General features: G+C 74.6%; 42 protein-coding genes, 1 other RNA gene and 1 pseudogene (1 of these 44 only partly in view). 30 read left to right on the top strand and 14 right to left on the bottom strand.

Annotated features, from left to right (window positions below):
• Both D7294_RS20650 and D7294_RS20645 read left to right on the top strand, forming a co-directional pair.
• Nucleotides 1-2,383, top strand: the 3' portion of a protein-coding gene (locus D7294_RS20650; RefSeq protein WP_241562512.1) for a bifunctional glycosyltransferase/CDP-glycerol:glycerophosphate glycerophosphotransferase. It extends 386 nt beyond the left edge of the window; only the last 2,383 of its 2,769 coding nucleotides appear in the window; its start codon lies off the left edge, out of view; the stop codon is at nucleotides 2,381-2,383.
• Between the two features lie 26 nt (nucleotides 2,384-2,409).
• Nucleotides 2,410-3,552 carry a glycosyltransferase gene (locus D7294_RS20645; protein ID WP_120681930.1) on the top strand — a complete coding sequence of 381 codons (1,143 nt, stop codon included), beginning with the start codon at nucleotides 2,410-2,412 and terminating at the stop codon, nucleotides 3,550-3,552.
• Nucleotides 3,553-3,570: 18 nt separating this feature from the next.
• On the opposite strand, the gene D7294_RS20640 is transcribed toward D7294_RS20645, so the two are convergent.
• The 4 genes from D7294_RS20640 to D7294_RS20625 form a co-directional block, all read right to left on the bottom strand.
• Nucleotides 3,571-5,979, bottom strand: a complete 2,409-nt coding sequence (locus D7294_RS20640; RefSeq protein ID WP_120681928.1) for a dipeptide ABC transporter ATP-binding protein — start codon at nucleotides 5,977-5,979, stop codon at nucleotides 3,571-3,573.
• A 92-nt stretch (nucleotides 5,980-6,071) separates the two neighbouring features.
• Nucleotides 6,072-7,055 carry an ABC transporter permease gene (locus tag D7294_RS20635; protein WP_120681926.1) on the bottom strand — a complete coding sequence of 328 codons (984 nt, stop codon included), beginning with the start codon at nucleotides 7,053-7,055 and terminating at the stop codon, nucleotides 6,072-6,074.
• Nucleotides 7,052-7,999, bottom strand: coding sequence for an ABC transporter permease (locus tag D7294_RS20630; protein ID WP_120681924.1), 948 nt, complete (start codon nucleotides 7,997-7,999; stop codon nucleotides 7,052-7,054). The genes D7294_RS20635 and D7294_RS20630 overlap by 4 nt, the downstream gene beginning before the upstream one ends.
• A gap of 2 nt (nucleotides 8,000-8,001) precedes the next feature.
• Nucleotides 8,002-9,591, bottom strand: coding sequence for an ABC transporter substrate-binding protein (locus tag D7294_RS20625; protein WP_120681922.1), 1,590 nt, complete (start codon nucleotides 9,589-9,591; stop codon nucleotides 8,002-8,004).
• A gap of 278 nt (nucleotides 9,592-9,869) precedes the next feature.
• On the opposite strand from D7294_RS20625, the gene D7294_RS20620 reads away from it, so the two are divergent.
• From D7294_RS20620 to D7294_RS20605, 3 genes are all read left to right on the top strand, one after another.
• The gene (locus D7294_RS20620) at nucleotides 9,870-10,889 is read left to right on the top strand and encodes a LacI family DNA-binding transcriptional regulator (protein ID WP_120681920.1); all 1,020 of its coding nucleotides are present in this window, start codon (nucleotides 9,870-9,872) and stop codon (nucleotides 10,887-10,889) included.
• Nucleotides 10,890-10,958: 69 nt separating this feature from the next.
• Nucleotides 10,959-12,371 (top strand): sulfatase-like hydrolase/transferase, encoded by a 1,413-nt coding sequence (locus tag D7294_RS20615; RefSeq protein ID WP_120681918.1) that lies wholly within the window; start codon nucleotides 10,959-10,961, stop codon nucleotides 12,369-12,371.
• A 225-nt stretch (nucleotides 12,372-12,596) separates the two neighbouring features.
• Nucleotides 12,597-13,136 carry a CGNR zinc finger domain-containing protein gene (locus tag D7294_RS20605; RefSeq protein WP_120681914.1) on the top strand — a complete coding sequence of 180 codons (540 nt, stop codon included), beginning with the start codon at nucleotides 12,597-12,599 and terminating at the stop codon, nucleotides 13,134-13,136.
• On the opposite strand, the gene galE is transcribed toward D7294_RS20605, so the two are convergent.
• The 5 genes from galE to D7294_RS20580 form a co-directional block, all read right to left on the bottom strand.
• On the bottom strand, nucleotides 13,099-14,067 hold the full coding sequence (galE, locus tag D7294_RS20600) for a UDP-glucose 4-epimerase GalE (RefSeq protein WP_120681912.1): 969 nt from the start codon (nucleotides 14,065-14,067) through the stop codon (nucleotides 13,099-13,101). The two genes, D7294_RS20605 and galE, sit on opposite strands and share 38 nt — an antisense overlap.
• Nucleotides 14,068-14,720: 653 nt before the next feature.
• Complete coding sequence (locus D7294_RS20595) at nucleotides 14,721-15,647, bottom strand: carbohydrate ABC transporter permease (RefSeq protein WP_120681910.1); 927 nt, start codon at nucleotides 15,645-15,647, stop codon at nucleotides 14,721-14,723.
• Nucleotides 15,644-16,942, bottom strand: coding sequence for a carbohydrate ABC transporter permease (locus tag D7294_RS20590; RefSeq protein WP_120681908.1), 1,299 nt, complete (start codon nucleotides 16,940-16,942; stop codon nucleotides 15,644-15,646). Before D7294_RS20590 ends, D7294_RS20595 begins: the two co-directional genes overlap by 4 nt.
• Nucleotides 16,943-16,973: 31 nt before the next feature.
• Nucleotides 16,974-18,347, bottom strand: coding sequence for an ABC transporter substrate-binding protein (locus D7294_RS20585; RefSeq protein WP_120681906.1), 1,374 nt, complete (start codon nucleotides 18,345-18,347; stop codon nucleotides 16,974-16,976).
• A 207-nt stretch (nucleotides 18,348-18,554) separates the two neighbouring features.
• Entirely contained in the window at nucleotides 18,555-21,365 is a 2,811-nt protein-coding gene (locus D7294_RS20580; protein WP_422070721.1) for an FHA domain-containing protein, read from the bottom strand.
• 594 nt (nucleotides 21,366-21,959) lie between these two features.
• On the opposite strand from D7294_RS20580, the gene D7294_RS20575 reads away from it, so the two are divergent.
• From D7294_RS20575 to D7294_RS20560, 4 genes are all read left to right on the top strand, one after another.
• A complete protein-coding gene (locus D7294_RS20575) occupies nucleotides 21,960-23,675 on the top strand; it encodes a serine/threonine-protein kinase (protein ID WP_120681904.1) in 1,716 nt (571 codons plus the stop codon).
• A gap of 137 nt (nucleotides 23,676-23,812) precedes the next feature.
• On the top strand, nucleotides 23,813-25,075 hold the full coding sequence (locus D7294_RS20570; protein WP_120681902.1) for a serine/threonine-protein kinase: 1,263 nt from the start codon (nucleotides 23,813-23,815) through the stop codon (nucleotides 25,073-25,075).
• A gap of 21 nt (nucleotides 25,076-25,096) precedes the next feature.
• Complete coding sequence (gene prfB / locus D7294_RS20565) at nucleotides 25,097-26,203, top strand: peptide chain release factor 2 (RefSeq protein ID WP_120681900.1); 1,107 nt, start codon at nucleotides 25,097-25,099, stop codon at nucleotides 26,201-26,203.
• Between the two features lie 256 nt (nucleotides 26,204-26,459).
• Nucleotides 26,460-27,245: a hypothetical protein gene (locus D7294_RS20560; RefSeq protein WP_147450879.1), complete on the top strand. Its 786-nt coding sequence runs from the start codon at nucleotides 26,460-26,462 to the stop codon at nucleotides 27,243-27,245.
• Between the two features lie 147 nt (nucleotides 27,246-27,392).
• Here D7294_RS20560 and D7294_RS20555 read toward each other — a convergent pair whose 3' ends face one another.
• The gene (locus D7294_RS20555) at nucleotides 27,393-27,587 is read right to left on the bottom strand and encodes a hypothetical protein (RefSeq protein WP_120681896.1); all 195 of its coding nucleotides are present in this window, start codon (nucleotides 27,585-27,587) and stop codon (nucleotides 27,393-27,395) included.
• Nucleotides 27,588-27,903: 316 nt separating this feature from the next.
• On the opposite strand from D7294_RS20555, the gene ftsE reads away from it, so the two are divergent.
• The 5 genes from ftsE to ssrA all read left to right on the top strand — a co-directional run bounded on the left by ftsE (nucleotide 27,904) and on the right by ssrA (nucleotide 31,819).
• Nucleotides 27,904-28,593 carry a cell division ATP-binding protein FtsE gene (ftsE, locus tag D7294_RS20550; RefSeq protein WP_120681894.1) on the top strand — a complete coding sequence of 230 codons (690 nt, stop codon included), beginning with the start codon at nucleotides 27,904-27,906 and terminating at the stop codon, nucleotides 28,591-28,593.
• A 20-nt stretch (nucleotides 28,594-28,613) separates the two neighbouring features.
• Complete coding sequence (gene ftsX / locus D7294_RS20545; protein ID WP_120681892.1) at nucleotides 28,614-29,528, top strand: permease-like cell division protein FtsX; 915 nt, start codon at nucleotides 28,614-28,616, stop codon at nucleotides 29,526-29,528.
• Nucleotides 29,529-29,627: 99 nt separating this feature from the next.
• The gene (locus D7294_RS20540; RefSeq protein ID WP_120681890.1) at nucleotides 29,628-30,782 is read left to right on the top strand and encodes a S41 family peptidase; all 1,155 of its coding nucleotides are present in this window, start codon (nucleotides 29,628-29,630) and stop codon (nucleotides 30,780-30,782) included.
• Nucleotides 30,783-30,850: 68 nt separating this feature from the next.
• Complete coding sequence (smpB, locus tag D7294_RS20535) at nucleotides 30,851-31,330, top strand: SsrA-binding protein SmpB (protein WP_120681888.1); 480 nt, start codon at nucleotides 30,851-30,853, stop codon at nucleotides 31,328-31,330.
• A gap of 118 nt (nucleotides 31,331-31,448) precedes the next feature.
• Nucleotides 31,449-31,819: a transfer-messenger RNA gene (gene ssrA, locus D7294_RS20530) on the top strand.
• A 133-nt stretch (nucleotides 31,820-31,952) separates the two neighbouring features.
• Here ssrA and D7294_RS20525 read toward each other — a convergent pair.
• Nucleotides 31,953-33,284 (bottom strand): MFS transporter, encoded by a 1,332-nt coding sequence (locus tag D7294_RS20525; RefSeq protein ID WP_174248400.1) that lies wholly within the window; start codon nucleotides 33,282-33,284, stop codon nucleotides 31,953-31,955.
• 119 nt (nucleotides 33,285-33,403) lie between these two features.
• Between D7294_RS20525 and D7294_RS20520 the strand changes: the two genes are divergently transcribed.
• Nucleotides 33,404-34,480, top strand: a complete 1,077-nt coding sequence (locus D7294_RS20520; RefSeq protein ID WP_120682001.1) for a LysR family transcriptional regulator — start codon at nucleotides 33,404-33,406, stop codon at nucleotides 34,478-34,480.
• On the opposite strand, the gene D7294_RS20515 is transcribed toward D7294_RS20520, so the two are convergent.
• Both D7294_RS20515 and D7294_RS20510 read right to left on the bottom strand, forming a co-directional pair.
• Entirely contained in the window at nucleotides 34,386-35,375 is a 990-nt protein-coding gene (locus D7294_RS20515; protein ID WP_120681886.1) for a helix-turn-helix transcriptional regulator, read from the bottom strand. The two genes, D7294_RS20520 and D7294_RS20515, sit on opposite strands and share 95 nt — an antisense overlap.
• Before the next feature lie 110 nt (nucleotides 35,376-35,485).
• A complete protein-coding gene (locus tag D7294_RS20510) occupies nucleotides 35,486-36,412 on the bottom strand; it encodes a helix-turn-helix transcriptional regulator (protein WP_120681884.1) in 927 nt (308 codons plus the stop codon).
• A gap of 214 nt (nucleotides 36,413-36,626) precedes the next feature.
• On the opposite strand from D7294_RS20510, the gene D7294_RS32030 reads away from it, so the two are divergent.
• The 8 genes from D7294_RS32030 to D7294_RS20470 all read left to right on the top strand — a co-directional run bounded on the left by D7294_RS32030 (nucleotide 36,627) and on the right by D7294_RS20470 (nucleotide 47,160).
• Nucleotides 36,627-36,764, top strand: coding sequence for a hypothetical protein (locus D7294_RS32030; protein ID WP_158674665.1), 138 nt, complete (start codon nucleotides 36,627-36,629; stop codon nucleotides 36,762-36,764).
• A gap of 51 nt (nucleotides 36,765-36,815) precedes the next feature.
• Entirely contained in the window at nucleotides 36,816-38,078 is a 1,263-nt protein-coding gene (locus D7294_RS20505; RefSeq protein ID WP_120681882.1) for an ATP-grasp domain-containing protein, read from the top strand.
• Nucleotides 38,079-38,286: 208 nt separating this feature from the next.
• Nucleotides 38,287-39,204 (top strand): DUF1015 family protein, encoded by a 918-nt coding sequence (locus D7294_RS20500; protein WP_158674664.1) that lies wholly within the window; start codon nucleotides 38,287-38,289, stop codon nucleotides 39,202-39,204.
• Nucleotides 39,205-39,400: 196 nt separating this feature from the next.
• The gene (locus D7294_RS20495) at nucleotides 39,401-40,840 is read left to right on the top strand and encodes a nitrate/nitrite transporter (protein WP_120681878.1); all 1,440 of its coding nucleotides are present in this window, start codon (nucleotides 39,401-39,403) and stop codon (nucleotides 40,838-40,840) included.
• A 280-nt stretch (nucleotides 40,841-41,120) separates the two neighbouring features.
• Complete coding sequence (locus D7294_RS20490) at nucleotides 41,121-42,278, top strand: uroporphyrinogen-III synthase (protein ID WP_120681876.1); 1,158 nt, start codon at nucleotides 41,121-41,123, stop codon at nucleotides 42,276-42,278.
• A gap of 133 nt (nucleotides 42,279-42,411) precedes the next feature.
• Nucleotides 42,412-44,709 carry a HelD family protein gene (locus tag D7294_RS20485; protein ID WP_174248399.1) on the top strand — a complete coding sequence of 766 codons (2,298 nt, stop codon included), beginning with the start codon at nucleotides 42,412-42,414 and terminating at the stop codon, nucleotides 44,707-44,709.
• Between the two features lie 449 nt (nucleotides 44,710-45,158).
• On the top strand, nucleotides 45,159-46,610 hold the full coding sequence (locus D7294_RS20480; protein ID WP_120681874.1) for an NAD-dependent malic enzyme: 1,452 nt from the start codon (nucleotides 45,159-45,161) through the stop codon (nucleotides 46,608-46,610).
• A gap of 268 nt (nucleotides 46,611-46,878) precedes the next feature.
• Complete coding sequence (locus D7294_RS20470) at nucleotides 46,879-47,160, top strand: HU family DNA-binding protein (RefSeq protein WP_120681872.1); 282 nt, start codon at nucleotides 46,879-46,881, stop codon at nucleotides 47,158-47,160.
• 119 nt (nucleotides 47,161-47,279) lie between these two features.
• Here the strand turns inward: D7294_RS20470 and murA are convergent, their stop codons facing one another.
• Entirely contained in the window at nucleotides 47,280-48,623 is a 1,344-nt protein-coding gene (gene murA / locus D7294_RS20465; RefSeq protein ID WP_120681870.1) for a UDP-N-acetylglucosamine 1-carboxyvinyltransferase, read from the bottom strand.
• 206 nt (nucleotides 48,624-48,829) lie between these two features.
• Here murA and D7294_RS20460 point away from each other — a divergent pair, with 206 nt between their 5' ends.
• The 7 genes and pseudogenes from D7294_RS20460 (at nucleotide 48,830) to D7294_RS20430 (ending at nucleotide 57,668) form a co-directional block, all read left to right on the top strand.
• On the top strand, nucleotides 48,830-49,387 hold the full coding sequence (locus tag D7294_RS20460; protein ID WP_120681868.1) for a YqgE/AlgH family protein: 558 nt from the start codon (nucleotides 48,830-48,832) through the stop codon (nucleotides 49,385-49,387).
• An 11-nt stretch (nucleotides 49,388-49,398) separates the two neighbouring features.
• A complete protein-coding gene (locus D7294_RS20455) occupies nucleotides 49,399-49,683 on the top strand; it encodes a DUF3039 domain-containing protein (protein WP_120681866.1) in 285 nt (94 codons plus the stop codon).
• A 273-nt stretch (nucleotides 49,684-49,956) separates the two neighbouring features.
• On the top strand, nucleotides 49,957-50,862 hold the full coding sequence (locus D7294_RS20450) for an FAD binding domain-containing protein (RefSeq protein WP_174248398.1): 906 nt from the start codon (nucleotides 49,957-49,959) through the stop codon (nucleotides 50,860-50,862).
• Nucleotides 50,863-51,392: 530 nt separating this feature from the next.
• Nucleotides 51,393-52,196: pseudogene (locus tag D7294_RS34000) on the top strand ((2Fe-2S)-binding protein); the annotation flags it as partial.
• Nucleotides 52,196-54,541, top strand: coding sequence for a xanthine dehydrogenase family protein molybdopterin-binding subunit (locus D7294_RS20440; RefSeq protein ID WP_120681861.1), 2,346 nt, complete (start codon nucleotides 52,196-52,198; stop codon nucleotides 54,539-54,541). The pseudogene D7294_RS34000 and the gene D7294_RS20440, both read left to right, overlap by 1 nt.
• 247 nt (nucleotides 54,542-54,788) lie before the next feature.
• The gene (locus D7294_RS20435; RefSeq protein ID WP_120681997.1) at nucleotides 54,789-56,600 is read left to right on the top strand and encodes a DEAD/DEAH box helicase; all 1,812 of its coding nucleotides are present in this window, start codon (nucleotides 54,789-54,791) and stop codon (nucleotides 56,598-56,600) included.
• A gap of 423 nt (nucleotides 56,601-57,023) precedes the next feature.
• Nucleotides 57,024-57,668 (top strand): IclR family transcriptional regulator, encoded by a 645-nt coding sequence (locus D7294_RS20430; protein WP_120681859.1) that lies wholly within the window; start codon nucleotides 57,024-57,026, stop codon nucleotides 57,666-57,668.
• Nucleotides 57,669-57,671: the final 3 nt, after the last annotated feature.

Raw genomic sequence — 57,671 nt, 5'->3', positions numbered from 1 at the left:
CGGCAACGGGGCCCAGCGCCTGTGGTACCCGGAGCTGTTCGCCGAGCCCCGGCTCGTGCCGGGCATCAGGGCCGCCCCCGAGTACTTCACCGACCACCTGTCCACGAACAAGCTGTACCGGGCCGACTTCATCGCCCGTCACGACCTGCGGTTCCCCGAGGGCGTCCACTACGAGGACCAGCTGTTCTCCGCCCGGGCCTTCGTCCACGCCCGCAGCTTCGCCGTCGTGCCCTGGCCGGTGTACACCTGGCACCTCGCCCAGCGGAGCGAGGAGGAGCAGCCGTCCATCTCCTCCAGCCGGCACCTCGTGCACAACGTCCGCGACCGGATCGCCGTGGCCCGGATGGTCGACGCCTTCCTCGCCGAGAGCGGCAACGAGGACCTGCGCCCCGCCAAGGACGCCAAGTTCCTCAGCCACGACCTGCGCCTCTACCTCGGCGACCTGCCCTTCCGGGAGGCGTCCTGGGTCGCCGAGTTCGCCGCCGTGGTCGGCCCCTACCTCGCCGAACTGCCGCCCGCCTCCTGGGAGCGGCTGCCCCGGGAGCAGCGCGTGTGCCAGCACCTGCTGTGCGCCGGGCGCCTGGCCGAGGCCGCGGACTGTGCCAGGACCATCGGCCGCCCCCGGCTGGCCCCCCGGCAGGTCACCAGGTCGGGCGGGCGGGTCTACTGGGGCGCGGGCGAGCCGGAAGAGGCCCTCGACATCACCGGCTGGCGCCTGGACGAGCAGACCTTCCTCACCGGCCCGCTGCGCCACGAGCTGGTGTCCCTCGACGTGACCGGCCGGACCCTGCGCCTCGGCGTCCGCACCTGGGACCCGGCCGGGCTGCTCGACGAGCACGTCACCGGCGAGCTGTGGCTCGCGGCCGGGGGCTCCCCGCTGAAGGTGCCGTTCACGCCCTCGGCCGGCCCCGGCGAGCCGGCCGCCGCCCCCGCCACGCTCGATCTGGAACGGGTGCCGCTCGGCCTCAAGGGCTTCACGGGCCGCCGCCACCCGGTCGTCGTGCTGCGGCGGCTCGGCCTGCGCCGCACCGACCCGCTGCTCGCCCCGGCCGACCTCCCGGAGTGGCGCCTCCACCTGCCGCTGCACCGGCTGACGGTGGGCGCCGAGCAACGCGGCGCCGGGCGCCTCCAGGTGGCCTGGGCCCGCACCGGGCCGCTGGCCCTGGCCGAGGACCTGGCGCCCGCCCTGTCCCCGTTGCAGGCGCGCGCCCGGCGGGTGCGCCGCCGGCTGACCGGCCCGCGGCTGAAGGCGCTCACGTACCACGAGCTGCGCCGCCTGCCTGCCGAGCGTGACCTGGTGGTCTTCGAGGCGCTCGAAGGCCGCGGCTACGCCGACAGCCCCCGCTACATCCACGAGGAACTGGTCCGCCGCGGGCTGCCGTTGCGCGCGGTGTGGGTCGGCTCGGGCGACCGCTCCTCCTTCCCGCCCGGCGTGCCGGTGGTGCGGCGCGGCAGCTGGGCGTACGTGCGGGCCCTGGCCAGGGCGCGCTACTGGGTGGACTCGCACGGCTTCCCCGCCGCGTACGACAAGCCGCCCGGCACCCGCTACCTCCAGACCTGGCACGGGCAGGCGATCAAGCACATGGGCTTCGACCTCCCCGAGATCAAGTACGGGCCCCCGGAACGGCGGCGGCAGCTGCGGGAGATGATCGGCCGCTGGGACACCCTGATCTCGCCGAGCCCGGAGTTCGAGCGGACCTTCGTGCGGGCCAACGGCTACCAGGGCGAGCTGCTGCGCTGCGGACTGCCGCGCAACGACGCGCTGGTGCGCTGGGACGAGCCGGCGCAGCGCGACCGGGCCAGGGCCGCCCGCGCCAGGCTCCAGATCCCGCCGGGGCGGCGGATGCTGCTGTACGCGCCGACCTTCCGCGACGGGGCGCGCGGCTCCGGCGAGTCGATCCGGGTGGACCTGCCGCGGCTGGCCGGGGAACTCGGCGAGGAGTGGACCATCGTGGTGCGGCCCCACTACTACGAGCGGTTCGCCGCGCCCCCCGAGCTGGCGCACGCGGTGCGCGACGGCAGCCACGGCTTCGTCGACGTCAACGACCTGCTGCTCGCCTCGGACGCGCTGCTCACGGACTACTCCTCGGTGATGTTCGACTACGCCTGCCTGGGCCGCCCGATCCTGCTCTACACGGACGACTACGAGCGCTACCGGGGCGGCGGGCGCGGCACCTACTACGACCTGGCGGAGATCGCGCCCGGCCCGATGCTGACCCGCACCGGGGAGCTGGTGGAGGTGCTGCGCGGCCGGGGCCTCGACGAGGTGCGGCGGGCGTACGCGGCGAAGTACACGGAGTTCCAGGACAGGTTCACCGCCTACGAGGCGGGACACGCGAGCAAGACGGTGGTCGACACGTTCTTCGCGGCGGACTGCGGCTGAGGCACGCGGCCGGGAAGGGGCAGCGCATGAGGGGCCGGAACATCTTCCTGGCCGGCATCGACGTGGACTCCATGGGCGGCTCGCAGCGGGTGCTGCACACCCTCGCCCAGGGCTTTGCCGAACGCGGCCACCGGGTCCGCCTGATCGGCATCAGGCCGAGCCCCCAGCCGCACCGCTTCCACGCCGAGCCCGCCTACCGGCACGCCACCCTCTACTCCCGGCCGGCGAGCCCGCCCTGGCGTCCGCGCACCTTCGCCGAGCGCCTCGACCCGCGGGCGATCCGCGCCAGGCGGGCCCTGCGCGCCGACCGGGAGCGGGCGCGGCGGCGGATGGCCGCGCTGTTCGCCGAGGCGCCCGAGGGCTACCTGATCATCGGCTCGCCCTGGGCCGCGGACTGGCTGCGCGGCATGCCCTGGCCGCCGGGGCTGCGCGGCATCGGCCAGTACCACGAGTCCTACGCGCAGGCCCGCTCCTCGGCGAACCTGCGGCTGATCCTGCGGCACTACCCGGCGCTGGAGAAGGCGGTGTTCCTCAGCGAGCCGGACGCCGAGGAGTTCCGCAGGCAGCGGCTGCCCAACGCGGGCGTGATCCCCAACCCGCTGCCGTTCCCCGCGGGTTCGGCCGCGCCGCTGGACACCGGGCGGATCGGCGCGGTGGGCCGCCTGGACGCCGTCAAGCGGCTGGACCGGCTGATCGACGCCTTCGCGGACACCGGGCCCTTGCCGGGCTGGGAGCTGCACCTCTTCGGCGAGGGCCCGCTGGAGGGGGAGCTGCGCGCCCACGCCGCGCGGCGCGGGCTGGGCGACCTGGTGCGGTTCCGCGGCGCGGTCGGGGACATGGCCGCCGCCTACCGCGAGCTCTCGGTCCTCGCGCTGACCAGCGAGCGGGAGGGGCGGCCGATGGCCCTGGCCGAGGCCGCGGCGGCCGGGGTGCCGGCGGTCGGCTTCGACCTCTCCGGCGGCGTACGCGAACTGGTCGCCGACGGGCGGACCGGCACGCTGGTGCCGCCGCACGACACCGCGGCCCTCGGCCGGGCCCTGGCCCGTCTGATGGCGGACGGCGCCCTGCGGGAACGTTACGGCGCGGCGGCCAGGGAGCACGTCAGGCCGCTGGCCACCCCGGCCGTGCTCGACCGCTGGGAGGAGCTGTTCGCCGAGATCGACCGGTGAACGGCCCCGGGCCGCGCCTCAGCCGGCCTGCGCCCCGCTCCCCTCCCGGCCGGAGTCCTCGCCCGTGCGGGAGTCCGTGCCCGTGCGGGAGTCCGTGCCCGCGCGGGAGTCCGTGCCCTCGGCGGTGCCGGGGCCGGTGTCAGCGGGGGTGCCGGTGCCCGTGTCCGGGGGCGCGCCGGTGCCAGGACCCGGGCCGGTGCCAGGGCCCGTGCCCGGGTCCTTCGCCTGCTCCGGGGTCCCGGTGGGCGGGCCGAGGGGGAGCAACTCCTCCGCGAAGTGGCAGGCCGTGCGCTGCCCCGGGCGCAGCTCGCGCATTGCGGGCTCCTCGGTGCGGCAGCGCTCGCGGCCCTCGTGGTGCAGCGGGCCGAGGGGGCAGCGGGTGTGGAACCGGCAGCCGGACGGGGGGTCGAGGGGGCTGGGCAGGTCGCCGGCGAGGGCGGGGGCGCGCGGGCCGCGGCGGCTCGCGGCCGTGGGCTCGGGCACCGAGGCGGCCAGGCTGCGCGTGTAGGGGTGCAGCGGGCGGTCCAGGACGGTGCGGGCGGGCCCGGTCTCCACCGCCTTGCCCAGGTACATGACGGCGACCCGGTCGGCGAAGTACCGCACCAGCGAGACGTCGTGCGAGATGAAGACGTAGGCGAGGGAGCGCTCGGCCTGCAGCGCGTCCAGGAGGTTGATCACCTGCGCCTGCAGCGAGACGTCGAGGGCGGAGACGATCTCGTCGCAGATCAGGACCTCGGGGGAGACGGCCAGGGCGCGGGCGATGCAGATCCGCTGCAACTGGCCGCCGGAGAACTGCCCGGGGCGGCGGTCGAGGACGTCCGCGGAGAGCCCGACGGCCTCCAGGAGTTCGGCGCAGCGCTTGCGCCTGGCGGCCCGGTCGGGTTCGAGGCCGTGCAGCCGCAGCGGCTCCTCCAGCAGGGCGCGGATGGTCATGCGCGGGTTGAGGGAGGCCCTGGGGTCCTGGAAGATCATCTGGACCGCGCACCTGAAGTCCTTCAGGCGCCGCCCCGTCAGGCCGGTCACCTCCCGCCCCGCCGCGTGGATCTCGCCCGCGGTCGGGGTGTCGGCGCGGACCAGGAGCCGGGCCAGGGAGGACTTGCCGCAGCCGCTCTCGCCGACGACGCCCAGGGTCTCGCCGGCCGCCACCGTCAGGTCCACGCCGTCCACCGCGCGCACCACCCCGGAGCGGCCCCGGCCGCCGAACAGCCCGCCGCGCACCCGGTGGTGCCTGACCAGGCCGCGCCCGGCCAGGGACGCCGGCAGGTCGCCGGCCTCCGCCGCGCGCCCGGGCCGGGGGGCGCGCGGCGGAAGATCGGCCGCCGCCGGCGGCTCGCCCGCGGGAACGGGGTGCCGGCAGGCGACCTCGGCCCGCCCCGCGGGACCGGCGTCCCGCCCGGGCCAGGAACGGTCCACCGGCCCCGGCGCCCGGTTCACCGGCTCCCCTGCCCCGTCCACCGGTTTCAGGGCCGGTTCCACCGGCTCCCCGGCCCGGTCCACCGGCTCCAGGGCCGGGTCCTCGGTCAGGCACCCCGCGTCCGCCCGCGGGCAGCGGGGGGCGAAGGCGCAGCCGGGGGAGGGCCGGGCCGGGTCGGGCGGGGCGCCCTCGATGACCGGCAGCCTGCGGTCGGGGCGGGTGCCCAGGTGCGGCACGGACTCGATCAGGGCCCGGGTGTAGGGGTGGCGCGCGGCGGTGAACACCTCCGGGACGCGGGCGCGTTCCACGATGCGCCCGGCGTACATCACGGCGACCGCGTCGCAGACCTCGGCCACCACGCCGAAGTTGTGGGTGATGAGCACGATCGCCGTGCCGAACTCCCGGTTCAGCCGCGCGAACACCTGGAGGATCTGGGCCTGCACGGTGACATCGAGCGCCGTGGTCGGCTCGTCCGCGACCAGCACCTCGGGGTCGGCGCACATCGCCAGCGCGATCATCATCCGCTGCCGCATGCCGCCGGAGAACGCGAAGGGGTAGTCGTGGAAACGCCGTTCCGGCGCGGGTATGCCCACCAGCCGCATCAGTTCCAGGGCCCGCTCGCGCACCTCGCGCCTGCCGAGCCCGGGGCGCTTGGCCCGAAGCGCCTCCTCCAGCTGGGCCCCCACCTTCATCACCGGGTCGAGCGAGGTCATCGGGTCCTGGAAGACCATGGAGATCTTCCGGCCGCGCAGGGCGGTGCGTTCCGCCGGGTCCATGGCGAAGACGTCCCGCCCGTGAAAGGCGACCGTCCCGGACTCCAGCCGCCCGGGCTCGCGGACCTCGCCCAGCATCGACAGGGCGGTGACCGACTTGCCCGAGCCCGACTCGCCGACGAGGGCCAGGGTCTGGCCGGGGTGCACGTCGAGGTTCACCCCGCGCACCGCACGCACCCAGCCCCCGGGCGCGCGGAAGCCGACCCGCAGGTCCCGTATCGAGATCACCGGCTCCGGCATGGGATTTCTCCTTCACTGCGAGGGCACTGCGAGGGCACTGCGCGGGCGGTGCGCGGGCCTTTCGAGCGCGCCGACGGGGGTGCGCGGGGCGCTCAGCGCGCGGCCATGGTGCGGTTGAGGGCGTCGGACAGCAGGGTGAAACACAGCACGAGGGCGCTGATCACGACCAGCGGCCCCGCCGCGTAGAACGGCGCGGAGGTCAGCACGTTCAGGCTGGTGCTCAGCAGGCTGCCCAGGGAGGCGCCGGGCGGGGGCACGCCGAGGCCGAGGAAGCTCATGCCGCCCTCCACGAAGACGGCCGTGGCGCAGGCGAGCGCGGCCTGGACGAGCACCACGTCGAAGCAGTTGGGCAGGATGTGCCGCAGGTAGAGCCGCCAGGTGCCCACCCCGAGCACCCGGGCGGAGACCACGTAGTCGCGCGTGGCCTGCGAACGCACCGCGTCCCGCAGCACCCGGCCGGTCACCGGCGAGGCGGCCACCGCGACGGTGACGATCACCGAGGTCAGCCCGCTGCCGAGGACCGCAGCGCAGGCCAGCCCGAGGATGAGCGAGGGAAAGGCGAGGACCACGTCGAAGAGCCGCTGCACCGGGGTGTCCAGCCACCGGCTGGCCGAGGAGAAGAGGCCGAGCAGCCCGCCCGCGGCAAGCGCGAGCGGCACCGAGGACACGATGACCAGCAGGCTCACCCGGATTCCGGCCAGCACCCTGGCCAGCAGGTCGCGGCCCAGCTCGTCGGTGCCGAGCGGGTGTCCCCACGAGGGCCCGTCCAGGGCCCGGTCGGACACCAGCTCGTTGGGCCCGTGCGGCAGCAGCGAGGGGAGAATCAGGCCGGCCAGCGCGAGGAACACCAGCACGCCGAGGGAGCCGAGCACGACGGGGTCGCGCAACGGGCCGCGGGAGGGGGCGCGTTCGGCTGCCCCGTCGACCTCGTGCCGCCCGCCCGGTTCGTGCGGCTCATGTGGTTCGTGCGGCTCGCGCGGCGGGGTGGTGGCCGGGGCGCCGGCGGGGCCCGGGGCCGCCGCGGCCCCGCCCGCCGTCTCGGGCGGCGTGGCGCCGTGACCGGTGGGTTCGCTCATGGCTGCTCCCGAACTCGGGGGTCGACGAGGGCGTAGACGAGGTCGCTGAACAGCTGGAGCACGATGAACACGGTCACCGCGAGCAGCAGCATCGCCTGCACCATGGGGTAGTCGCGGGCGTTGGCCGAGGAGACCATCGCCTCGCCCAGGCCGGGCCAGGCGAAGATGGCCTCCACGATGACCGCGCCGCCGAGGAGGTGGCCGATCTGGATGCCGAGGACGGTGACCAGCGGCCCCACGGCGTTGGGCAGCCCGTGCCGCAGGATCAGCCGGCGCCGCGAGAGGCCGCGCATCCGCGAGGCGAAGTAGTGCTCCTCGTGGAACACCCGCTGCAGCGAGGCGGCCAGGAAGCGGGCGAGCACCGCCGCCGAGGGCAGGGCCAGGCAGACGCTCGGCAGGACGAGGAACTGGGCGCCTTCCACCGGGTCGTCCAGGACCGGGACGTAGCCGCCGGGGGGCAGCAGCCGCAGCGCCCCGGAGAAGACCATGGTGAGCAGCACGCCGGTGACGTAGGTGGGCACCGCGAGCATCACGACGTTCAGCGCGGAGAGCGCGGTGCGCAGCCGGGCGGTGCGGGCCAGGGCCGTCGCCACCCCGAGCGGGAAGGCGAGCAGCACCGCGAGCACCAGGGCGCACAGGGTGAGGGTCCCGGTGTTGCCCAGGCCCCGGCCCACCAGCCCGGAGACCTCGGCGCCGTTGACGAAGGAGGTGGAGAAGTCCCCGTGCAGGGCGCCGCCGAGCCAGGAGAGGTACTGCCGGGCCAGGGAACGGTCCAGGCCCAGGTCGTGGCGGATGGCCGCGACCGCCTCCGGGGAGGCGTCCGGCCCGGCGAGGGTGGCGGCGGGGTCGCCCGGCGCCATCCGGAGCACCGCGAAGATCGGGACGGTGGCCAGCAGCAGCACCAGCGCGGTGACGGGAAGTCTGCGCAGCAGGTAGCGGAGCACCCTCAGCCCTCCCCGAGGAACGCCTCGTCCAGGACGAGGTAGTTGAACATGGTGAACGCGCAGCCGTGCAGGGCCCTGGTCGTCGCGTAGGTGACGGAGCTGCTGACGAGGTCGATGACGAACTGCTGGTCCAGCAGGAAGTCGGTGACCTCGGCGTAGGCCGCGCGCGCCGCGTCCTGGCCCGAGGTCGTCCACACCTGCTCGGCGAGCCGCAAGTACGTGGGGTCGGAGAAGTTGGAGGCGTTGCGCGCGGCGTTGAAGGGGTAGGCGCCGTTCAGCATGGTGGCCGGGTTGAGCTGCCCGAAGCCGTGCCCGTTGATCCACAGCCCGGGCAGGGTCGCGGTCCCCAGGCGCTGCTGGAACTCGGCGGGCTGGAGCGGGGTGATGGAGGCGTCGAGGCCGACGGCGCGCAGCCCGTCGAGCACGATCTCGGCGATCGAGCGGACGCCGCCCGGCTCGTTGCCGCTGATGGCCAGTTCGAGCCTGGCGCCGCTCACCCCGGCCTCGGCGAGCAGGGAGCGGGCGCGGTCGAGGTCCTGGTGGTAGTGGCCGGCCGCCTCGCGGGAGTAGGCGGGGGAGACCGGCGTCCAGGGCACGGAGGTGACCGAGCCGATGCCCTGGAGCGCCATGTCCAGGACCTTCTGCCGGTCCACCGCCCAGGAGATGGCCTGCCTGACCCGCTTGTCGCCCAGCGGCTCCTGCTCGACGTTGCAGCCGACGTAGTAGCCGGCGTCGCGGGTGTCCACCTCGATCAGCCGCAGGCGGTCGTCGTCGCGGACGGTCAGCCGGCTGAGGCCGTTGAGCGCGTAGGCCACGTCGGTCTGCCCGCTGCGCAGGGAGGCCACGATTGCCTGCGGCTGCGAGTCGATGTGCAGCTCGACCTCGTCCAGGTAGGGGCGGCCGGCGAGCCAGTAGCGCGGGTTGCGGGTGAAGCGCATCGCGATGCCCGGGTCGTACCCGGCGAAGGCGAAGGGGCCGGTGCCGTTGATGACCTCGCCGCTCTCCAGTTCGGCGATCGACTCGTGGTCGACGATCATCATGATCTCGCACAGGTCGAAGAAGTTCGTGATGCCGTGGGCCAGGCGCAGCGTGATCTCGTTGCGGCCGGTGACGGAGTGGTCGGCGACCGCGGCGGCGGCCGAGCGCAGCTGGCCCGGGGCCCCGTCCTCGTCGGCCTGGTAGGCGATGTTCTCGGCGACGTCGCGTGGGCCGAAGGGCCGCCCCGAGTGGAAGGTCACGTCCTCGCGCAGCCGCAGCACCACCGTCCGGCCGCCGTCGGTGAGTTCCCAGTCGGTGGCCAGCTGGGGCCGGGGCCGGTAGGTCCTGTGGTCGTACTGGGTGAGGGAGTTGAACACCAGGCGGGACCAGGAGGTGTTCGAGTTGTTCTGCTGGCGCAGGGTCGGGAGGTTGGGCTCCTCGGCCTGGGCCATGACCAGGCTGCCGCCCTGGCGGCCGTGGCCGCCGGAGCCGACCTGGCGGGCCACCGGGGTGCAGCCCGCGAGGGCGGCGGCGCCGAGACCGCCGAGGCCGCCGAGCAGGGCGCGGCGTGACAGGCCGCCGGGCCCGTGGGGCGGATGGAGTATGGCTGACATGCGACCGTCCCCTCTTGCTCTTCCTTGGACGCCGGGGGAGCAGGCGTCACCCAAGCACTCCCGGACCGCGCAGGGCAATACCTCGGCGATAAAACGTTTACCCATGGGGCTCCCGCCTTCGCGGCGGAAGGACCGGGCCGGGCGCGGACCGAGGGAGACATGCCCTGGTGAGAGGGCGTGAAGAGCGGGCAGGGGGCGGACGGATGGCCGGGGCGGCGCGGAGGGAACTTCGCGCACGCTCCTTGCCCCCGGCGATGAACCTGCGTTAAACGAATAACATGCAGAAGCGAGCGCGCCCCACCGTCCGGGACGTCGCCGGCCTCGCCGGGGTCTCCGTCGCGACGGTGTCGCACGTGGTCAACGGCCGCAGCGGCCGGTGCACCCCCGAGACCCGCGAACGGGTCCTGGCCGCGATCCGGCGGCTGGGCTACGTGCCCGACGGCGCGGCGCGCGGACTGCGCCGCGGGCGCACCGACCAGGTGTGCCTGATCGCGGGCTCCATCGGGGTCCCGGCCAACGCGGTGCTCGCCCAGCAGCTGCACGACGGGGCGGACGCGGCAGGCTACGGGGTCATCACGCTGCTCGTCGACACCGAGGCCCGCGCCCGCCGCGCCTTCGACCTGCTGCAACAGGGCATCGCCGACGGGGCGATCGTCTCCGACCCGTTCCGCTGCCTCGACCGGGAGCGGCTGACCACGCTGGCGCACAGCCGGCTGTCCATGGTGGTGCTCGACAACCTCATCGAGCCCAGCGGCTTCGACGTCGTGCGCATCCCGGAGCGGGAGGCGTGCGCCGAGGCGCTCGACCACCTCTTCGCCTCGGGGCGCCGGCGCGTGGCCTTCGTCGGGCACGCCTTCGACCTGGTGCCGGGCGCGGAGCCGACGGAGCGGCTCGCTGCCTACCTGGACGCGCTGGAGCGCCACGGGGTGGCGCGCGACGAGCAGTTGACGGTGGTGGGCGCGGACGACCGGTGCCAGGCGTACTGGACCGTGACCGGCCTCATGCAATTGCGCGAGCCGCCGGACGCGCTGTTCTGCGCCTCGGACCGGGCCGCGGTCAGCGCGATCTGGGCCCTGCGCGACGGGGGGTTCTCGGTGCCGCACGACGTGGCGGTGATCGGCGCGGGCAACCTCCGCGAGGGCCTGGTCACCAGGCCCGCGCTGAGCACGGTGGGGCCCCCGGAGCGGGACTTCGCCGACGTGGTCGGCCTGCTCCTCGACCGCCTGTCGGCGGACGGCGAGCGGGAGGACCGCGAGCTGGTGCGGCCCTGGTCGTTCATCCCCCGCGGCAGCGCCTGACCGGGCGACCGCACCGGCCGGCCGCAGAGTTCAGATCCGCGCAACAGGCTCGAAAGGCAAGGACACGGCATGTCACGAGGGCGCCCGAACGTCATCGTCGTCTTCACCGACCAGCAGCGCTGGGACACCACCGGGGTGCAGGGCAACCCGCTCGGCCTGACCCCGAACTTCGACCGGCTGGCCCGCGCCGGGGTCCACGTCAGCCGGGCCACCACCCCGCAGCCCGTGTGCGCCCCCGCCCGCGCCGCCCTCCAGACCGGCAGGTACCCCACCGCAACCGGCGTGTACCGCAACGGCATTCCGCTGCCGGGCGACGCCCGCACCCTCGCCCACCACTTCGCGGACGCCGGGTACACCACGGGCTACATCGGCAAGTGGCACCTCGCCGACCGCGAGCCGGTGCCGGCGGAGCAGCGCGGCGGCTACCGGCACTGGCTGGGCTCCAACGGCCTCGAACACACCTCGGACGCGTACCTGACGGTCATGTACGACGAGGCCGGCGATCCGGTGCGGCTGCCAGGCTTCCGCTCCGACGCGCTCTTCGACGCCGCCGTCCGCTTCGCCGCCGACCACCACGCCGAGCCGTTCTACCTCTTCCTCTCCCTCATCGAGCCGCACCACCAGAACGAACTCGACTGCTACCCGGCGCCCGAGGGCTACGCCGAGCGCTACCAGGGCCGCTGGATGCCGCCCGACCTGGCGGCGCTCTCCGGCCAGGGCGGCACCCCGCACCAGCACATGGGCGGCTACCTCGGCCAGATCAAGCGGGTCGACGAGGGGCTCGGGCGCCTGCTGGACGCCCTGCGCAGCATGGACCTGCTCGACGACACGATCGTGGCCTACACCTCGGACCACGGCAGCCACTTCAAGACCCGCAACTCCGAGTACAAGCGCTCCTGTCACGACGCCTCGCTGCGGGTGCCGCTGGCCGTCCGCGGCCCCGGCTTCCACCCCGGGCGGGTCCTCGACCAGCCGATCAGCACCCTCGACCTGCCGCCCACCCTGCTGGCGGCCGCGGGCGTCGAGGTGCCGGCGGAGATGCAGGGGCGCTCGTTCCTGCCGCTCGTCGCCGACCCGGGGGCGGACTGGCAGGAGGAGGTCTACGCCCAGGTCAGCGAGTCCGAGTGCGGGCGGGTGGTGCGCACCGCGCGGTGGAAGTACCACGTCGTCGCGCCGGACGCCGACGGCTGGGACGACGCGGCGGCCACCCGCTACGTCGAGACGGCCCTGTACGACCTGGCGCACGACCCGTACGAGCTGGACAACCTCGCGGGGCTCGCCTCCCACCGGGCGGTGGCCGAGGACCTGCGCGCGCGGCTGCTGCGCCGCGCCGCCGAGGCGGGCGAGCCCCCGGCCACCATCGAGCGGGCCCCGGAGCGGGTGCCCCACCAGCGGCGGGTGGACGCGGCCGTCCACGGCTTCGACCTCACGGGCGTCCGCTTCGGCCACCAGCCGCGCGCGGGCCGCCCGCCACGTGCTTGAGCAACTCGCCGTCCAGGAGCACCACCAGGCACCCCCCGGAGCTGACGCAGTACTCCAGCCGGCCGCCCGAGGTGGCGTGCCACGAGCGCAACGACCACTGCCGCGCGCCGCCGGGGGCCGGCCTGCCGCAGAAGGGGCACGCGTCCTGGGGGAAGGGGGCGGGGGCGGCCGGTGCTGCGGGGCGAGGGGAGGCGCGCATGGCCGCCAGCATGATGTCATGTGTCTATGCAGTTCAACCATTACGGGGGCGAGGCGGCCGGCCTCGCCGCCGACCTCGTCAACCTCGCCGCCCCGCCCTCCCCCGCCGAACTGGAACCGCTGCTCGCCGCCAGGGACATCACCAGGACCCGCCTCACGCCCGCCCAGTCCGGGGCGCTGTGGGAGTGGAGCCGGCGCCTCGGCTCCTGCTTCGGCCCGCAGGATCTCGCCCGGCGCTGCGCGGCCGTCAACGAACTGCTCGCCGAGGCGTCGAGCAGCCCGCGCATCTCCATGCACGACGGCCGGCCCCCGCACCTGCACTACAGCGCCCCCGACGCGGACCCGGCCGCGCACGTCCGCGCCGTCACCGCCGCGGGCCTGGCCTCGGTGATCTGCTTCTCGGGCGCCGATCGGCTGGGCCGTTGCGCGCGTTGCCGACGTGCCTATGTGGACACTTCGCGCAACGGCCGCCGCACCTACTGCTCGGTGCGCTGCGCCAACAACGACGCGGTGGCGCGGCACCGGGCGGTCAGGCGTTCCGCAGCCAGCCCGCCCACGCCGAGGTGATCATCTCCTCGACGCCGCGGGCCGGCGTCCAGGCCAGGTGCTTGGCCGCCTGGTCGGGGCAGGCCACCACCCGGGCCGGGTCGCCGGGGCGGCGCGGCATGACCAGCGGGGTCAGCCGCCCGTGGCCGGTGATCTCCGCGATCGCGCGGACCAACGCGCGCACGGAGACCCCCTCGCCCCGGCCGATGTTGAGGGTCAGGTGCTCGGGAATGGGCCGCTCGGCCAGGGTCCGCGCGGCCGCCAGGTGGGCCTCGGCCACGTCCTCCACGTGGACGAAGTCCCGCTCGCAGGTCCCGTCGCCGGTCGGGTAGTCCTCGCCGAAGATCCGCGGCGGCTCGCCGGCCGCCAGGTGCCCGAAGGTCATCGGGACCAGGTCGGCCGTCTCGTTGTCGGCGAGTTCGGGCAGGGCCGCCCCCGCGACGTTGAAGCAGCGCAGGCAGGCGGTGGCGATGCCGTACGCCCGGCCCGCGGCGCGCACCAGCCACTCGCCGGCCAGCTTGGTCTCCCCGAAGGGGCTGACGGGCAGGCAGGGGTGGTCCTCCATCACCAGGTCGGCGGTGGGCGCGCCGTAGACGGCGGCCGAGGAGGAGAAGACGAACCGCTCGACCCGGGCCCCGCGGCAGGCTTCGAGCAGGACCTGCAGGCCGTGGAGGTTCTCCCGGTAGTAGCGCAGCGGCTGGCGGACGGACTCGGCGGCCTCCTTCCTGGCCGCGAGGTGGACGACCGTGGTGACGGCGTGCTCGGCCAGCGTCCGGTCGAGCAGGCCGCGGTCGTGGACGGAACCCTGGACGAAGGGGACGCCCTCCGGCAGCCGGGTGGCCTGGCCGGTGGACAGGTCGTCGTACGCCACGACCTCTTCGCCCGCCAGGGCCAGGGCGCGGACGACGTGGGCGCCGATGTACCCGGCACCGCCGGTGATCAGAAAGGACATGGGGTCTGCTCCTGGGGGTCGGGAGAGGCCGGGCGCGCGGCGGCGCCCGTGCCGGAACCGGGGGGCACGTGTGCAGAGCCGCGGGCGGGCGGCCCGGCGGGAACCGGGGCGGGCGCCTGGGCCGGGGGCGCCGAACGGGCCGGTGCGGCCGAACGGGCCGGTGCCGCCGGCCACGCCGGGCAGGCCGGGTGGACCGGGTGTGCCGGGCCGCCCCGGTGGGCCGGGCGAACCCGCTGCGCCCCATGGGCCTGCTGCACCCGCCGGGGCCCGCGGCCCCGCCACACCCGCGGCGCCCACGGCAGGCGCGACGCCGGCGGAACCCCGGGCACCCGTGGCACGCGGGAAAGGCGAGGCACGAAGGGAACGTGAGAAACCGCGGGAACGCCGGGAACAGCGGGTACGCCGGCAACGGGGGGAACAGCGGGGACGGGGGGAACGCGGGACTCGTGGGAATCACGGGACTCGTGGGAATCACGGGAATCGCGGAAAAGCAGCACGGCACCACATCCGCAGCGAAAGATCGGATTACACGGACCATCCGACAATCGCTCTTCTGTGGTGCCGTCGCGTGGACGCCGGAGGTGTCGCGGCTGCGTTCCCTCCGATCGGCCTACGTGCCGCCGGTGTTCCCGGCCCTCAGGGCCGGGACCCGGTCACTTCACCGCTCCCGACATGACGCCGGAGACGAACTGCCGCTGGAAGGCGAAGAAGATCGCCAGCGGGATGAGCATCGTGAGGAACGCCCCGGGCGCCAGCACGTCGAAGTTGCTCCCGAACTGCCGCATCTGCTGCTGGAGGGCCACGGTCATCGGCGGGGAACCGGAGTCCGCGAAGATCAGCGCCACCAGCATGTCGTTCCAGACCCACATGAACTGGAAGATGGCCAGGGCCGCGATCGCCGGCCCGCCGAGCGGCAGCACCACCCGGGTGAACAGCCGCAGTTCCCCGGCCCCGTCCAGGCGCGCCGCCTCCAGCAGCTCCCGCGGGATCTCCGCGAAGAAGTTGCGCAGCAGGAAGACGGCGAACGGCAGGCCGAAGGCCGAGTGGAAGAGGATCACGCCGAAGGTGGTCTCGAAGATCCCCAGCGCGTTGAACAGCTTGGCCACCGGGATCAGCGCCACCTGCACCGGCACCACCAGCAGCGCCACCACCAGCAGGAACCAGTAGTCCCTGCCGGGGAACTCCAGCCAGGCGAAGGCGTAGGCGGCCGCCGCGCCGAGCACGACCACCAGCACCGTGGAGGGCACGGTGATCGCCACCGTGGTCCAGATGGAGCTGGTGAACGTGTCGTCGCCAAGCAGCGCGTCGTAGTTGGCGCCCGTCCACTGGCCCGGGTCGGTCAGCGCCTCCCACCAGCCGGTGGAGGCGATGTCCCGCGGGCTCCTGAAGGAGGAGACCAGCAGGCCCGCCGTCGGCAGCAGCCACAGCACGGCCAGGACCACCAGCACCACCCGGACGGCTCCGCCCGCGGCGAGCGAGGCCAGCCGGGAGGCGAGGGAGCGCGGCCGTGGGCCGGTCTTGGGGGCGGGCCCGGCCGCCGACGGGTCGGGTGCCTGGGCGGTTATGAGAGTCGCGGTCACCGCTTGTTCTCCCGTCGCAGCCTTCTCAGGTTAACGATCATCACCGGCACCACGAGCAGCAGCAGGAGCACCGCGATCGCGCTGCCCACGCCCTGGTCGGCCCCCGTGCCGAAGGACGACAGGTACAGCTGGAGCGCCAGCACGTTCGCGTCCGCCTGACTCGAACTCGGGGCGATGATGTAGACGAGGTCGAAGATCTTCAGCACGTTGATCATCAGGGTCACGAGGACCACGCCGAGCACCGGCCCGAGCAGCGGGACGGTGATGCGCCGGAAGACCTGCCACTCGTTCGCGCCGTCCACGCGCGCGGCCTCCAGCGTCTCCCGGGGGACGCTGGCGAGGCCCGCGGCGATCAGCACCATCGCGAAGCCGGACCACATCCACACGTAGGCGCCGATGATCGCCGGGGTGATGAGGTCGGGGCCCAGCCACTCGGCGCCGTTGTAGGGCGCCGTGAAGCTGTCCGAGGCCAGCCGCAGTTGGGCGCCGTCGGCCTCGGCGGGCAGCGAGAAGGTGCCGTCGTCGCCGGTCTTGGCCGCGGCGACCACCTCGCCGTCCCGCACCGCCTCCACGGTGATGCCGGACAGCGCCTTCTCCTCCGGGTCGATGACGCCCTCGGCGCCGGCCCCGCCGCGGGTGAAGTCCATCCACACGGTGCCCGTCACCTGGCCGGGGTCGGTGGCGGCCGTGGCGGCCGGCTCCGCGTCGGACAGTTCGGGCTGCGGAACCGCCACCAGCGGCAGCAGCACCGGGGTGCCCGCCGTCACGGGCTGCTCCAGCAGGTAGGAGCCGTCGTCCTGCACGGTCAGCGGGCCGTCGGGCCGCGGCTGGGCGTCGGGCCAGGTGGACGTGCCGGAGAAGGTGTCGTGCACCGTCGTCAGCATCGCGTTGGCCACGCCCCGGTCCGGGTCCTGCTCGTAGACCAGCCGGAAGATGATCCCGGCGGCCAGCATCGAGATGGCCATCGGCATGAAGACGACCAGCTTGAACGCCGTCGCCCAGCGGATGCGCTCGGTGAGGACCGCGAAGATCAGGCCGAGGCCGGTGGCGACCGTCGGGGCGACGACGATCCAGATGAGGTTGTTGCGCAGCGCGTGCCTGATCGAGTCGTTGGAGAAGATCTCCTGGAAGTTGTCGAGCCCGACGAACGTGTCGCCTGAGGCGTCGAAAAGGCTGCGCTGGATCGAGTACCCGATCGGGTAGATGACCAGAGCGCCGAGCAGCACGAGCGCGGGCAGCAAGAAGCACGCGACGGCCCAGGGGCGGGCTCTGATCACCGCCTTGCCGGATTCCATGGGAAGTCAGTCTCCGTCCGTCGTGTGTCCGTCAGTCGCCGTAGGCGTCGGCCGCCTGGGACTCCAGGTATTCCTGGGCCCCCTGGATGTCCTCGGGGTTGCGCAGGAAGTTCTGCAGCCCCTGCCACATGCCCTGGCCCGTCGTGCCGCCGAAGGCGGCCGGGGTCTGGTCCGAGAGGTCGAAGCGGAAGTCGTCACCCGCCTCGATCAGTGCCTCGGCGATGCCGCGCTGCACGTCGTTGGGGTAGGCGTCCATGTTCATCGACTTGTTGGGCGAGATGAACCCGCCCGGCTCGGCCCAGATCTCCGCCGCGTCCGAGGAGGCGAGGAAGGCGAGCAGCGCCTCCTGCGCCTCGCTGGCCTCGCCGTCCGGGGCGATCGCCACCGCCGCGTCACCCGCGCTCACCACGGGCAGCGGGCCGCCGTCCACGCTGGGGAACGGGAACACCTGCGCGTCCTCGCCGATCACCGCGTCGGTGCTGTCCGTGATGTTCGCCCCGACGAAGTCGGCCTCGAACACCATGGCCGCGTCGGGGGAGTCCAGGTCGAGGAAGGTCTGGGTGACCGAGTCGGGGAAGAGGGTCTGCAGGGCGCCGTCCGCCCCGCCCTCCATCAGCCGGTCCTCGCCGAAGAGCTGGCCGAGCGTGGTCAGCGCGTCCGTGACGCTCTGGTCGGTCCACGGGATCTCGTGCGCGGCGAGCCGGTCGTACATCTCGCCGCCCGACTCGGAGAGGTAGATGTTCTCGAACCAGTCGGTGAGGGTCCAGCCGTCGGCGCCGCCCACCGACATCGGGGTGGTCCCCGACTCCCACAGCGTCCAGGCCGTGTCGACGAAGTCGTCCCAGGTCTCGGGCGGCTGCACCCCGGCGTAGTCGAAGGCCGCGGTGCTGTACCAGATCAGCGACTTGTTCGCCGCCTTCACGTAGACGCCGTACTGGACGCCGTCCGCGGCGCCCAGATCCTGCCAGCCCTGCGTGTAGTTCCGGTCGAGCTGCTCCTGCACCAGGTCGCCGACCGGGGCTATCCAGCCGTTCTCGGCGAACTCCCTGAGCACGCCGGGCTGCGGCACCATCACGACGTCGGGTGGCGAGCCACCCGCGATCTTCGTGCCGACGAACTGCGAGACGTTGTCGCCGCTGGGCACGTAGCTCGTGGTGGCGCCGGTCCTGGCCTCGAACTCGTCGAGGACCCGCAGGAAGTTCTCCTGCTCGGCGCCGGTCCACACCGCGGCCACCTCAAGGTGCTGGCCCGACAGGTCCGGCAGCTCCACCGTGACCTCGCCCGACCTCTGCCCTCCGGTGTCCTCGTCGCCACCGCATGCCGTCAACGTCAGCGCGGCCGTGACCGTCACCGCCGCCGCCGCACGGAAGGCTCTCCGCCGGGAATCCCGGCCCGAACCGCGCATGAGCACCGCCTCATCCGTCTGGTGCGGCAGTGCCCCGACCCCGCTCAGGGCCTGCCACGCCGCACGTCCTGTGCCCAAGGTCCTACGCCCGGGCGCGCTGAGCGGGCAAGTCCACCGTGGGGGCCGGTCGGCCTTTGTGATGCCCCTGTTACCGAGCGCTCAACAACACTGGTGGATCACTTACTTGACGTGACGGATGGGGCGGGATCACACCAGTGTGGCGGCAGTGGCGCGTTCGGTCTCGGCCGCCCGGGCGGCGGCGCTGGCCAGCAGGGCGATGTCCGTGGGCCCGTTCCCCAGCTCCCTGATCTGGCGGCGGGCCGGCGGGTCGCCCGCCCTGGCCCAGTCGACCGGCGTCACGGTGGGGCGCTGCGTGGCCGTGCGGGGGATGCGGCCGGTCACCCGGCCTCCCTGGAACGGCGCCGCCCGGCCCTCGCCCGGCAGCCGCAGCTCGCCCCGGCCCGCGGGGCCGCCGCCCAGGGCCACCCGTATGACCGCGCCCGGGTCGAAGGACGGCGGCCTGGCCGCCGAGGGGGCGCCCGCCGCGAGGAGGCGGACGCCGAGCCGCCGCCCCTCCGCGGCCACCGCGTCCAGGGCCCGGAGCACGGAGCCCGCCGCCTGCCGCCCGGGCGCGCCGAGCGGCGGGTCGAGCAGGGCGTCGAGGTCGTCCACGAGCACCACCAGCCAGGGCAGCGGGTCGCTGCCCGGCGCGAGCATCGACGGCGCGCCCCCCGCGGGCGCCTTCCCGCCCGCGCCCTCCGCGCCGCCGGGCGCCCCGCCCGCCTGGCCCTCCGGGGCCTGGCGCGGCGGGCACAGCCTGGCGGCGCGGGCGCGCCCGCCCTCGAACTCCGCCTCGCCGAGCGCGGCGGCCCGCCACTTCAGCTCCTCCCGCAGGGCCTGCGCGAAGGCCCGCAGCCTGACCGGGTCCGTGGCCCCCACGTAGGAGGCCACGTGCGGCAGCTCGGCGACCGGCCGCAGCCCCTCGCCCGCCCCCTCGACCAGCACGAGCGAGAGGTCGCGCGGGCCGTGGGCGGTGGCCAGGGAGGCGGCGAGCGCGCTCAGCAGCTCCGTCCGGCCCGAGCGCGGCCCGCCCTCGATCAGCAGCGGGCCGGGCCGCCCGGCCAGGTCGAGGGAGAGCGGGCCGCCGCCCGAGGCGCCGAGCACCAAGGGCAGCCCCGCCCCGCCCTGCCACCGCTCGCGCAGGGCGCCCGGGGTGACGCGGGAGAGCCGCAGCGCGTCGAGCAGGCGGCAGCTCTCCGGCGGGGCGCCCGCCGCGGCCGCGCCGGCCCCTTCGCCCGCGGCGCCTCCCACGCCGCCCGCGGCCCGGTCGTTCAGCGGGGCGAGCGCGCGCGCCAGCCGCTCGGCCCAGGCGCAGGACACCGCGTCGGCGCCCGCCACCGGGCCCCACTCGCCGGCGGGGCCGATCACCCGCAGCGAGGTGGCGACCTGCCCGCTGAGCAGGCCGGCCGTGCCGCAGCCCCGGAAGACGGGGGAGGCGGCCCTGGCCGCGGCCAGCGTCTCGGCGGCGGGGGAGGCCGCGGTGGCCGGCGGGCACTCGGCGAGGGCGATCACGTGGATGCCGGCCGCCGGTCCCTCGGCCGCCAGCCTGGCCAGCGCGGCCGTCGTCTCGGCCCCGCCCGGCTCGCCGTCCACGAGCACCACCGTGCGGGCCTGCCCGGCCTCGGCGCGGGCGCCGGCGCGCGCCACCAGCTCCGCCGTCCTGGCGGCGGCCTGCTCGGCGTCGAAGGCGAGCAGCAGGCCGCAGTCCTGTCCCCGGCGCGGACGCGTGTGCGGCAGCCAGCCCAGCCAGGACCACTCCGCGGCCTTGCCCGGGGCGAGCACCACCAGTTCGAGCGCCCCGGGACCGTGCAGGGCGGCCAGCTGCGCGAGCGCCGCCCTGGCGAGGCCGGCGACCCGGTGCCGCGGCCCGGCCAGGCCGAGGGAACCGGCCTCGCGCAGCGAGACGGCCACCGGCGGCAGGGCCCGCGAGGCGCGGTGCGCGGTGCCGAGGCGCACCGTGAACGCCTCCGGGTGGTCCGCCGTCCGCTCCCACAGGCGCGGGCCGCGTTCGAGCGCGGTCAGCAGCACCCGGGCGAGGTCGGGGTGGGCGGCCTCGGCCCGCGCGTCGTCCTGCCGCGCGCGGGCCGCCTCCGCCTCGGCGTCCCAGCGCGGCACCTCGCGGGTCTCGCCCGGGCCGCCGAGCCGCTCCCTGGCCCAGGTGGCGAAGCCGCGCCGCCGCACGGTGGGCCCGCTCGGCCCCGGCCGGGAGGCGGCGGGCCGCGCGGGGGCCGGGGCGGCGTCCCCCGGCGCGGCGGAGGAGGCCGAAGGGAGGTCCTGGGGAGCCGGGGGAAGGACCGGGGGGGCGGCAGCCGGTCCCCCCGGGGCCGGGGCGCGGTCCAGGTCGCGGCGCGGCGCGGGCAGCCCGGCGCGGGCCGCCGGCTCGCCGGGCACCAGGCGCAGCGCGGTCTCGCCGAGCCGCAGCACGCCGCCTGGCGGCAGCGGCACCCGGCCGGTCACCTCGCGGCCGTCGAGGAACGTGCCGTTGGTCGAGCCGAGGTCGGCCACCGTCGCGGAGCCGTCGGGCTCCAGGGCCACGGCGCAGTGCATGCGCGAGACGTCCGGGTCGTCGAGGGGCACGTCCGCGTCCGCCGACCTGCCGATCCGCACCGAGCCGCCGCGCAGCAGGTGCACCCCGCCCGCGTCGGGACCGGCCACCACCAGCAGCCGCGCGGGCACCGGCTCGGGCCCCGGGCCGGCCACGGGCCGGTGGAAGGACAGCACCGCGCCGTCGACGAGCGGCGGCTCGCCGAGCAGCGCCGCGCGGGGGTCGAGCCGCTCCTCCTCGCAGAAGACGGCGCCCGGGGCGGCGGAGCCCGGCGCGGCCGCCCCGGCCAGCGCGCCGAGGACGGCGGCGAGCGGGGTGTTCTCCGGGGCGGTGACGCGCAGGTCGACGCCGGCGGGGCCGCCGCGCTCGGCGTCGCCGTGACCGAGAACGGTCAACCTGATCTGAATCGGCATCGGCCCTCCCGGTCACCTCGCCAGCCCGGCTGCAACGTCTTGGTCACGCTGGTCACACGTCCCGATCGCGGTCGGGCCAGGACGCGGCCCACGGCCCGGGCGAACCCGGAGCGCGCCCCGCGCACGACCTGATCGCATCGGATGCTGATGCTGAAAGCATCCTCGCACCCGCCACTGACAGCCCGCCGCGTCGTCGGCGCCCCATGATCCTGATTGGGCCGAAGCCGTTCATATCTGTCCAGATTCCGTCTAGCTCCGTCTAGGGCTCACCAGAACTGATCCGTGACACCCGCCAGTTGACGCGACCGGCGACGCCGGCCAGGTCGATCAGGCGCCGTTCACCTTACGGCCCGTCACGCGGTGCTCCGTCACCCGGCGACCCGACGGCCCCCACCCCGCCCGCCGCGGGACCGCCCCCGTCCGCCCCGGCGCGGCGCAACCGCGCGGGGCCGCGGCGCGTCCTCCTCGCCGCCGGCTCCTCGCGGCCCGCGCCCGCCCTCCGCGGGCACCCGCGGCCGGGGGCCGCGCGATTACAGTAGGGAGCCCGGGTCTCGTCACCACCGGCGAACCACCAGCGAAGCACAGGGAGCGCACGTGCGGCCGGTAGGCAGCAAATACCTGCTCGAAGAGGCGCTCGGGCACGGCGCCACGGGCACCGTGTGGCGGGGCCGTCAGCGGGAGACCGCGGGCGAGGAGGCCGCGGTCGCCGGGCAGCCGGGCGAGCAGGTCGCCATCAAGATCCTCAAGGAGGAGCTCGCCCAGGACCCCGACGTGGTGATGCGCTTCCTGCGCGAGCGCGCGGTGCTCCTGCGGCTGGGCGGCGACCCCCACGACAACATCGTCCGCACCCGCGACCTCGTCGTCGAGGGCGACCTGATCGCCCTGGTGATGGACCTGATCGACGGCCCCGACCTGCACCGCTACCTGCGCGAGAACGGGCCGCTCAGCCCGGTGGGCGCGGCCCTGCTCACCGCCCAGGTGGCCGACGCGCTGGCCGCCGCGCACGCCAAGGGCGTCGTCCACCGCGACCTCAAGCCCGCGAACGTGCTGCTCGCCGGCGCCGGCGAGCAGGGCGGGCCGCTGCGCCCGATGCTCACGGACTTCGGCATCGCCAGGCTGGCCGACTCGCCCGGGGTGACCCGCACCCACGAGTTCGTCGGCACGCCCTCCTACGTGGCGCCCGAGTCCGCGGAGGGCCGCGCCCAGACCTCGGCCGTCGACGTCTACAGCGCGGGCATCCTGCTGTACGAGCTGGTCACCGGGCACCCGCCCTTCGGCGGCAGCAACACCCTGGACGTGCTCAGGCGCCACCTCAGCGAGCAGCCGCGCCGCCCGGAGTCCGTCCCGGGTCCCCTGTGGACCGTCATCGAGGTCTGCCTGCGCAAGAGCGCCGACGAGCGGCCCAGCGCCGCGAACCTGGCCCGGGCGCTGCGCACCGTCGCGGCGGGCATCGGCGAGCGGGCCTCGGCCGAGCAGCGCTCCGCGGCGCTCGGGGTGGCCGCGCTGCTCGCCCCCGACCCGCGCCCGGTCAAGGTGGCAGGCACCGGCATCAGCCCGCCCGGGGCGGCCGAGCCGACCCAGGCCCTGCCCGGCGGCTCCGGCGGCCTGGCGGGCGGCGGCGACCCCTTCGCGGCCACCAGCGTCCTGCCGCAGCCGGGCGCGGACGGCGGCCTCGGCGCGACCCGGGCGATGCCGGCCCAGGGCCCGCCGGAGCCCGAGGGCCCGCACCCCTGGGAGGAGCAGCTGCGGGCCGCGCGTGACCGCAACGAGCCGACCAGGGTCCAGCCCGCCGAGCCACCCCGCGACCCGCTCTACCGGCCGCCGCAGCGCCGGCCCCAGCGCCGCCCGCAGCGCCGCGAGAGCGCCCCGCCGCCGCAGCGGCAGGGCTACGGCTACCCGCCCGCGTACCAGCAGCCGTACGCCCAGCCCTATCCGCAGCAGTACCAGCAGCCGCAGCACTATCCACAGCCGCAGCAGTACCAGCAGCCCCAGCGGTATCAGGAGCCACGGCAGGCGCCGCCGCAGCAGCCGGTGCCCTCGCGGCGCGAGGAGCGGGGCAGGTCCCGCGGCCGCGTCCGCATTCCCGGCATGGGCTGCCTGCAGGGCTGCCTGATCGTGCTGGTGATCCTCGTGGTGATCGCATTTCTGGTGTGGAACTTCACGCCGCTCCAGGACTGGATTGCCGACGGGAAGAGTTTCTGGGACACCGTCACCGACTGGTTCGACGACGTGCGCGAATGGATGGGCCTGATCGACGAGACCGGCGACAACGTGGATCAGATCCAGGACAGCGTGCCCCATAGTCAGTGATCTCCGGGGTGATCTCGCGGTCACCTCGGGGATTTATCGACTTCCGTCGGTGGAATTCCGCCACGGCATGCCAATAAAACCGGGCAAGCCGGGCGTGCTGTCCTGTGGCCGCCTGACGGGCGTCGTAGCCTCACGCCATGGCACGGAACATCGGCAGCCGCTATACCGTCCACCGCGTCCTCGGCCGCGGCAGCGCGGGAACCGTGTGGCTCGGGGAGGGACCCCAGGGCCCGGTCGCCATCAAGCTGCTGCGCGAGGACCTCGCCGCCGACCCCGACCTCGCCGAGCGCTTCGCCCACGAGCGGCACGCCCTCCTCGGCCTGGAGCACCGGAACATCGTCGCCGTCCGCGACCTGCTCATCGAGGAGGGGACCGAGCCCGGCGCGCCCCACGAGATCGCGCTGGTCATGGACCTGGTCAGGGGCTGCGACCTGCGCAGCCACCTGGAGCGCGAACGCCGCCTCGCCCCCGCCAGGGCCGCCGCCATCGTGGCCGACGTGGCCGGCGGCCTGGCCGTCGCGCACGCGGCCGGCATCGTGCACCGCGACGTCAAGCCGGAGAACATCCTCCTCGACCTCTCCGCGGGCGAGGGCGCGCCCACCGCGCTGCTCACCGACTTCGGCGTCGCCAAGCTGGTCGACGAGCCGCGCCACGGCGGCCGGGGCGGCGTCGTCGGCACCCCCGACTACATGGCCCCCGAGATCGTCGAGGGCCTCCCGCCCCGGGCGGCCGTCGACATCTACGCGCTGGTCACCGTCCTGTACGAGCTGCTCGCCGGCTTCACCCCCTTCGGCGGCGGGCACCCGGGCGCCGTCCTGCGGCGGCAGGTCACGGAGACGGCCGACCGGCTGCCCGGCATCCCGCGCGAGCTGTGGGAGCTGATCCAGCAGTGCCTGGCCAAGGCCCCCGCCTCCCGCCTGCGCGCCGCCGAGCTGGCCTCGCGGCTGCGCGAGCTGATGCCCGCCCTGGAGGGGCTGCCCCCGCTCGCCATCGGGGACCCGGTGCCCGAGGCCGAGGCGCCCGCCGCGGAGGAGCCCGCGGCCCTCGCCGCGCCGGCCGCCGCCCGGGCGGCCGTGCCCCTGGTCAGGGGCGCCGCGCCCGACTCCGAGCGGGAGACGCACACCAGGATGCGGGTGCCGGACGCAGAGGAGCTCGCGGGCGGCGCGCACGGCACCGCGCGCACCATCCGCACCCCGGGCGAGCCCCGGGCGGGCTCGGCCAGGCACTCCGCCGCCGCCCGCCGCAAGCGGCGGCTCGCGGTGACCGCGGCGGCCGTCGTGGGGGTGGGCGCGATCGGCGGCTGGCTGCTGTTCTCCGGGGGCGGCGGCGACTCGGGCGACACGGGCGGCGGCGGCCCCTCGGCGAGCGTGGAGGAAGACGAGGGCCCGTCCTCGCCCTGAGGCAGCGGTTACGCTGGACGCGTGGCAGTCGTCGATGTTTCCGAATCCCTGAAGTCCCTCGCCTCCACCATGGAGTCGATCGAGGCCGTGCTCGACCTGGACCGGCTGCGGAGCGAGGTCGCCGAGCTGGAGCAGCAGGCCGCTGCGCCGACGCTCTGGGACGACCCCGAGCGGGCCCAGCAGGTGACGAGCAAGCTGTCGCTGCTGCAGGGGCAGGTCCGCAAGACCGAGGAGCTGCACGGCCGCATCGACGACCTGGCGGTCCTCTTCGAGCTGGCGGAGTCGGAGGACGACGCCGAGACCCGCCGCGAGGCGGAGGCCGAGCTGGCCGCGGTGCAGAAGGCCGTGGACGAGCTGGAGGTCCGCACCCTGCTGTCCGGCGAGTACGACCAGCGCGAGGCCATGGTCAGCATCAGGGCCGAGGCGGGCGGCGTGGACGCGGCGGACTTCGCCGAGCAGCTCCAGCGCATGTACCTGCGCTGGGCCGAGCGCAAGGGGTATCCGACCGAGATCCTCGACACCTCGTACGCGGAGGAGGCGGGCATCAAGTCCACGACCTTCACGGTCCGTGCCCCCTACGCCTACGGCACGCTGTCGGTCGAGCAGGGCACCCACCGCATGGTCCGCATCTCCCCCTACGACAACCAGGGCCGCCGCCAGACCTCCTTCGCCGGGGTCGAGGTGCTGCCCGTGGTGGAGCAGACCGACCACATCGAGGTGCCGGAGAACGAGATCAGGGTGGACGTCTTCCGCTCCTCGGGCCCCGGCGGCCAGTCCGTCAACACGACGGACTCCGCGGTGCGCATCACCCACCTGCCCACCGGCATCGTCGTCTCCTGCCAGAACGAGAAGTCCCAGATCCAGAACCGGGCCGCCGCGATGCGCGTGCTCCAGGCCCGGCTGCTGGCCCACCAACGGGCCCAGGAGCAGGCCAAGATGGACGCGCTCAAGGGCGACGGCGGCAACTCCTGGGGCAACCAGATGCGCAGCTATGTCCTGCAGCCGTACCAGATGGTGAAGGACCTGCGCACCGAACACGAAGTCGGAAACCCCCAGGCCGTTTTGGACGGGGATATCGACGACTTCCTCGAAGCCGGAATCCGGTGGCGCAAACAGCAGGACAAGTAACCTTCACGCAACTTTCATGACCCGGCGGGCATTTACCGGACATCCTGCTTGACGACTGTCCGTTCAGCGGGAAAGCTGTTCGCTTGGCATGCCTATGTTTGGGGTGCGCGTGTTGCGCAAGGGGCGAGTGCGAGCTGAACGCAACCCCCCGCTCCGGCGCCGCCCTTGCCTGAGGCAGCCCCGAGACGAGACCTTGTCTGCATGGTCGGCAAGGTTTGCACGGTCTACACGAACAGCTACAGGGGGTAGTGGATACATGGCCAGTCCCAAGACACGGGCCAACATGGCGCGCATCGCCGCCGCCGCGATCTTCGCGGCGGGCGCCTCGCTCGCCGTGGTCGGCACCGCGTCGGCGAGCGGTAAGGGTGACGCCTCCGAGTCCTCTCCCGAAGGGGCCATCGTCGGCGCCGTGAACGGCGCGGGTGACGAGGGCGCCGCCGTCGGCGCCATCCAGGGCGGTGGCGACGACGAGGGTACGGCCGTCGGTGCCATCCAGGGTGGTGGCGACGACGAGGGCGCGGCCGTCGGTGCCATCCAGGGTGGTGGCGACGACGACGAGGGTGCCGCCGAGGGCAACGACGCGGAGGGTACCGCCGAGGGCAACGACGCCGAAGGCACTGCCGAGGGCAATGACGCGGAGGGTACCGCCGAGGGCAATGACGCGGAGGGTACCGCCGAGGGCAACGACGCCGAAGGCACTGCCGAGGGCAACGGCGCCGAGGGCACCGCGGAAGGCGGCGACGGCGGCAACGAGGACGGCGGCAACGGAAACGGAAACGGCAACGGGCCGCAGGGCGTCTCCGAGGGCGCCGACGGCGGCATCGAGACCGACGACCAGGGCAGCAGCAGCCCGATCACCCAGGACACCCCGGACTCGGACGTGACCGACGCCAGGCCGGCCGGCGACAGCGGCGAGCTGGCCGAGACCGGTTCCGGCATGAACGAGACCCTGCTGATCGCGGGCGCCGCCACGATGATCGCCGGCGGTGTGGCCTTCCGCTACCTGCCGCGTCTGATCAACAGGAACGGCGCGGCCGCCTGATCCCAGGCCGCCTGCCTCACGCGCCTCACCGCGTGTGAGGTGTCTCACACAGCCGATGGGCCCGGAGCTTCCGCTCCGGGCCCATCGGGCGTTCACGCGCGTTCCTCGTGCGGCCGGGCCCTCGCGCCCGTTCCTCCCGCGGCGGCCTCAGGCGGGCCGCACCACGATCAGGCAGACGGCGAGCAAGGCCATCAGCAGGGCGATCAGCCCCGCCGGGCTGCCCAGGGCGGCCCATGGGCTGCGCTCCTCGCGCAGGCGGGCCAGCTCGGCCCGGCACACCGGGCAGCGGCCCTCGCTCACCCGCCCCGCGCAGTTCGCGCACACCAGCCAGTCGGCGGTCATGCGATCGTCTCCTCTCCTCGCCCCTCGCAACCTACTGTGCCAGGGTTCCGGCGAAAACGCAGAAGGCCGCCGCCCGGCGCGGAACCGGCCACCCGTGGACGCGGGCGTGGATGCGGGCGCGCCCGCCCGTCACGGAACGGGACAAACCGCCGGGGAACCAGCCCGGACGGCCAACCCGGACAATCGGCCGGGGTCAACAACCGGACAAAGAGGACGGCATGGGGCGGCGCCTGCGCGCCGGCCGCCGCTTCGCGTATGGTCTGCCCCAGCGCGGAGGGAACCTCCGGCATGTACCCCGTCCCGACAGGGTGTAACCGTGATCCGATTCGACAACGTCTCCAAGACGTACCCCAGGCAGAGCGCCCCGGCCCTGCAGAACGTCTCGCTAGAGGTCGAGCGGGGCGAGTTCGTCTTCCTGGTCGGCTCCTCCGGCAGCGGCAAGTCCACCTTCCTGCGGCTGATACTGCGCGAGGAGCGCGCCTCGACGGGGTCCGTCCACGTGCTCGGCAAGGACCTGGGCCGGCTCTCCAACTGGAAGGTCCCCCAGGTGCGCCGCCAACTCGGCACGGTCTTCCAGGACTTCAGGCTGCTGCCGAACAAGACCGTGGGGGAGAACGTCGCGTTCGCCCTGGAGGTCATCGGCAAGCCGCGCGGCCAGATCCGCAAGACCGTGCCCGAGGTCCTCGACCTGGTCGGCCTCGGCGGCAAGGACGACCGGATGCCGGGCGAGCTCTCCGGTGGTGAGCAGCAACGCGTCGCGATCGCCCGCGCGTTCGTCAACCGCCCGATGCTGCTGATCGCCGACGAGCCGACCGGCAACCTCGACCCGCAGACCTCCGTGGGCATCATGAAGCTGCTCGACCGCATCAACCGCACCGGCACGACCGTCGTCATGGCCACCCACGACGCCCAGATCGTCGACCAGATGCGCAAGCGCGTGATCGAGCTCGAACGGGGCCGCCTCGTCCGCGACCAGACCCGCGGCGTCTACGGCTACCAGCACTGAGTCTCCACTGAAAGGACGCCATGCGCGCCCACTTCGTTCTGTCGGAGATCGGCGTCGGTCTCCGCCGCAACGTCACCATGACCTTCGCGGTGATCGTCTCGGTCGCCCTCTCGCTGGCCCTGCTCGGCGGCTCGCTGCTCGCCAACCGGCAGGTCAACAGCATGAAGGACTACTGGTACGACAAGGTCGAGGTGTCGATATTCCTCTGCAACGAGAACGACGCCGAGAGTGACGACCCGCACTGCTCCAGGGGGGCGGTCACCGACGAGCAGAAGGAACAGATCCAGGCGGAGCTCGAGGACTACGACATCGTCGACAAGGTCTACTACGAGTCCGCCCAGGAAGCCTTCGAGCACTACCAGGAGCAGCAGGGCGACTCGCCCATCGCGGCCGTGGTCACGCCCGACCAGATGCAGGACTCCTTCCGGGTCAAGCTGACCGACCCGACCAAGTACGACGTCATCTCCTCGGCCTTCTCGGCGCGGGAGGGCGTGCAGTCGGTGCAGGACCAGCGCGACCTGCTGACCAACCTCTTCAACCTGCTGAACGGCGTCAACTGGGCCGCGATCGGCCTGATGCTGCTGATGCTGGTGGTGGCGCTCCTGCTGATCGTGAACACCGTGCGGGTGTCCGCCTTTTCCCGGCGCCGGGAGACCGGCATCATGCGGCTGGTCGGCGCGTCCAGCTTCTACATCCAGCTGCCGTTCATCCTGGAGGCCGCGATCGCCGGGCTGATGGGCGCCCTGCTGGCCTGCCTCCTGCTGGTCGGCGTCAAGTACTTCGCGATCAACAACTTCCTCGCGGAGCGGATTCCGCTGATCAACTTCATAGGGTGGGACGCCGTGCTCTCGGTGCTGCCCTTCGTGCTGGCCGTCGGCGCGCTGATGCCCTCGGTCGCGGCCTTCTTCGCGCTGCGCAGGTACCTGAAGGTGTAGGCCGTGCCCGGCCGGGTCCCCGCGGGCTGTGCGGCACGCGCCGGCCGCGTCCCGTTCGTTTCTCCTTAAGTCACCCGTATGTGCCCTACACTCCGCAGCATGTCCCGTCCCTCTCACCGTAGTTCGTCCCGGTCTTTCCGGCGGGGTGCGGCCCTGGCGTGCGTGTTCGCCGGGGTGCTGGCCACCGGGGCGGCCACCGGCTCCTGGCCCGAGGCGGCCGACGCCGACGTCGCCGAGCCCGCGGCGGACGCCCGCGCGGCGGGCCGGGCGGACGGCGCGGCCGACGGGGAGGCCGGCGAGGCCGGGGAACTGGTCAGCCGCCGCGGCGGCGACCGCTGGGCGACGGCGTACTCGGCCGAGGAGTACGCGGAGGTGCGCCGGCACCTCGCGGGCGAGTACGTGGGCACCGGGATAGCGGTGGTCCGCACCGCCGAGGGCCGGATCGAGGTGAGCGAGGTCCACGAGGACAGCCCGGCGGAGCGCGCCGGGGTGCGCCCCGGGGACCGGATCCGCACCATCGACGGGGTCCGGGTCAGCGGCGGGGCCGTCACCGACGTGGTCGGCAGGCTGCGCGGCAGCGATCGGCCCGCGGCAGCCGGGCCGGGCTCCACCGTGCGGATCGGCCTGGAGCGGGACGGCAGGCACTGGACGGTCGAGGTGGAGCGGGCCAGGCTGACCGACCGGGCGGTGACCGTGAGCCGGGACGCGCCAGGCGCCACCAGAATCCGGGTGAGCTCCTTCACCCAGGGCGCGGCCGACCAGCTGCGCGCCGCCATGGCCGAGGTTCCCGAGGGCGACGGGGTGCTGCTCGACCTGCGGGGGAACGCCGGCGGGCTGCTGACCGAGGCCGCCGAGGCCGCCTCCGTCTTCCTCGACGGCGGACTGGTCGCCACCTACGACGTGCACGGGAGGCAGCACGCGCTGTACGCGGACCAGGGCGGGGACACCGGCACCCCGCTGGTGGTGCTGGTGGACGGCGGCACCATGAGCTCGGCGGAGATGGTCACCGGCGCGCTCCAGGACCGCGGCCGCGCGGTGGTGGTGGGGTCGCGGACCTTCGGCAAGGGCACCGTGCAGATGCCGAGCGAGCAGCCGGACGGCTCGGTGGCGGAGCTGACCGTGGGCCACTACGCGACGCCGCTGGGGCGGACCGTGGACGAGGACGGCATCGTGCCCGACCTGGTGGTGGCGCCCGGCGAGGACGCCCAGGCGCGGGCGCGCACGGTGCTGGGCGGGCTGGCCGGCGGGGAGTGAGCCGCGGGCAGCGCCCGCGGAAATAACGGGGTGGGCCGGGCCCGTTGGATCGGTAGAATCGGCAGGTCATGGCAAAAGAGACGGGTCGGAAGCTGATCGCGCAGAACAAGAGGGCGCGGCACGATTACCACATCCTGGACACCTACGAGTGCGGTCTGGTGCTGACCGGCACCGAGGTGAAGTCCCTCCGGCAGGGGCGCGCCTCGCTGGCGGACGGCTTCGCCCAGGTCGACGACGCCGAGGTGTGGCTGCACAACGTGCACATTCCCGAGTACGCCCAGGGCACCTGGACGAACCACAGCGCGCGCCGCAAGCGCAAGCTGCTCCTGCATCGCTCGGAGATCGACAAGCTGATCGGGAAGACGCAGGAGTCGGGCGTCACCCTGGTGCCGCTCGCCCTGTACTTCAAGGAGGGCAGGGCGAAGGTCGAGGTCGCGCTCGCCCGGGGCAAGCGGGAGTGGGACAAGCGGCAGACGCTGCGCGAGAAGCAGGACCGCAGGGAGGCGGAGCGCGCGATCTCCGCGGCGCGCCGCAGGGAGCGCGGCTGAGGCATCTCTCGGCCGGATGCCGTATAATGGAGGCAGCGCCGTCCGCGTGGTCTCGCCGGCCGACCTCGGCCGGGAAGCCGCCGGAATACCGGAGGCGGGCGGGTTGTCAACACCACATGGGGATGATCGGTTTCGACAGCGGATGTCGAAGTAGGGGAAGCGAGCCGAGGAAGCGGCAATGATCTCGTTAACCATATGCCGCGAAAAAATAATCGCCAATAACCAGCGCGATTCCTTCGCCCTCGCTGCCTGATCAGCGACCTGCGAAGTGTCAGTCCGGGCGCGTTCCCGTCCCGGGTCCTGGCATCAGCTAGGGAACTCACCCTCCGCTCCGGTCACGGGAGCTGAGCGGGACACCACACAGTGACTGAGCCCGTCGGAGACTTGTCCGCGTGATCTCCGGGGCCGAGAAAATCGCAGCGGACTGCGCTCGGAGAAGCCCTCCTTCCGCTCCGTTGGACGCGGGTTCGATTCCCGCCATCTCCACGAACACACAGGCGGCGGGGTCCACAGACGTGGGCCCCGCCGCCTTTCTGTGTTTTCTGCTTCTTCTCGGCTGCTTTTCTGCTGCTTTTCTGCTTCCTTTCTGCTTCCTTTCTGGGTTTTCCGTGAACGCCGCCGGTTACCGCGGTTCCCCCGCCCGCGCCCGGGCGGCGGGCAGCGCGGCCAGGCACGCCGCGGCGGCGGGCAGGGCGTAGGCGGAGGCCGGGGCGCCCGGCAGGCGATCGGCGGCCCAGCCGGCCGCGGCCGAGCCGAGCGAGGAGCCGGTGAGGATCGCGGTCACCGCCCAGGTCATGCCCTCGTTGTCGCGGCCCCGCGGGGTGCGGGCCAGGACCAGGGACATGCCGCTGATCATCGTCGGCGCCGTGGCGAGGCCCGCCAGCAGGAGCGCCGGGGTGAGGACCGCGAGGCTGCCGGCCTGGGCGGCGAGCGCGGTGGCGGCCACCGCCGGCGCCATCGCCGCGGCGCAGGAGGTCAGGCGGGCGCCGGCGGTGCCGTAGACGCCGAAGACGAGGCCCGCCACGGCCGAGCCCGCGGCCTGCACGGCGAGCACGGTGCCCGCGAGCGCCTGCTGCCCGTGCGCGTCGGCGAAGGCGAGCGTCGCCACCTGGAGCGAGCCGAAGACGACCCCGGTGCAGGCGAAGGCCGCGAGCAGCGGGCCCAGGGCCCGTGCGGGCGAGGGGCCGCCCCGGGCGGGCGCGGGAGGGCAGGGCGGGGGCTCGGTGTCCCGGCGCGCGGCGAACAGGGACACCCCGCCCACCAGCAGCAGGCAGCCCGCCACCGTGCCGGCCTCCGGGGCCACCGCCGTGCACAGGAGGGCCGCGAGCGCCGGGCCGCACAGGTAGCACAGCTCGTCCAGGGCCTGCTCGAAGGAGGTGGCCGCGTGCCGGGCCGCCTCGTCCCCGGCGAGCAGGTGTGCCCAGCGGGCCCGCGCCATGCCGCCGGTGTTCGGGGTGGCCGCCGACGGCAGGGCGCAGCAGAGGAAGGCCCAGGTCGGGGCGCCGGCCCAGGCGCACAGCACGAGGCCGAAGTGCCCGGCCGCGCACAGGGCGGCGGCCCCGGGCGCCACCCGCCCCTGGCCGCGGCGGTCGGTCAGCCTGGCCACCAGCGGGCCCGCCACCGCCGAGGCCGCGAGGGAGGTGGCCACCACGGCGCCGGCGAGCGCGTACGAGCCGCCGCGGGCGGTGATCATGAGCACCGCGGCCACCGGGAACATGCCCATCGGCAGCCGGCCCACCGCGTTCGGCAGGGCGAAGGCCAGGGCGCCAGGGACGGCGAAGAGCCGCAGGTAGGGCGCGGCCCAGCGCGGCGGGCTCCGGCGCGGCCGCGGCCCCGGGGGGCGGGGCGGGGGCGCGGCGGCGATGAGGCGGTCCCCGCACAGGGCGAGCAGGGGCGGCGGCGCGGGCGGCGCGGCGCACGAGGGCAACGAAGGCGACGAGGGGGGCGAGGGCATGCCCCTTACGCTGCGGGCCGGCCGGGCGCGGCGTCCAACACCTGTCGTGACCGGATTCACGCACCAGGGCGGTGAATCGGCCCCTGCCGGGCGGGGAGGGCGGCTGGGAGAATGCGGCCGTGCGCCGCGACACCGACCCCCGCCTGCTGCGCGCGTTCGTGGCCGTGGCCGAGGAGCTGCACTTCACCCGTGCCGCCGCCCGGCTGTTCGTCGCCCAGCAGGCCCTCAGCCGCGACATCGGGCGCCTGGAGCGGGAGTGGGGGACCGCGCTGTTCGCCAGGAGCACCAGGCACGTGCGCCTCACCCCCGAGGGGGAGCGGCTGCTGCCGTACGTCAGGCGGCTGCTCGCGGCCTGTGACGAGCTGCGCGACGCGGTGGGGGAGGGCGGCGAGCGGCCCCTCGTGGTGGACGTGGCCGGGCCGGTGACCACCGGGCAGCGGGTGCTCGCGGAGGCCAGGCGCACGGCCCCGGGGCTGGAGTTCGTGGCCCGTTTCCACAGCGGCCTGGCCGGGGCCGCGGCCGAGATCGCCGGGGGCCGGGTGGACGTGTCCTTCGGCCGCGTCGCGGGGCTGGCGCCGGCGCTGCGCGCCGGGCTCGCGCACCGGCTGATCCGCTACGAGCGGGTCGCGGTGCTGCTGCCGGGCGACCACCCGCTGGCCGCGCGGGAGACGGTGCCGCTGTCCGCGCTCGCCGGGGAGACCCTGTACGCGGGGGCGGGCAATCAGGAGACCACCGAGTGGACCGACTACGCGCGGTGCCTGTTCGCGGGGCGCGGCATCCGGCTGGCGGCGCCGTTCCCGAAGATCGAGGGGGAGGCGGAGTTCGTCCGCGTGGTGCGCGGGCGTGGCTGGTGGGTGCTGGCGAGCGAGGAGTTCGTCGGCGTGCCGGGGATGGCGCTGCGCCGGCTGACCGATCCGGTGCCGCTCTCGCCGGTGTCCCTGGTGTGGCGGCGCGGGCTACGGCACCCGGGGCTCGCGGCGCTGACCCGGGCGGCGCTCGGGCTCGCCGGCGCGGAGGGCTGGCTGGGCCGGCCGCCTGGGCACTGGCTGCCGGAGGCCGACCGGCAGCTTGCGGACGCGAACGAAGACGGCGGCGGGCAGCTCAGGAGAGCCAGCCCAGCTGGGTCGCCCGCACCCCGGCCTGGAAGCGGTTCGCCGCCTGCAGGCGCTCCATCAGCTGGGCCACCGTCCGGCTGACCGAGCGCTGGGAGATCCCGAGCCGCCCGGCGATCTCCTCGTTGGTCCTGCCCGAGGCCATCAGCAACAGCACCTGCCGCTCGGTGCCCGTGGGGCCCTGCGCGGTGGGGCGTTCCTCCTCGGGAAAGGGGGTGCTCTGCGCCCAGCAGTGCGCGAAGAGCTGGCCGAGGAAGCTGAGGACCGAGGGGTCGCGCACGATCGAGACGCCGGCCTGCGGGTCCTTCGGGTCCAGCGGCAGCAGCGCGCACTCCCCGTCGTAGATTTGCATCCGCGAGGGCAGGATGCCGGTGCAGCGCACGTGTGCGCCTGCCCCGCTGAGGGCGTCCATGTACTGGGCGGTGGCCCGGTGCCTGCGGGCGCTGTGCAGGAAGACGGCGTGGATCTCCACCCCGCGCGACCTGAGTTCGAGATCCAGGGGGAGCGCCGCGCGGATGCCGGCCTCGCTCTGCCCGCCGCCCGAGATCAGGACGTGCAGGGTCGAGACGCAGGTGCGTACCAGGTCGTCGATGACGGCGCGGATGTTGTCGATGCCCTCGACGATCTCGATGCTGCTCTTGGCCGAGCGCATGCTGCGGGCCTCCAGGTAGTCCCCGGAGAGGGTGTGCAGCCGCTCGCGGGTCGCGGCCATCGCGATCCGGCGCTGGAGGATGTCGCGCTCCATGGGCGCGATGAGGGTCTCGGCGGCGCTCTCCGGGCTGATCGCGACCCAGCCCCCGCTGGGCGAGCGCTGGATGAGCCCGAGCGTGGCGAGCTTGTCCTCCGCCTCGGAGACCTGCTCGCGGCTCAGCCCGGCCCGGCTCGCCAACTGGCTGGCCAGGTCGGTGGGATGGGTGACGCGCAGCTGGTAGACGCGTACCGCCGCCGCGTCGAGTTCGGTGGCGAGCGGGTCCGTCACCGGGGCAACCTCCTCCGTCCCTTCCGTGTTCCCGGGCGCGGCGCGCCCCCGGCCCTCCCGGCTCGCCTCCCCCGCGTCCGGCGCCCGGCCGGCGGGGCCGTCCGCGCCGGTCAGGACAGCCAGCCGTTCAGCGCGGCCCGCACCCCGGCCTGGAAACGGCTCTCCGCCGCCAGCCGTTCCATCAGCCGGGCCACGATCCGGCTCACCGAGCGGGGCGACATGCCCAGCTGGTGGGCGATGGCCTCGTCCTTCTTGCCGGCCGCCATGAGGACGAGGACGTCCTTCTCCACCCCCGTCGGCTCGGGACCGGCCTTCTGCTCGTCCTCGGCGAAGTCGAGGCCGAGGTCCCAGCAGTGCTCGAACAGCTGCTGGAGGAAGTTGAGCACCGCGGGGTCGCGGACCAGGGCGGCGCCCGCCGCCGCCTGCTGCGGGTCCAGCGGCAGCACCGCGCAGCTGCGGTCGTAGATGAGCATGCTGGCCGGGAGCACGCTGGCCGTGCGCACCTGGGCGCCGGCCGAGACCAGCTGCTCCGCGTACTGCACGACGGCCCGGTTGGTGCGCACCGCCTGCTGGAACAACTGCCGTTTGCGCACGCCGCGTTCGAGCGTCTTCAGGTCGAGCGGGAGGGCCGCGCGGATCGCGTCCTCGGTGGGGCGGCCGGGGTTCAGGGCGTCGATGGAGGTGGCGCAGGTGCGGTCGAGGTCGTCGATGACGGCGCGGATGTTGTCGATGCCCTGGACGACCTCGATGCTGCTCTTGGCCGAGCGCATGCTGCGGGCCTCCAGGTAGTCCCCGGAGAGCGCGTGCAGCCTGGCCCTGGCCGCCGCCATCGCGATCCGCCGCTGGAGGATGTCCTGTTCAAGCGGCGCGAGCAGGGCGTCGGCCGCGCTTTCCGGGCTGATTGCCACCCGGCCGCCCCCGGGGGAACTGCGCAGCAGTCCCAGCGCGAAAAGGCGGGTCTCCGCGGCCGTGACCTCCTCCGGCGTCAATCCCGAACGCACCGCGATCTGTTCGACGGATTCTGTGGGATGGATCACGCGAAGGCGATACACTCGGGTGGCCGCTGCGTCTATTTCGCCGGATTCGTGCACGCTCTTCTTCCTTGAACGACATCAGCCAGCCCCTTGGCGTCAACCTGACAGGCGAGATGATGCCACAGCGTCTCCCTCGACTTCGTCGTGAAAGCTCGTGAGCATGATTGGGCCAGCATGCCACTCATGTTCGTCTATGTGGACACGGAAGAGGGAACCCGTGAAGAAGTTCGTTCTCAGCCTGACCGCCGCACTCCTTCTTACGGCGGCCTCGGCCGGTGTCGCCTCCGCGCAGGGGACCGACTCCGCGGCCGTGGACGAGTCCCCCGCGGTGACCACCACCAGCCTGTGGTACTGAGCCCGGCACGTACACACGACGAAGGGTGACGAGGGGTGAGGAGGCGCCACGATGTCCCCGCAGACTCCGCTGGCGGTCCTGCTCAGCCCGCGTCTTTCGGTCGTCGAGGCGGCTCGCAGGGTCGGCGCACGCAGTCTCGTTCTCGCGCCTGACCTCTCGCGGCCCGGCATCCGGGAGGCCGCCGTGGCGGCCGACGAGGCCCTCACCGTCGACTGGCGGGACCACCCGCGGTTGATGATGGCCATCGGCCACCTCGCCAACCTCCCGGCGCGAGCGGCGGTGTTCGGTTTCACCGAGACCGCGGCGCTCATCGCCGCCCGGGCGAACGAGGCCCTGCGATTCCCCGGCAACCCCCATGCGGCCGTCGCGTACCTCACGGACAAGGCGGCCTTGCGCGGCAAGGTCAATCTGCTCACCGGTGCCCCCGTCCGGTTCGAGCACTGCGACCGAGCCGCGCACCTGGAAGCTGTCGCCGAGCGCGTCGGCTTCCCGTGCGTGGCCAAACCACGCACCGGCGCCGGCGGCCAGGACGTGCATCTGCTGCGTGACGCGGCGGACGCGGCGCGCCTGGCCGCCGAGCTGCCCCCGGAACCCGCCCTGATCGTCGAGGAGTTCCTCGACGGGCCCGAGTACAGCGTGGAGGCGCATTCGAGGGCGGGCGTCCACACGGTCCTGGCGCTCACCAGGAAGTACAGCACCTGCGTCACCGGGTGCCGCACCGACGGCTACGACGTGCCCGCCGAGCTCGACCCGGCGACCACGGAGGAGATCCACCGGCTCGTCGACGCGACGCTCAACACCGCGGGACAGCGCAGCGGGCCCTCGCAGACCGAGGTCGTCCTCACCTCGCAGGGGCCCAGGCTGATCGAGTCGCACGCCCACCCGGGCGCCGACTGCATCAGCGACCTGCTGCTGATGACCACCGGGACCGACCTCCCGGCCCTCAGCATCGCCAGCGCGCTCGAACTGCCCCTGCCCACGCCCGTCCCCGGGCACGGCTACGCGGGCATCCGCTTCCTCCACCTGCCGCCCGGCCTGCTCACGGCCGTGGACGGGGTGGCCGAGGCGCGGGCGCTTCCCGGGGTGCGGGCCGCCGAGGTCACCGTTCCGATCGGGAGCCATGTTCCGGAGGCCACCAGCCGGGTCGCCGGACATGGCTACGTCACCGCGGTGGCGGACAGCCCCCAGGAGCTGGAGGCACTGCTCCGCAAGGCGCTGGACACGCTGCGCCCCGTGGTGGTGCCCGAGCCCTCAGCCGACTCACCGCCCGAGGCCGCCGCGCGCCCGAAGGAGGAGGAGCACACTGCCGCCTGAGCTGTTCCCCGTGCTGGTTCCGCCAGGGACCCCGGCCCCACGGACAGATCTGCTCCTCCCGCTCGGCCCCGCCCCCGCCCCCGCCTCCGCCCGTCAGGGGACACCCCAAGGGACGGCACTCCAAGGGCCCCTCAAGGGGAAGGACCGCCGCTCAGGCCCCGGCCGCACGTCCTCCTCCCGGCCTTCCCCCCGGCCCGCGGGCTACTACGTGCTGGAACGCAGGGACGCCCTGGGCGGCGTCCAGCAGCGCGGCGTGCTCGGCGCGCTGAGCCTGCGCGGCGTGGACAGCGGGCACGTGCTGCGCCACCAGCGGGTGGCCGAGGCCGGGGTCAGGCACCACACGCGGCTGCTCCAGGAGAGCGGCGGCACTCCCGAGCCGCTGCTGCTGGCCGCCCCGGACCTCGGGGCCTTCCAGGAGTGCATCGACCAGACCATCAAGGGCGGGCCCGCCGACCTGGTGCAGCCCACGCCCGAGGGCGGGCTCCAGCTGCTGTGGGCCTGCGACCTGGCCTGGACGGCAGGCCCCCCGGCCCTCTCCCCGGTGCTGCTCGCCGACGGGCACCACCGCCTCGAGGCCGCGCGGCGGCTGCGGCGGGCGCGGCCGGAGGCGATGGCCGACCGGATTCCGGCGCTCGTGGTGGACCACAGGCGCTACCCCCTCACCCTCTCGGCCACCCACCGCGTGGTGCCCGGCCTGGACGCCGGGCGGGCGGCCAGGGCCGCGGCGCGCATCGCCCGGGTGACCGAGCTGCCGCCCGGCGCGTTTCCCGCGCCACGCCCCGGCGCGTTCCTGCTCGCCGGCGCCGGCCGCACCTGGGAGCTCTCCGAGGTCTCCCCGGCCGCCATGGCGGGGCGGCTGCGCTCGCTGCCCGCCGAATGGGTGGAGCTGCCGACCGCGATCTGCGACCACGTGCTGGTGCCCGCGCTGTGCGAGGACCAGGGCATCGAGGCGGAACTCCGCTACACCAGCGGCCTGCCGGCGCCTGGGGAGTCCGGGATCGTGCTGCCGCCGCCGACCTGGGACCAGATCTGGGCCGGGGCGGCCAGCGGCACCGGGATGCCGGCCAAGAGCACCAGCCTGGGCCCGGCCCCCCTGCCGGGCCCGCTGCACCTCCTACGCGGGTAGCGGCCCCGGGCCCGCGCCTTCCGCCCGCTCCCGGCGGGAAGCCGGAACGCTCCCGGTGGGAAGCCGGAACGCTCACGGCCGGGCGGGGCCCCGGGTGAGAGCAAGGTTTCGCCCGTGTCACGTCCCAAAGCCGCGCCGAAACCTGGGCTGCCTACCTTCGGACGGCACGAGGACGCCCCACCCCAGGGAGGACGCCATGCCAGCGCAGAGCCCAGCCGGAAGCAGCCCCGCCCGCCGCGGCGGGCGCTGGATAACCGAGTGGGACCCCGAGGACGAGGAGTTCTGGGCCCGCTCGGGCGAACGGATCGCGCGCCGCAACCTGGTGTGCTCGATCCTCTGCGAGCACATCGGCTTCTCCGTGTGGACCCTGTGGTCGGTGCTGGTGCTCTTCATGGGGCCCGAGTACGGCATCGACGCGGCGGGCAAGTTCTTCCTCGTCTCGGTGGCCACCCTGGTCGGCTCCCTCGTCAGGGTGCCCTACACCTTCGCCGTGGCCAGGTTCGGCGGGCGGAACTGGACCGTCGTCTCCGCCTCGCTGCTCCTGCTGCCGATCGCCGCGGCCTGGCTGGTGATGGAGCCGGGCACGAGCTACGGCACGTTCCTGCTGGTCTCCGTCCTCACCGGGGTCGGCGGCGGGAACTTCGCCTCCTCCATGACCAACATCAACTCCTTCTTCCCGCTGCGCCGCAAGGGCTGGGCGCTCGGCCTCAACGCCGGCGGCGGGAACATCGGCGTCGCCGTCATCCAGCTCGCCGGGCTGCTGGTGATCGCCGCCGCGGGCGAGGGCCACCCCCGCGTGCTGCTCGCCTGCTACGCGCCGCTGATCGTCCTGGCCGCCTGCCTCGCCTGGCGCTACATGGACAACCTGGCACCCGTCACCAACGACATCGGCGCCGCCGCCGAGTCCGCCCGCGACGCGCACACCTGGATCATGTCCTTCCTGTACGTGGGGACCTTCGGCTCGTTCATCGGCTACAGCTTCGCCTTCGGCCTCGTGCTGCAGAACCAGTTCGACCGCACCCCGCTCGAGGCCGCGTCGATCACCTTCCTCGGGCCGCTGCTCGGCTCGCTGGTCAGGCCGCTCGGCGGGCTGCTCGCCGACCGCAGGGGCGGCGCGCGGATCACGCTGTGGACCTTCGCGGGCATGGCCGCGGCCACCGGGGTGGTGCTCCTCGCCTCGGCGATCGAGTCCCTGCCGGTCTTCCTGGCCGGCTTCGGCGCCCTGTTCGTCCTCAGCGGCCTCGGCAACGGCTCGACCTACAAGATGATCCCCGGCATCTACCACGCCAAGGCCACGGCCAGGGGACTGGCCGGCGAGGAGGCGGCGGCCTACGGGCGGCGGCTGTCCGGGGCGGCCATCGGCCTGATCGGCGCGGTCGGGGCGCTCGGCGGCCTCGGCATCAACCTCGCCTTCCGGCAGTCCTTCCTCGCCACCGGCTCGGGGGCCGGCGCCTTCTGGGCCTTCCTCGGCTGCTACGCCGCCTGCATGGCGGTGACCTGGTTCGTATACCTGCGCGGCCGGGCCGCGGCCCCCGTCCCGGGGGCGGCGCCCGCGGCGGCGGGCGGCGGCCGGGCGAGTGGCGCCGCCGCGGCGGACGGGGCCGAAGGGCGGCCCCGCGCCTACTCGGAGGTGTGAGCGGCGGGGCCCGGCCCGGGCACGTTCCCTGTAACGCCGGGGAAACCAGGGAGAACCTGGGGCGTCATGCCACATTGACACCATTGCGCCAGCCGGCGACGAGCCGGCGCGCGAACCATCGACCGAGCGATCGACCGAACCACAGACCGAACCATCGACGAGCCGCCGTGCCCCAAGCGCGCCGGGGAGCGGGCCACCCCGCGCCGCGGCGCGCTTCCTGGGGCGCGCGCGGCCTTGCGGACCACAGGGAAGCCCGAGGGCGGGCGGAGCGGATGCGGTAATGCACGACCAGACCCGGCAGCAGGCGCTCGACATCAGGCCACTGGACGGATTCACCGTCGGCGTCACCGCCGCGCGGCGCGCCGACGAGCTGGCCGCCCTGCTGCGCCGCCGCGGGGCCGAGGTGCTGCTCGCCCCCGCGCTGCGGATCGTCCCGCTCTCCGACGACCACCGGCTGCTGGCCGCCACCCGCGACCTCATCGGCAACGCGCCCGACGTCGTCGTGGCCACCACCGCCATCGGCTTCCGCGGCTGGATCGCGGCGGCCGAGGGATGGGGGCTCGGCGAGGACCTGCTCGCCACCCTCGCCACCGCCAGGCTGCTGGCCCGCGGGCCCAAGGTGCGGGGCGCGATCCGGGCGGCCGGGCTGACCGAGAGCTGGTCGCCCGCCTCCGAGTCGATGGCCGAGGTGCTGCAGCGGCTGCTCGACGAGGGGGTGCGCGGCCGGCGGGTCGCCCTCCAGCTGCACGGCGAGCCGCTGCCCGGCTTCATCGAGGCGCTGGGCGAGGCGGGCGCCGAGGTGATCGCCGTGCCCGTGTACCGGTGGATGCCGCCGGAGGACCTGGCGCCGGTCGACCGGCTGCTCGACGCGGTCCTGGCGCGCGGCGTGGACGCGGTGACGTTCACCAGCGCCCCGGCCGCGCACTCCCTGCTGCGGCGGGCCGGGGAGCGCGGGATGCGCGAGGAGTTCACCGCCGCCCTCGGCAGGCACGTGCTGGCCGCCTGCGTCGGGCCGGTCACCGCCCTGCCGCTCCAGGCCCAGGACGTGCCGACCAGGCAGCCGGAACGCTTCCGGCTCGGCCCGCTGGTGCAGCTGCTGTGCCGGGAGCTGCCGGCCGGGTCCCGGCCGCTGCCGGTGGCCGGGCACCGGCTTGAGATCCGCGGGCACGCGGTGGTGATGGACGGGCTGCTGCGCCCGGTCCCCCCGGCGGGCATGGCCCTGCTGCGCGCCCTCGCCCAGCGCCCCGGGTGGGTGGTGCCCCGGGCCGAGCTGCTGCGTTCCCTGCCCGGGGCGGGCCGCGACGAGCACGCCGTGGAGACGGCGATGGCCAGGCTGCGCGGCGCCCTCGGCTCGCCCAGGCTGATCCAGACGGTGGTCAAGCGCGGCTACCGCCTGGCCCTCGACCCCACCACGGACACGAGCAAGTACGCCGGGTGACCGGCGCACGCTCCCGGCCCCCGCCCCGGCCCGGCGCCCGCCGGGAGCGCGGGTGGCGGCGCGCGGCCGGCCGCCGACTCGCGTACGGTGGAGCGCTGCGTTTGCGCTGCCGAGAGCAAGAGGGGGCACAGCCGTGGACGTGCGGGAGCGGGAGATCCGGGCCGAGCAGCGGCACCTCGACGCCGTCTACCGGCGGCTGGCCGAGAAGATCGACGAGGCCGAGTACCTGGTGGCGGACGCCGCCAGCAGGGTGCAGGTCGGCACCCCTGGGGCCCTCGCCGAGCGCGACGCCCAGGTGTTCCGGGCCGGGCTGCACCTGTCGCGCCTGAACAAGGAGTTCGAGGACTTCCTCTTCGGCCGCATCGACCTGCTCCGCGGCAAGGACGGCGTGCGCGGCCCCGACGGCGCCTACACCTCCGTCGAGCCCGCCGAGGACGCGGTGCGCGAGGAGCCCGACGGCACGCGGGTCGCCGAGATCGCCGAGACCCTGCACATCGGCCGCCTCGGCGTGCTCGACGCCGACTACGTGCCCCTCGTCATCGACTGGCGGGCCCCGGCCGCGGCGCCGTTCTACCGGGCCACGCCGGTGGCGCCCGGACGGGTGGTGCGCCGCCGCGTCATCCGCAGCAGGGGCCGCCGGGTGCTCGGCGTGGAGGACGACCTGCTGCGGCCCCGGGTGCGCGCCCTGCTGGAGGGGGCGGAGCTGCCGGTGGTCGGCGACGGGGCGCTGCTCGCCGCGCTCGGCCGGGCCCGCGGCCACCGGATGAACGACATCGTCGCCTCGATCCAGGCCGAGCAGGACGAGGTCATCAGGGCCCCCGCCGGCTCGGTCACCGAGGTGGCGGGCGGCCCCGGCACCGGCAAGACCGCGGTCGCCCTGCACCGCGCGGCCTACCTGCTCTACCAGGACCGCAGGCGCTACGCGGGCGGCATCCTCGTGGTCAGCCCCACCCCGCTGCTCGTCGCCTACACCGAGGGGGTGCTGCCCTCGCTCGGCGAGGAGGGGCAGGTCGTCATCAGGGCGCTCGGCTCCCTCGCCGAGGGCGTGACGGCCGACGCGTACGACGACCAGGAGGTGGCCGCGATCAAGGGCTCGGCCGCCATGGCCCGGGTGCTCGCCCGGGCCGCGCGCGCCGCCCTGGAGACGGCGGACGCGCCCCAGCGGCTGCGCGTGGTCGCCTTCGGCGGCCGGGTCGAGCTGGACGCCGCCGAGCTCGCCGCCGTGCGCAGGCAGGCGCTGGGCGGCACCGCCCCGGTCAACCTGCTGCGCCCGCGCGCCAGGCGGCTGCTCCTGGACGCGCTGTGGGAGAAGTCCGGCGCGCCGCGGCGTTACCAGGAGCCCGAGTTCGCGGCCGAGGCGCGGGAGGCCTTCGACGAGGACATCGCGGGCGAGGACGCGTTCGCCGCCTTCCTCGATGCCTGGTGGCCCGAGCTGACGCCGCTGGCGGTGCTGCGGTCGATGGCCGACGAGCAGCGCCTCGGGCGCCTCGCCCGCCGCCTGCTGCGGCCGCGCGAGGCGCGCCGCCTCGCCCGCTCGCTGCGCCGCGTCACCCCGCGGGGCGGCGGTCTCTCCGCGCACGACGTGGCGCTGCTCGACGAGCTGCGGGTGCTGCTCGGCACCCCGGCGCGGCCCGCCGCCCCCCGCGAGGCCGACCCGCTGGACCAGCTCACCGGACTCGCGGAGCTGACCACCTACGCCGAACGCCAGGCCGGGGGCCGGGAGCGCCGCACGGCGGCGGCCGAGCCCGGGGAGCGGGCCGACTACGCGCACATCATCGTCGACGAGGCCCAGGACCTCACGCCGATGCAGTGGCGCATGGTCGGCAGGCGCGGGCGCCGGGCCACCTGGACGATCGTCGGGGACCCGGCGCAGAGTTCGTGGTCGGCGCCGGAGGAGGCGGCGGCCGAGCAGCGGGCCGCGCTGGGCGGCAAGCCGCGCCGCCGTTTCGAGCTGACGGTCAACTACCGCAACCCGGCCGAGATCGCGCGGGTCGCGGACGGGGTGCTGGCCCGGGCGATGCCCGGGGCGCGCCCGCCGCGGGCCGTGCGCACCACCGGCGTCGAGCCCGCCTTCGCCGCCGCGGCGACCGAGGAGGAACTGGCGGACGCGGTGCGCGCGGAGGCCGCCCGGCTGCTGGCCGAGGTCGAGGGCACGGTCGGGGTCGTGGTGGCGATGGCCCGCCGGGAACGCGCCGGGCAGTGGCTCGCGGAGGCCGGCGAGCGCCTGGTGGTGCTGGGCAGCCTGGAGGCGAAGGGCCTGGAGTACGACGCCACGCTGGTGGTCTGCCCTGGCGAGATCGCCGGGGAGTCCCCGGCCGGGATGCGGGTGCTGTACGTGGCGCTGACCAGGGCGACCCAGCGCCTCACCGTGCTCTCCGGGCCCGCGGACGAGCCGGACGCCGCCGGGGTGCCCGCCGCCCTGCGGGCGTGAGACGGCACCCTCCGTCACCGGCGGTCCCGGCCGGATGAGGGGCCGGTGAGGCCGGAGACGCGTGCGGTTGACCGGCGTGCCCAGTGCGGTAGCCTGGAGGTGGCATCGGCCCGTTCCATGCCCCCGGGCCCAACCATTGTCGCTTCGAGCGACCACTTGCCGCGAGGCGAGCTGGCGGGTCGATGCCCCTCTTTCTTCCCCCTGCTTCCCGCCTCCGGCTTCCGCTGCTTCCCGCCTCCGGCTCCCGGTTGTTCCCCCCTTCCGGCTCCCGGGCTTCTGCCGGGGCCGCCGCGCGGGGGCCGCATTCCCGTCCGTTCTCTGGGCGTTCCTCCAGCGTTCTCCGGCTCTGTGCCCTCCTGTGGCGTCCCGACTTTCACCGTGACGTGTGTCTCTCGTATGGTGACAAGGTTTTCGGGGGGCGTTTTCTGGAAAGCGAAGGAAGTTCGGCCATGGCAACGGCGCCCAGTGTCTCGTACTCGATGACCGTGCGGCTTGAAGTCCCGGTCAGCGGTACCGCGGTCAGTCAGCTCACCACCGTGGTCGAGTCCTCGGGTGGCTCGGTCACCGGGCTCGACGTGACGGCGTCCGGGCACGAGAAGCTGCGCATCGACGTCACCATCGCCGCCAGTTCCACGGCGCACGCCGAGGAGATCGTCGCCAAGCTCCGCGGCATCGAGGGGGTCGCCCTCGGAAAGGTCTCCGACCGGACCTTCCTCATGCACCTCGGCGGCAAGATCGAGATGAAGTCCAAGCACCCGATTCGCAACCGTGACGATCTGTCGATGATTTACACCCCGGGCGTCGCCCGGGTGTGCACCCAGATCGCCGCGCACCCCGAGGACGCGCGCCGGCTGACGATCAAACGCAACAGCGTGGCCGTGGTCACCGACGGCTCCGCCGTGCTCGGCCTGGGCAACATCGGCCCGCACGCCGCGCTTCCGGTGATGGAGGGCAAGGCCGCGCTGTTCAAGCGGTTCGCCGGCATCGACGCCTGGCCGCTGTGCCTGGACACCCAGGACACCGACGCCATCGTGGAGATCGTCAAGGCCATCGCGCCCGGCTTCGCGGGGATCAACCTGGAGGACATCTCCGCGCCCCGCTGCTTCGAGATCGAGGCCAGGCTGCGCGAGGCCCTGGACATCCCGGTGTTCCACGACGACCAGCACGGCACCGCGATCGTCGTGCTGGCCGCCCTGCACAACGCGCTCCGCGTGGTCGGGAAGGAACTCGGCGCGGTGCGCGTGGTGATGTCGGGCGCCGGGGCCGCGGGCACCGCCATCCTGAAACTCCTGATCGAGGCCGGCGTCAAGCACGTGGTGGTGGCCGACATCCACGGCGTGGTGCACGCCGCCAGGCCCGACCTGGTGGACGCCGACGGGGACTCGCCGCTGCGCTGGATCGCCGACAACACCAACCCGGAGGGCGTCACCGGCACGCTGGCCGAGGCGATCGTGGGCGCCGACGTGTTCGTCGGGGTCTCCGCCCCCGACGTGCTGACCGCGCAGAACGTGGCCGCGATGGCGGACGGCGCCATCGTCTTCGCCCTCGCGAACCCCGACCCGGAGATCGACCCGGCCGTCGCCCGGCAGACCGCCGCCGTGGTCGCCACCGGGCGCTCCGACTTCCCCAACCAGATCAACAACGTGCTCGTGTTCCCCGGCGTGTTCCGCGGGTTGCTCGATGCGCAGTCGCGAACGGTGAGTCCCGCGATGATGCTGGCCGCGGCCCGCGCGCTGGCCGACGTGGTCGCGGAGGGGGAGCTGAACGCCAACTACATCGTGCCCAGCGTCTTCAACGAAAAGGTTTCCGGTGCGGTGGCCGGGGCGGTGCGCGAGGCGGCGCAGGCGGTGCAGGCCGCCCGGGCCGCCGCGGGCGGCGCCGGGGACGCGCCGGCGGTCTGAGGGGCGCCGGGGGGCCCGCGCGGGCGGCGAGTCGGTTGCCGGGCCCGTGCGGCCGCCCCTTAGGGTGACCGGGAGGCAAGCCTCGGGCGCTCTTCGTGTGACCCAACGGGTGCCGGATTGGCCTTCGCGCCACTCGTGAGGGCAGGATGCGTACCCGGGCGCGAGGGGCCCAGGAAGCAGGCCCCGTTCCGGGGACTGTCAGTGGGCCCTGGCAGCATCGGCTTCGATCTCACGCCTCATTGGCAAGTTGAACACGGGAGTACGAAATATGAACCGCAGTGAGCTGGTGGCCGCTCTGTCCGAGCGCGCCGAGGTGACCCGGAAGGACGCCGACGCGGTGCTGGCAGCCCTGGCCGAGACCGTCGGGGAGGTCGTTGCCAAGGGGGACGAGAAGGTCACCATTCCCGGCTTCCTGACCTTCGAGCGGACCCACCGCGCCGCTCGCACCGCGCGCAACCCGCAGACCGGCGAGCCGATCCAGATCCCGGCCGGATACAGCGTCAAGGTCTCCGCGGGCTCGAAGCTGAAGGAGTCGGCCCGGGGCAACTGACGCCCCGCGCACAGTCGTCACAGGGGCGGCCCTCCCGGGAGGGCCGCCCCCTTCGCGTCCACGCCGCCGTCGCGCCGCCGCGCCTTCACCTCGCCGGCAACCCGGCGTTCACGCCGCCGTCACGCCGGGCGGCGCTCCCGCGCCGAGGGCACCTCGACCTTGGCGCCGAGCCCCTCCAGCTTGGCCACGAAGTTCTCGTAGCCGCGGTTGATCAGCCCGATGCCGTGCACCCGCGAGGGTCCCTGGGCCGCGAGCGCCGCGATCAGGTAGGAGAACCCGCCGCGCAGGTCGGGGATGACCAGGTCGGCGCCCTGGAGCGTGGTCGGTCCCGAGACCACCGCCGAGTGCAGGAAGTTGCGCTGGCCGAACCGGCAGGGCGTGCCGCCGAGGCACTCGCGGTAGACCTGGATGTGCGCCCCCATCTGGTTCAGGGCGCTGGTGAAGCCGAGCCGCGACTCGTAGACGGTCTCGTGCACGATCGAAAGGCCGGAGGCCTGCGTCAGCGCGACCACCAGCGGCTGCTGCCAGTCCGTCTGGAAGCCGGGGTGCACGTCGGTCTCCAGCGCGATGGCGTTCAGCGGGCCGCCCGGGTGCCAGAAGCGGATGCCGGCGTCGTCGATGTCGAACGCCCCGCCCACCTTCCGGTACACGTTCAGGAAGGTCATCATCTCCCGCTGCCTGGCGCCCCGCACGTAGACGCTGCCCTTGGTCGCCAGGGCCGCGCTCGCCCACGAGGCCGCCTCCAGGCGGTCGGGAAGCGCCCGGTGGGTGTAGCCGCCGAGCCGGTCGACCCCGGTGATCCTGATGGTGCGGTCGGTGTCCATCGAGATGATCGCGCCCATCTTCTGCAGCACGCAGATGAGGTCCTCGATCTCCGGCTCGACGGCCGCGTTCGTCAACTCGGTGACGCCCTCGGCGAGCACGGCCGTCAGCAGCACCTGCTCCGTGGAGCCCACCGAGGGGTAGGGCAGCCTGATCCGGCAGCCGCGCAGCCGCTGCGGGGCCTCCAGGTACTGGCCGTCGGCCCGCTTGTCGATCGTGGCGCCGAACTTGCGCAGCACGTCGAAGTGGAAGTCCACCGGCCTGCCGCCGATGTCGCAGCCGCCGAGGCCCGGGATGAACGCGTGCCCGAGCCGGTGCAGCAGCGGGCCGCAGAAGAGGATCGGGATGCGGGAGGACCCGGCGTGCGCGTCGATGTCGGCCACGTTCGCGCTTTCCACGTGCGAGGGGTCGAGCACGAGCTCGCCCGGCTCCTCGCCGCTGCGCACGGTGACCCCGTGCAACTGCAGCAGGCCGCGCACCACGCGCACGTCGCGGATGTCGGGGACGTTGCGCAGCCTGCTCGGCGAACTCCCGAGCAGCGCGGCCACCATCGCCTTGGGCACCAGGTTCTTGGCCCCGCGGACCTTGATCTCCCCTTCGATCGGGGTGCCACCGTGGACAAGCAGTACATCGTCATTCATGACGGTTCCAGGTGTGTGTGCCGGCGGACGGTTCATCGGACTCGCGTGCTGCGGGACGGGCGGCCGGGCGCACCCGCGTTCCGGCTTCGCATGCTAGTCGGCCATCGTATGACCGGCCGCCCGCCGTGCCGGACTGTGGCACGACCGGAACAGACCGGCACAGACCGGCCCTCCCCAGCGCCCGCGGGATGCGGAATCATGGCCGCATGACCGAGGCGTCCTCGCTCACCGGGCGGCTGCTGGTGGCCACCCCGGCACTGTCCGACCCGAACTTCGACCGCGCCGTGGTGCTGCTCCTCGACCACGACCACGACGGTGCCCTCGGGGTGGTCCTCAACCGCCCCACGCCCGTCGGCGTGTCCGAGGTGCTCGAACCCTGGGCCGCCCTCGCCGGAGAGCCGGGCGTGGTCTTCCAGGGCGGGCCCGTGGCCCTGGACGCGGCCCTCGCGCTCGCCGTCGTGCCCGGCGCGGGACCGCTCGGCTGGCGGCGGGTGCACGGCTCGATCGGCCTGGTCGACCTGGAGGCGCCGCCCGAGGTGCTGGCGGCCGAGGTCGGCTCGCTGCGGATCTTCGCCGGATACGCGGGCTGGGGCCCCAAGCAGCTGGAACGCGAGCTGGACGAGGGCGCCTGGTACGTCGTGGACTCCGAGCCCGGCGACGTCTCGGTGCCCGCGCCCGAGCGGTTGTGGCGGGCCGTGCTGCGCCGCCAGCGCGGGAGCCTGGCCTTGCTCGCGACGTACCCGGACGACCCGTCGCTCAACTAGTCTTGGGGGGCATGAGCACTCTCGAGCCCGAACGCGGAGCGGGCACCGGCACCGTCGTCGAACCCGCACCGCAGACCACGCACGGCGACGGCGATCACGAGCGCTTCGCCCACTATGTCCAGAAGGACAAGATCATGGCCAGCGCGCTGGAGGGCACCCCCGTCGTCGCCCTCTGCGGCAAGGTCTGGGTGCCGGGGCGCGACCCCAAGAAGTACCCGGTGTGCCCCACCTGCAAGGAGATCTACGAATCCATGGGCTCCTTCGGCGGCGGCAGGGACAAGGGCGGCGACAAGTAGCCCCGCGGGGGGCCGGCCGGCGCCCCGGAAGCGTGGCCCGTCTCCCCTCCCGCGGCGCTGTGCGGGTGCCCTGATCGTGTGAGCGGCGGGCGGCACCCGGGCACGTCGCGGCTGCCCCCGCCTCCCCTGTCCATGGCCGGTGACGGGCCGGTGACGGCACCGGCAAACCCCGGCGTCTGCGGCGCCGGAATCTATGCCAGAGTTGCCACGTCCTCGCCGCGAGCACGTACCGTACGGCTCGGCAGCCGGGACTTCCGGAAAGGGGCAGCTGGATTGAGCACGCACGCACCGCACGCACCGGACTCCGCGCGGCTGGTCGCGCTCCCGGCCACCCTGGACGAGGCCGTCGCCGCCCTGGCGGCGGAGCCGGCGGCGGTGCCCGTCGCGGGCGGCACCGACCTGATGGCGGCGGTCAACGCGGGCCTGCTGCGGCCCGCGGCCCTGGTGGGCCTCGGGCGCCTCGCCGAACTCCGTGGCTGGGCGTACCAGGACGGTCACGCACTGCTCGGCGCCTGCCTCACCCACTCCAGAATGAGCCGCCCCGACTTCGCCGCGCTGATCCCCGCGCTCGCGGCGGCCGCGCGTTCCGCCGGGCCGCCGCAGGTGCGCAACGCCGGCACCCTGGGCGGCAACATCATCTCCGCCGCCCCCTTCGGGGACACGCTGCCGGTGCTCGCCGCCCTGGAGGCGACGCTGCTGGTCGCGGGCCCGGAGGGCGAGGGCCGCCAGATCCCCGTCAGCCACCTCCTGGCCGGGCGCGACCGGCTGCAGCCTGGCGAGCTCCTCGCGCACGTGCGGGTGCCGCTGCTGCACGCCCCGCAGACCTTCCTCAAGGCCACCAGCCGCACCGGGCCCGCCAGGGCCCAGGCCTCGGTGGCCGTGGTGCTCGACCCGGTGCGCCGCGAGGTGCGCTGCGCGGTCGGCGCCGTCGCCCCCATGCCGCTGCGCCCGCTCGACGCGGAGCGCTGGGTGGCCTCCCTGGTCGACTGGGACGGCGAACGGGGGCTCGCCCCCGAGGTGCTGACCGCCTTCGGCGACTATGTCGGGATGGCCTGCATCCCCGATCCGCAGCCCGCGGGCGAGGGCGGCGAACCTCCGCAACTCCCGCCCGCCGTACTGCACATGAGGCGTACGGTGGCAACACTGGCCCGCCGTGGACTCGGAAGGGCTCTCGCATGAGCAACGACCAGCAGCCCCAAGGCGGCTTCCCGGGCGGGGACTTTCCCGGAGACTTCCCCCCGGACGCCTCGGGCGACCTGCCCCCCCGCTTCGCCGGCCAGGACCCGAACGCCCCGGGTCCGCAGGGGGGCTGGGGCGGGGAGTACGACTCGGACACCACCGCCTTCATAGAGCTGCCGAGCGGTTACTCCCAGGAGCCGGGCAGCGAGCCGCTGGCCGCGCCGGGGCACGGGTACGAGCCGCCCGTCATCGGGGAGCCCACGGTGGCCCCCGCCACGCCGGGGGCCACCACCGACCCGGGCGCCACCGGCCAGTGGACGATGCCCTTCGCCTTCGGCGCGGCCCCCCCGCCCGCCTCCAGGCCCGCCGCCTCCCGGGCCGCCGCCATGGGCCAGGGCGCCGCCGCGCTCTCCGGGGGCGCCCGCCGCCCGCTGGGCGCCGGACCCGCCGAGCCGGCCGGGCACGAGGCCGCCGGAGGCGGGTTGGCGCCGGTGACCGAGGCCGAGCCGCCCGGGCCCTGGTCCCTGCCCCCGGCCGGCGAGCCGCACCCCGTCGAGGCGGCCGAGCCGCGCGAGGCCGCCGCCCACCTCCTGGGGGCGGCCGCCGCGGAGGAGACCAGGGAGGGCGCGCCCGGCGGGTTCGTCCCGCGCCGCGCCGAGCCGGAGGACCACGCCGCCCAGGCGCCCGGGATCGCGCTGCCCGCGCAGGCCGCCGCCGAGGGGGAGGCCGCGGACGGGCCGGCGCCCGCGCCCAGCCGCAGCGACCACCCCGAGGTCTCCTACGTGCTGCGGGTCAACGGGGTGGACCGGCCCGTCTCCGGCGCCTGGATCGGGGAGTCCCTGCTCTACGTGCTGCGCGAGCGGCTCGGCCTGGCCGGCGCCAAGGACGGCTGCGCCCAGGGCGAGTGCGGCTCCTGCTCGGTCCAGGTCGACGGCCGCCTGGTCGCCGCCTGCCTGGTGCCGGCCGCGACCGCGGCGGGCGCCGAGATCCGCACCGTGGAGGGGCTCGGCACCGAGGGCGTCCCCTCCGACGTGCAGCGGGCGCTGGCCGCCACCCCGGTGCAGTGCGGCTTCTGCCTGCCGGGGATGGCCATGACCGTGCACGACCTGCTGGAGGGCAACCACGCCCCCACCGAACTCGAGACCCGCACGGCGCTCAGCGGGAACCTCTGCCGCTGCACCGGCTACCGCGGCGTCCTCGACGCCGTCCGCCGGGTCGTCGAGGAACGCGCGGAGGCCGCGGCCCGCGCCGCGGAGGGCGGGCCGCCGCCGCAGGGCGAGCACCCCGCCCCGCGCATTCCCCACCAGGCCGGTCCCCCCGCCGGAGGCATGTGATGACAGACACCGCAGGACCGGCAGCCGTCACCGTGACCCCCGCCGGGGCCGGGGCAGGCCCCGGCGCCGCCCCGGGGGAACGGCACCGGCCGCACGGCCTCGGCAGCTCCCTGCCGGCGGCCGACGCGGAGACCAAGGCGCTCGGCACCTACCCGTACACCGCCGACCTGTGGGCCGAGGGCCTGCTGTGGGCCGCGGTGCTGCGCTCCCCGCACCCGCACGCCAGGATCAAGCGGATCGACACCTCGGCCGCCGCCGCGATGCCGGGGGTGCGGGCCGTGGTCACGCACGAGGACGTCGCGGGGGAGGCGGGGCTGGGCCGCAGGCCGGGCGCGCGGCCCGCGTTCGCCGCGGAGGTGGTCCGCCACCACGGGGAGCCGGTGGCCGCGGTGGCCGCCGACCACCCGGAGACCGCGCGGCTGGCCGCCGCGGCCGTCGTCGTCGAGTACGAGGTCCTCGACCCGGTCACCGATCCGGAGAAGTCCTTCGAGGCGGCCCCGCTGCACCCCGAGGGCAACCTGATCCGGCACATCCCGCTGCGCCACGGCGACCCGGGGGCCGCCGGCGAGGTCGTCGTCGAGGGCCTGTACCGGGTCGGCCGCCAGGACCCGGCCCCGATCGGGGCGGAGGCGGTGCTGGCCGTGCCGCGCCCGGACGGCGGGGTGGAGATCTACACCGCGAGCACCGACCCGCACGCCGACCGCGACCGGATCGCGGCCTGCCTCGGGCTCACCGAGGAGCAGGTCAAGGTGTACGTCACGGGCGTCCCCGGGGCGCTCGGCGACCGGGAGGACCTGAGCTTCCAGCTGCCGCTCGCGCTGCTGGCGATCCACACCGGCAGCCCGGTCAAGCTCACCGCCACCCGCGAGGAGTCCTTCCTGGGCCACGGCCACCGGCACCCGACGCTGCTGCGTTACGCGCACCACGCGGACCGCGAGGGCAAGTTGATCAAGGTCGAGGCGCAGCTGCTGATGGACGCGGGCGCCTACGCGGAGGACGCCTCGGAGGCGCTGGCCGCCGCCGTGTCCTTCGCCGCCGGCCCCTACGTGGTGCCCAACGCCGTGATCGACGGCTGGGCGGTGCGCACCAACAACCCGCCCTCCGGCTACCTGCGCGGCGAGGGCGCGATGCAGGTGTGCGCGGCCTACGAGGGGCAGATGGACAAGCTGGCGGCCAGGCTCGGCATCGACCCGGCCGAACTGCGCGCGCGCAACGTGCTGGCCACCGGCGACGCGCTGCCCACCGGCCAGACGGTCACCTGCCCGGCGCCGGTGGCGCAGCTGCTTGAGGCCGTCAGGTCCGCGCCGATGCCGGCGCTGCCCAAGGACGGTCCGGTGGAGGACTGGCTGCTGCCCGGCGGCCCCGACGGCGCGGGGGAGCCGGGCGCGGTGCGCCGCGGCGTGGGCTACGCGCTCGGCATGGTGCACCAGCTGGGCGCCGAGGGCACCGACGAGGTGTCCACGGCGACGGTCAAGGTGGACGGCACGGCGGAGGGCACGGTGGCCACCGTGCTGTGCGCCGCCGTGGAGACCGGGCAGGGCTTCGCCACCCTGGCCAGGCAGATCGTGCAGGAGGTCCTGGGCGTGGAGGACGTGCAGGTGGCGCCCGTGGACACCGACCAGCCGCCGGCCGGGCCCGGCGGTCGCGGGCGGCACACCTGGGTCTCGGCGGGGGCGGTGGAGCGCGCGGCCAAGATGGTGCGCACGCAGCTCCTCCAGCCGCTGGCCACGAAGTTCGGGATGTCCGTCGAGCTGCTGAGCATCGCGGACGGCAAGATCACCTCCTACGACGGGGTGCTCAGCACCACGGTGGCCGAGGCCCTGGAGGGCAAGGAGCTGTGGGCAACGGCGCAGTGCCGCCCCCACCCCACGGAACGGCTGAACGAGACCGGGCAGGGCGACGCGTTCGTCGGCCTCTCCTTCGCCGCGGTGCGGGCCGTGGTCGACGTGGACGTGGAACTCGGCGCGGTCCGGGTGGTGGAGATGGCCATCGCCCAGGACGTCGGCCGGGTGCTCAACCCGCGGCAGCTGCGGGCCAGGATCGAGGCGGGCGTCATCCAGGGGGTGGGCGCCGCCCTGACCGAGCACCTGCGGGTGGCGCGGGGGGTGGTCAGGCGCCCCGACCTCTCGGGCTACGCGCTGCCGACCGCGCTCGACGCCCCCGAGGTGCGGATCGTGAAGCTGGCCGAGGAGCGGGACGTGGTCGCGCCGTTCGGCGCCAAGTCGGCGGGCGCGGTGCCGGTGGTCGTCTCCCCGGCGGCGGTGGCCGCCGCGGTGCGGGCGGCGACCGGGCGCCCGGTCAACCGGCTGCCGATCCGGCCGCAGAGCGCCGTCGGCGCGCCGTAACTCCCCGCGGGCACGCGGCGGTTCGCCCGTGCCTTCGGCCCGGCCCGCCGTCGGCGGCCCGTCGCTCCCCGCGGGCGCGCCGTGGTGCGCCGCTCTGCGTTCGGCCGCGTGGCGCCGGAGTTCGGCCTGCGGCGCGTTGGCGTTGCGTGACTAGGCGCGGGGGCCGGGGCGTGGGGGGCGGCCGGCCCGCGGTGCCGGCTGGGTACGCTGAACGGGCCCGCCCGTCAGCCGACCCCGCGTGGAGACCGTGACCACCACCTCCTCTTCCTCGCCCACTTCGGCCTCGTCCCACCTCTCTCCCGCCTTCCCCGGCCGTGCCCCCTGGGGCACGGCGGGAAAGCTGCGCGCCTGGCAGCAGGCCGCGATGGAGGAGTACCTGCGGCGGCAGCCACGGGACTTCCTCGCCGTGGCCACGCCGGGCGCGGGCAAGACGACGTTCGCGCTCACCCTCGCCTCCTGGCTGCTGCACCACCACGTGGTCCAGCAGGTGACGGTCGTCGCCCCCACCGAGCACCTCAAGTCGCAGTGGGCCGAGGCCGCCGCGCGGATAGGGATCAGGCTCGACCCCGACTACAGCGCGGGGCCCCTGGCCCGCGACTACCACGGGGTGGCCGTCACCTACGCCGGCGTCGGGGTGCGGCCGATGCTGCACCGCAACCGCTGCGAGCAGCGCAAGACGCTGGTGATCCTCGACGAGATCCACCACGCGGGCGACTCGCGGTCCTGGGGCGAGGCCTGCCTGGAGGCCTTCGAACCGGCCACCAGGCGGCTGGCGTTGACGGGCACGCCCTTCCGCTCCGACACCAACCCGATCCCGTTCGTCTCCTACGCGGAGGGCGCCGACGGCATCAGGCGCTCGGTGGCCGACTACACCTACGGCTATGGCAACGCGCTCGCCGACGGGGTCGTCCGCCCGGTGATCTTCCTCTCCTACAGCGGCAGCATGCGCTGGCGCACCAGGGCGGGCGACGAGGTGGCCGCCAGGCTCGGCGAGCCGATGACCAAGGACGCCACCTCCCAGGCGTGGCGGACCGCGCTCGATCCGGCGGGGGAGTGGATGCCGGCCGTGCTCGGGGCCGCCGACCGGCGGCTGACCGAGGTGCGCCGCTCCATCCACGACGCCGGCGGCCTGGTGATCGCCAGCGACCAGGACTCGGCGCGGGCCTACGCCAAGCTGATCCGCGAGATCACCGGGACCCGGGCCACCCTCGTGCTCTCCGACGACGGCGGGGCCTCGGGGCGCATCGAGGAGTTCCGCGGCTCGGACGACAGGTGGCTGGTCGCGGTCAGGATGGTGTCGGAGGGCGTGGACGTGCCGCGGCTGGCCGTCGGGGTCTACGCCACCACCATCGCCACGCCGCTGTTCTTCGCGCAGGCGGTGGGCCGCTTCGTGCGCTCCAGGCGCCGCGGCGAGACCGCCTCGGTCTTCCTGCCGACGATCCCCTCGCTGCTCGGCTTCGCGCACGAGCTCGAACTCGAACGCGACCACGTGCTGGACAAGCCGAAGAAGGGCGGGGAGGAGGACCCGTACGCCGAGGAGGCCGGGCTGCTCCGGGAGGCGGAGCGGGAGCGGGACGAGCCGGACGGGGAGGGCGGCGAGGAGCAACTCCCGTTCGAGGCCCTGGAGTCGGTCGCCGTGTTCGACCGGGTGATGTACGACGGCGCCGAGTTCGGGATGCAGGCGCACCCCGGCAGCGAGGAGGAGCAGGACTACCTCGGCATTCCCGGCCTGCTCGAACCCGACCAGGTGCAGCTGCTGCTCCAGCGCCGCCAGGCGCGGCAGCTCGCCCACAGCCGCAGGAAGCCGGACCAGGAGGCCGACCTGCTTGAGCTGCCCGCGGACCGGCGGCCCGTGGTCAGCCACAAGGAGCTGATGGAGCTGCGCCGCGAGCTCAACTCGCTGGTCGGCGCGTACGCCCACCAGTCCGGCAAGCCACACGGCGTCATCCACACCGAGCTGCGCCGCACCTGCGGCGGCCCGGCGACGGCCGAGGCGACGGCGGGGCAGCTGCGCCAGCGCGTCGCGAAGGTCAGGGAGTGGGCCACCCGGATCCGCTGAGCCGCGGGCGCCTGCCCCCACCCGTCCGCGGCCCCAACGCGGCCCGCGCCGGGGCGCGTTGGGGCACTCGTGGGGCGGATCGGCGGGCGGCGCGCGGGGAATGCGCCGGGGCGTGTGGGGGAGGTGCCGGGGCGCGCGGGGGCGCGTGATGCGGGTCCGGGGGGCGGGCCAGAGGGCGGGAATCGCCGCATAGCGGCCGTAACGGACCGCGGGACGCTCGGATTCTGGACAGGGCCTTCCGGTGAGCGGTGCAGATCGATTAATTTCACTCCACGCGCACGCCCGGCGGCAGCGTCGCCCCGGTGCGCAGTGGCATGTGGATCTTCTGACCTGCCTGGCCGTCGCTCTGTCGGGGCGATGGCCTTGAGTGCGTTGCTGCCAAGGGACGGGCAGCCGCATCGCACGCCTCGGAAGGGGGGCGCCGTGACCGCGGAGACCTCACAGACGCTCGACCGGGGACTTCGAGTCCTCAAACTGCTGGCCGAGACCGACCACGGGCTGACCGTCACCGAGCTGTCGAAGCAGCTCGGGGTCAACCGCACGGTGATCTACCGCCTGCTGGCCACGCTGGAGCAGCACTCCCTGGTGCGGCGGGACGCCGGCGGCCGGGCCCGGGTGGGCGTCGGGGTGCTCGTCCTCGGGCGGCAGGTGCACCCGCTGGTGCGCGAGGCCGCGCTGCCCGCGCTGCGTTCGCTCGCGGAGGACCTCGGCGCCACCGCGCACCTCACGGTGGTGGACGGCACGGACGCGCTCGCCGTCGCGGTCGTGGAGCCGAGCTGGACCGACTACCACGTCGCCTACCGCACGGGCTTCCGCCACCCGCTCGACCGGGGCGCGGCGGGGCGGGCGATCCTCACCGGGCGCTGCAAGGACATCACCGACGAGGAGGGCTTCGTCTTCACCCGCGGGGAGCTGGACGCGGGCGCGAGCGGGGCCGCGGCGCCGCTGCCGCGGGACTGCGGCATCGAGGGCAGCGTGGGCGTGGTGATGCTGAACGACGCGGTGCCGCCGGACGTGGGGCCCCGGGTGATCAGGGCCGCGCAGGAGGTCGCCGCCGTCCTGCGTTAGATT

The organism is Streptomyces hoynatensis (assembly GCF_003626535.1).
In the GTDB taxonomy this organism is placed as follows: Bacteria; Actinomycetota; Actinomycetes; order Streptomycetales; family Streptomycetaceae; genus Streptomyces; species Streptomyces hoynatensis.
The sequence above is the reverse complement of the archived record's forward strand: the minus strand, read 5'-3'. Positions and strand labels throughout refer to the sequence as shown.

Bases quoted from the DNA above. Each gene is read 5' to 3' on its own strand.
- D7294_RS20645 (WP_120681930.1), top strand. From the start codon at position 2,410: ATGAGGGGCCGGAACATCTTCCTGGCCGGCATCGACGTGGACTCCATG.
- D7294_RS20640 (WP_120681928.1), bottom strand. From the start codon at position 5,979: ATGCCGGAGCCGGTGATCTCGATACGGGACCTGCGGGTCGGCTTCCGC.
- D7294_RS20635 (WP_120681926.1), bottom strand. From the start codon at position 7,055: ATGAGCGAACCCACCGGTCACGGCGCCACGCCGCCCGAGACGGCGGGC.
- D7294_RS20625 (WP_120681922.1), bottom strand. From the start codon at position 9,591: ATGTCAGCCATACTCCATCCGCCCCACGGGCCCGGCGGCCTGTCACGC.
- D7294_RS20620 (WP_120681920.1), top strand. From the start codon at position 9,870: ATGCAGAAGCGAGCGCGCCCCACCGTCCGGGACGTCGCCGGCCTCGCC.
- D7294_RS20615 (WP_120681918.1), top strand. From the start codon at position 10,959: ATGTCACGAGGGCGCCCGAACGTCATCGTCGTCTTCACCGACCAGCAG.
- D7294_RS20605 (WP_120681914.1), top strand. From the start codon at position 12,597: ATGCAGTTCAACCATTACGGGGGCGAGGCGGCCGGCCTCGCCGCCGAC.
- galE (WP_120681912.1), bottom strand. From the start codon at position 14,067: ATGTCCTTTCTGATCACCGGCGGTGCCGGGTACATCGGCGCCCACGTC.
- D7294_RS20590 (WP_120681908.1), bottom strand. From the start codon at position 16,942: ATGGAATCCGGCAAGGCGGTGATCAGAGCCCGCCCCTGGGCCGTCGCG.
- D7294_RS20585 (WP_120681906.1), bottom strand. From the start codon at position 18,347: ATGCGCGGTTCGGGCCGGGATTCCCGGCGGAGAGCCTTCCGTGCGGCG.
- D7294_RS20580 (WP_422070721.1), bottom strand. From the start codon at position 21,365: ATGCCGATTCAGATCAGGTTGACCGTTCTCGGTCACGGCGACGCCGAG.
- D7294_RS20570 (WP_120681902.1), top strand. From the start codon at position 23,813: ATGGCACGGAACATCGGCAGCCGCTATACCGTCCACCGCGTCCTCGGC.
- D7294_RS20560 (WP_147450879.1), top strand. From the start codon at position 26,460: ATGGCCAGTCCCAAGACACGGGCCAACATGGCGCGCATCGCCGCCGCC.
- D7294_RS20555 (WP_120681896.1), bottom strand. From the start codon at position 27,587: ATGACCGCCGACTGGCTGGTGTGCGCGAACTGCGCGGGGCGGGTGAGC.
- ftsX (WP_120681892.1), top strand. From the start codon at position 28,614: ATGCGCGCCCACTTCGTTCTGTCGGAGATCGGCGTCGGTCTCCGCCGC.
- D7294_RS20540 (WP_120681890.1), top strand. From the start codon at position 29,628: ATGTCCCGTCCCTCTCACCGTAGTTCGTCCCGGTCTTTCCGGCGGGGT.
- smpB (WP_120681888.1), top strand. From the start codon at position 30,851: ATGGCAAAAGAGACGGGTCGGAAGCTGATCGCGCAGAACAAGAGGGCG.
- D7294_RS20525 (WP_174248400.1), bottom strand. From the start codon at position 33,284: ATGCCCTCGCCCCCCTCGTCGCCTTCGTTGCCCTCGTGCGCCGCGCCG.
- D7294_RS20505 (WP_120681882.1), top strand. From the start codon at position 36,816: ATGTCCCCGCAGACTCCGCTGGCGGTCCTGCTCAGCCCGCGTCTTTCG.
- D7294_RS20495 (WP_120681878.1), top strand. From the start codon at position 39,401: ATGCCAGCGCAGAGCCCAGCCGGAAGCAGCCCCGCCCGCCGCGGCGGG.
- D7294_RS20490 (WP_120681876.1), top strand. From the start codon at position 41,121: ATGCACGACCAGACCCGGCAGCAGGCGCTCGACATCAGGCCACTGGAC.
- D7294_RS20480 (WP_120681874.1), top strand. From the start codon at position 45,159: ATGGCAACGGCGCCCAGTGTCTCGTACTCGATGACCGTGCGGCTTGAA.
- D7294_RS20470 (WP_120681872.1), top strand. From the start codon at position 46,879: ATGAACCGCAGTGAGCTGGTGGCCGCTCTGTCCGAGCGCGCCGAGGTG.
- murA (WP_120681870.1), bottom strand. From the start codon at position 48,623: ATGAATGACGATGTACTGCTTGTCCACGGTGGCACCCCGATCGAAGGG.
- D7294_RS20460 (WP_120681868.1), top strand. From the start codon at position 48,830: ATGACCGAGGCGTCCTCGCTCACCGGGCGGCTGCTGGTGGCCACCCCG.
- D7294_RS20455 (WP_120681866.1), top strand. From the start codon at position 49,399: ATGAGCACTCTCGAGCCCGAACGCGGAGCGGGCACCGGCACCGTCGTC.
- D7294_RS20440 (WP_120681861.1), top strand. From the start codon at position 52,196: ATGACAGACACCGCAGGACCGGCAGCCGTCACCGTGACCCCCGCCGGG.